Source organism: Legionella drancourtii LLAP12 (genome assembly GCF_000162755.2).
In the GTDB taxonomy this organism is placed as follows: domain Bacteria; phylum Pseudomonadota; class Gammaproteobacteria; order Legionellales; family Legionellaceae; genus Legionella; species Legionella drancourtii.
In genome coordinates, this window is the sequence record NZ_JH413817.1 from 79,383 (window position 1) to 137,053 (window position 57,671).

The window sequence follows — 57,671 nt, forward strand, 5'->3', positions numbered from 1 at the left end:
GACACTCATATAACTGCGCCTGATCGCGTGAATAAATTGATGGCTTTATTAGCGATTGCCTTCTGCTGGTGTCATAAAATGGGCGAATGGTGCCATGAAGTAAAACCGATTCTTATCAAAACACATCGTAGGCTCGCTATTAGCTTATTCCGATATGGCTTGGATTTCATTGTTGATATCTTAATGAATTTATTCTACAAAAAAACACTTTTTGGGGAATGCCTTAATAGAATTAGGTTAGAGAAGCCAGGTTCTACGCCTCTTGGTTATGCAGTATGAAAAATTGTCGTGTACGAAGCAAAAAAAGAGAAAGTAAAACATTATTTGGTGCTCTGAGCTTAAGTTCACAAGCTTTTTATTGGAAACAGGCTGAAAGAGGAAATTCCAAGATATTTATTCAATTTCTACATCAATTACATAAAGCTAAATAAACCCAACAAAAAGATAGTGATGATTATTGATAATGGTTCTATTCATCGCAGCAAAAAGGTTTCAAAATTTGTAAAAAAACACGAGTGGGTGGAGTTATTTTTTTTACCGCCATACCACCTGAATATAATCCAATTGAGCTATTTTGGAAGTGGTTGAAGAGGAAAATATATGGTGCGAATGGATTTACTTGTATTGAGCAATTGATTGGTCGTATTAGAAAATTTATCTGGCATTACAATGAAAATAAATTGCTTGACCCTATTCAATTTGAGTTTAACGCATATCGGGAGTTGTTATAAATGTTTTTGGATGGTTGCTTATTAAATAATATGACAAATATGGGCCATTTTCGTTTATCACAACAGAATCATAAAATCTTTCCTGAAGAGTGGTAATTTCAGTTTTAACTGCGAGGAGCAATCTATTAACATTTCGTTGATATTCTTTTCTTTTTGAATATTCCTGCAAACAATATGTAAAAATTACTGCAATTACAGCACCTATAAGACCAGACATAAGGTTATTCCACATTATTTTATCCTTAAATAAGTGCAGATGTATTTTAAGGATAGATGATATCTTTGTTTTTCAGAATAACAATGATAATTCTATTCACATCTTTTCGTATTAGTTCAAATCAGCTATCATATGCCAAGTTGGGTAAGATTTTGGGTAAACTTCGAGTCCATATTATTTTAATAAAATATAATCAATGAGTTACAGCACAGGTAATCAGGCGAATTTTAACGGTTCTTTCCCATTTAAGGGGCCGCGTCAATCACCCGCAGAGCACCTTAACACGCCTCTATAATTTTCAAAATTCCTAAATCCATAAGCGCTTCTTTGTGTGAGTTTCATCTTTCGATGAAAGCCTTCAGTTATTCCATTTGATTTAGTAAATCGCCACATTCTAGCTACTTCATCTTTCCATGAGGTTAGTGTCTTACCTAGAGAAGCCAATGCTTTAAATGGGCTTTGCTTTAAATCATTGAGCATTACAAATCACCTTAACTTTTTCTGAGCAACTTCACTGCTTTCCTATTGTTGGTAGTCAAGGAGTTACTTTGTTTGAGGGTTAGTGATAGGTAAATTCCTAAAATGAGTATGCAGTATATGATTGCTACACTATAAGAGTTAATCTGCCCTAAACCTGTTAACACCCCATAATATTGCCCAATACCTTCCCCTATTCCCATGCATAAGGCATTAATTGCGAAGATAGCAACTTTTTGATCCGGTAGTGTTTTTTGGCTTAAAATAACTTGAAATCCGGGAATAAATGCAATTTCAGCTAATGAAATTAAGATAACCCCCCCAATTATCCCCAGTGGATTATTTAGATATATAAGTACAGAGAATCCTAGGATTGCGAAGATAAAACCAGAGGTTAGTTGAGCATAAATAGACATTCTTTTATGAAAAAAAACATTGATTTTGATTGAAAATAATACAGCGACAAGGCTATTGGAAAAGCCAATTACCCAAATATATGATTTTAGCCCATAAGTATTTGCCATCAATATGGGGGCTAAGGAAAAGATTTGAGCGTAGAAAAAATAGGCGATGATGATGAGTGAATATACTTTTAAAAGTTCGTTGTGAGTTAATAACAATTTGATATTTTTAAAATAGCTTTCTTGTTTAGGGATGTTAGAATTTGATAAGCTCAAATAAGAATAAACTGAAGAGAAAACTAAAGTTAAGGCTGTTGCTTTCAAGGCGTACGTAATATTACTATATAGTGCTATCATATTAAATAATAAAGGCCCAAACATCGCTGCAATATTGGTTGCAACATGCAAAATGGCAAAGCGCTTATTTAGGGAAGCAGGGCTATTTATTTGATTAATGAGCACTCTAATTAACATTGAATTGTTACCATAGCAGATGCTAATCAAAAAAATAGATATAAATACGTGAGGATCGCTATCTGTTATTAATAAATATCCTATAGCTCCTAATAATTGCAAACCGGAAACTAAAAGATTGACTCTAATTTTATCAATGAGGGGAGCAAGTAAAATTCTCGAAAAGCGAGATGCCCAGATCCCAAGTAGCATAACTAACCCTACCTCAACTTTACCTAGATGTTTAATGTCATATAAAAAAATAGCAATAAAAGATAAAGGAGCAAAATAACAAAGGCAATTTATTATCTCCAAGATAAAAAAGAGCCTCGCTTGGTTTTCATGACTGCCTGAAATCATTCTCATACAGTTAACTCTGTAGTAATTGATGTGAGTAATTGTTCTAGTGATGCGAAATCATGTTCTTCTGCTAAAATATAACCGAGTCTTTGCATAGCAAAGTCTTCGGGTGGCATTAGGATTTTTGTACCACGCGCTACAAGTTCTTCGATTTTTATTAGTCCAGGGGGAGTATCTGGTGTATCTTTATAATTCAGACCATAAAAAGGCTGTGAATCATGGGCTAAAATAAATTGAATACCTGAGTATTTTGGAATTGCTTTTTTGGGTATTAGAGGAAATTTTTTTTCTGTAAGAGATCTTATTACAAAGATCAACCAGTTAAAGTTTAGGCTATTCTCAATGAGATGAGTATGAATTAAATCGCCTCCAATGCGCGCCGCAATTTCAATTAGTTTGAATCCACTATCTGCCCATTTTCCTTCAAGATGAAAGGGGCAATTATTAATCCCTAGTGCGTGAATAACTTCTTTGCTAGCGTCTTCTATAGCAGTACAAACCTCTTTAGGATAATTGGCCGGAAAAATATGTCTGTATTCTAAATGCCAATCATCTGTTGTTAGCTTGTCGGTAATCCCGGCAATAAATATATCATTATTCAAAACAACCCCTTCAACACTGAATTCTTGCCCAGAAATAAAGGTTTCCAATATAAATTTATTTCCATAGCGATTATAAAACCAACCCTCTTCGGTATCACCCAATAGCGTGGTTAAAGTTTTAAAAGCTTGGAAAGCCTCTTCAAGTGTATTGATTATAAAAATCCCTTTAGAGCCTGAAGCAGAGATAGGTTTTAAAACGGCTGGAAAACCAATATTAGAAATATTATTTTCTATATCTTTGAAGGAACTGACTTCAGCAAAAGAAGGCACTAAAGCTGGATTATGATTAAAAATAGTTTTGCGCATTTCATATTTATTGCGTGCTCGATAGGCAGCATCTGTATCTATAGAAGGGATATTGATGGCTTTTGCAATTTTACTGCATAAAACAACATCAGTATCTGTCCAAGAAAAAACGGCGTCAATGGTATATTTGTTTGCTAGGTCTAAGGCATTTTGGATGGATTCAGCTTCATTTTTGTTATCATTATATTTATAAACAGCGGTTAAATCTTTTAGGTGTTCAGGAATGCTTGCTGCTAACATAATAACTTTATAGCCGCAGACTTTAACAGCATCATAAATAGCATGTTGCTCGTCTATAACGCTGCGGATATTGGTGAATAACAAATATTTATCAGTCATTATTTTTCCTCGTTCAGAGTCAGTATCTGGGATAGTTGGTGTATTAAGTTGAAAGGGTTTAATTTTTTTCCGTAGTTCAAGTCAAAATTTTTGCGATAATCAAAATTATCTAAGTTCAGATGATTGTCAAGAAAAATATTTGCAAACCACAACAACCACTGAATAGCATAAATGTATAGAGTAAGTGCGGTACGATGATGTCGTTTATTTATTTGGGCATCTATCTGTTTCAGATAGGTGAAGTATTCTGATATCTCAAACATGAGTTTTTTTCTAATAAGGCAAAGTTCAATGGCATTAAAGTTGTCTATATTTGCAAAATAAAAAAATCGCTTAATGGCCATTTGTACATCTTGAATAAATAAAATATCCTTATTTATCCATTGTCCTGGCTCGGGAACAATAAAAGAGTAAGCTTGTAGCTGTTCGTTTAACTGATGCAAATGAGTTAGCAAAAAGCTAAATTCTTTATTATCAACAAAAACATTCCTAAAAGGATATGGTGTATCTAACCTGACTTTGAACAGAGAGGAACTTGGCTGGTAGTGCAATACAATTTTTTGAAAAATTATGGCGTAAACATAAAACTGTGATAATCCTATAAATATGACCCCTTTGTTTTCTTCTGATTTTTCGTTGTAAAAAAGTGCTGCAGTAAAACAGTGATATATTTCTGGAATGATTTTTAAGGGCCCTTGATGCGGTAGTAGCCCCATGCTAATGTTAATTGATTGTCCTGATTGGGCGAAACAAGTCAGAGGGAAATCTAGAGTATCATTGTTATACTTATGAAGTAGGATACGTTCTTTGGAGCTGTAATCGTCAGCTTGAGTATATAATAATTCGATTTGTTTTAGGAAAGATTTATCAATTTCTAAATATAAAATATGAAGAGGTCGCGTTGTTAAAAATGAGCCAGTCGTTTTATTTCGTGGCTCCAACAATTGAAATTCTCTATGAAAGTGGCCACAAAAATGGCAAGCAATGGTTTGAATAAGGGCATCGCATTCTTGGCATTTTCCACTCAATTCCTCAAGAATAATAAATTTTTGTGTTTGTTCGTCATAAGGGTAGCTGATTTCTTTGCTAAAGATTTGACCGTGCTGTTTAAGCTCCAAAAGGAGCTTATTAATATCGTAATTTCTGGGATTGGAAATGGCGTAATTAACAAAAGGGATTGTTAGTGCTTTGGAAAGAGCTAGAAATAATTGGCTGATTTCTCCAGGTTTTTCATCATGCATAACAACCAAAGGGGGGGTATGAGATGGCACTATTTGCTTCGCATTAAAATGAAATATATCCTCATTTATTTTGAGCCAATCAGCATACCAAAAAGCAACAAACGATAGCTCACTATTTCCTATATTTAAAATGCTGTGGTGCTCAAAAGATTCTAGGAATATCAGATCCCCGGTTACAACAGTTTGTGTGTAACTTCCTGATTTAATAATTCCGGTTCCAGATTTAATAAACCAAATCTCTTGTTCATGATGATTTTGTGTATCTGTTTCTTGAGCAACAGTAAGGCTGAGATCAGATGAGAAAAATGGTACGGCAATGCTAGCGACAAAAAGATGGGCTTCTTCTAAAGTATAGTTGTTAAGAATTTTCATTATGAACCTAATCCAATTAATTCCATGGCTTTCTGAGCAATGCCATAACTTAGTCTATATCCAGATCCTGATGCGCCAGAAATATTCACAATATTAGGAGCTATTTTTTGAATATTAACCTCTCTGTTTTTTGAATAAGAGTCGCAAAATACTCTCCCTCCAGAAAATAAGGCCGTAAAATCTAAGCCGTATTGCTCTAATATATGAGTACCCAAGCTCAGTTCATCTTTGGATATAGTGTGACTTTGTTGAGGATTGTCTACCATTTCCTGAGAGTTGAGGCTAAATAGCCATTGATAGCTATAAGGTAAAGGAAGGAGAAAAGAGTCGTCATCATGCATCATAATGACAGAATTATGCTCAGTTGGTTTTTGATTTAAATGAAAAGCAATTATTTTTTTAACAAAAGAGGGGGCGGCTTTCATTTCTTCAGAAAAATTGGTTTTTATTTTATAAGTCAACCAAGGGCCTGTTGCTATCACTAGCTGGGTCGCTTTAATCAGTAAACCATGAGTACATTTTATATGGCAGAAACCATCTTGCGCTTCAATTTCTTCTACTAACGATGCCTCGTAAATACTAACCTGCTGATCCTTTAAAAAATAACTTATGCGAGCAATGAGTTGTGTTATTGATGCATAGTGAACATCATTATTGCTCATAAAGCATTGTTTATCACGAGGAATTGTTAGTTTGTCTAAAGATAAATTTTTGATTTTGGATGGGGAAATTTCCTCCAAAGTATTTCCCAGATAATTTTCTTTAAAATTTAATACATTTTCTTCATTAATTAGATGTAAGCATGGTGTAAAAGTTAATCCTAAATTTAGGTGTTTGGATAGATCGGAAATAACGTTTTTACTGCGCTTAATTAATTCTGCAGTAAAGATTCCTTTCGATATGGGAGCACTTAAGCCAGCAGAATAAAGACTTGCCCCCGTTGCCAGGCTCGATTGCTCAATAATGGCGATATGTAAATGAGGACAGGTTATTTTTGATACTAAAGCAGTCATCAGTCCAATAATGCCACCCCCAATAATTGCAAGATCGTATTGTTTTCTAATCATTTAGAGCCCCAATTAACTAAACTTGTTCCATCAATCTGTGAATACAGAGGGTAGCCAGCAATATCATTCGCAATTACAGCACTACGATAAGCAAGGAGACTTAAATTAGGATCTGCTATACCATGGGAATGACGAGCACCATTTTGAATATATATGCTACAAGTATCCATACCATCCCATGAGAGTTTATAATTTTCATCAATCAGCATGTTGTTTTCGCTATCAAAATGAATTTTTTCTTTGAGCGAATTTAAAAAAGATGGGAGTATATGGGTATAGCCAGTACAAAAAATAACAATATCGGAGGTGATCTTTTTTAAAAGGCCTGTTTCTCTATCAATTACCTCTAACTGGTATTTATTATCATATGACATCTTAGTTAATTTATGGCTTGGCAGTAAGGTTATTAGCCTATTTTTTTATAAATAAATTCTAGTTCATATAATTTTTGATAAATATTATCAATAGTATGATTTGAAATCCCATCACTAGCTAAACGCTGTTTTTCTAAGAGGGATGATTTGAGATGCGGTGGTAATTGATAAAAATATTTGATGTATGAGGGAAGAAATAATTCATTTGCAAATGCGGAGTCATCAATCGCATCAAAATTTTGCTCTTTGGATATCCAATATATTTTTAATGGAAGTCCATTAGTTTTAGATAAAGAGTCAAGCAAAATTTCTGCCCCACTTTGACCTCCTCCTATAATTGTAACTTTCTTATTGCTCAGATCGGTTTTTTTATGAAGATATTCTGCACTATGAAAAACTTCATCATTCACAAAATCTTTACAATAATCTGGAATATAAGGCACTAATCCACTTCCAAGTACTAATTTCTTTGTTTGATAGGTTTCTTTTGTTGTTGTGATAGCAAGTTCGTCTTGGATTAGAGAAATATCTAGAATTGTCTCATCTTCACGTACTGATCTAAGGTCGTTAAATACCCATTCTAAATATTGGGAAAATTCCAAACGGCTGGTTTCTTTAAAATCTGCCGTTATAAATTGATAAAGTTTTCCTGACTGATGAAGATAATTAATAAAGGAATATTTGTTAGTCGGATCCACAAGCGTTACTAAATCTTTAAGATAAGATACTTGTAATTTAGTACCTGGTATAAGCATTCCTGGGTGCCAATGGTATTTTATCTTTTTATCGCAAAAATATGCTTTAATATCTGGGGTTTTCTCTAACAAAGCAGCCAAACTTAAATTGGCGGGGCCGGCGCCAACACCAAATACATCACAGTACATCATGACAACATCCTTTTATTTTAAATGCTCAATAGAAATTAGCGGAATTGATATATCTAAAGGAAGATATCCTTCTGCCTGAAGAGATTCGTTAGGGTTTGGAAATCCATGAAAACCTAATCCCGACCATATTTTTCCCGATAACTCTGGCATCACAGGATAAAAGAGAACAGCAAAACACTTTAGCCAAAGTGTATGAGCTACCGAATCTTTGGGGTCCTGAGCGAGGAATAAAGTGAGATTATGATATATCTGCGTAGCTGAGTAATTTTCAGGCATGGTGATAGCATAGGATTGTTCAATTAACTCGTCATAGCGTGCTTTAATTTGCAGGGAATTTAAACCTGATCTAACCTTAATTGCCTGATTACCCAATACCTTTGTTAATCGTGTTGCCACTTGATTATGAAAGTTAATAAACTCATTCGTTTTAAAGTCATTGAAGATGTTATCTACGTTGATCTTTAATAAATAGAATCGAAGAATATCGATTGAAACTTCATTTGCTAAGCTGTCTACCCATATAGCATGCTTTCTGCTCGTAGAGAATTTTTCACCATCTAAGGTTAAAAAATAGCTGGGAAGGTAATGAGTAAGACCTGGAGATTTGATGGTTATAGCATAGTTAAGTGTATTAATCATAAATGACATAATATTATCAAAACCAAAACTTGCAACGGTTTCTACGTAACCTGGTTTATCAGTATGGAGTTCATCCAAAGGGTTTTTTTCTAATTGATGTTGCTCTTTGAATTTTTCACCAAGAGTATATAAATAGTGAAAAAAATTACCATAAGTATAAAATACCGAATTTTTCTGCCCTGTTTCTACCCCCCAGGAAATTGGAATAGACAGTCTTGATGTATCTGTTTGTGAGCAGAGCGTGGCAACTTTGTCTAAAAGTACTTTGGAATTTGTTTTAGAAGATATTTGTTTTGTTAGCTCATGTGTTTGTATTGGTAAAAACATCGAGTGAATTTTTTTAAGCTCAATCATATTATCGCTTGTTTTGCAGGATAAATTTTTTGCTTGTTCTGGTTTAAAATATAAGCCGCAATGTTCACAAATAAAGCTATGAATTTTTTGTTCACAATTAGGACAATTCCCGGTAATAAAACTAGGAGGTAAAAAACCTCTTTCTTTAGTGAAAGGGTATGATTCTTGTTCAGATATAGTGAAAGGAATAATGCGATCATGTATTTTTTTAGCTATCTTAGAGAAGAGCTCTTTTTCATGAAGGGGATTTACAAAGTCATCTAGAGCAATGTTCATTTTTAGAAGATCTTGTTTAATACATTGATGATAATATTCGCAAATTTCCTCAGGCTTCTTATTTTCATCGAGCGCTTTTAGTAATACATAACTATCATAACTATCTGTTCCACCATAAATATAGGCTTTATTTCCAATTTGTTGGTTATATCGTTTTATGACGTCAAGTTTGAGATAGGGGCCGCCTATATGTCCTAAATGAAGTCTGCCATTGGGGGTGGGAAAGACCAGATAGAGGAGGAGCGTTCGATTAATATTTGTTGATTTTCCTTTTTTTGACATTGGTTGGTACTCCTTAATTCCATTTCAAAAATGATGGAGAACATTAATTATCTTTTAATTCAACAGACAATTGCGTTCTAAATATACTTTCGGGGACTGTATTTAAAAAACCATAAGAAATGGCTACATCAATTAATTCATGCTTATTTTGCGCATTAAATTTATACCTTAATTGCTCCATATATTCATGAACGGTTCTAGCAGAGATATTAAGATATTGGCCTATCTGTTTAGCAGTTTTTCCTCTTAGCAAATAAAAAAGCACTTCTGATTGGCGGTCAGTTAATTTAATGTCATTAAAGCTTTGACTCAGCATATAGCTGTCTTGCCCAATGAGATTGTTATTAACTCCTTCGATTTTTGTTCTTGCAAGTAAAGAACCTATTTCTAGAGAGGCTGCATTGGTAATGTCTGCCCCATGAAAAATAGTACCAATACATTGATCACCGTCCATGAGTGGGGTTTTTGTGAATATATATGCCTTCCAAATCTGTCCGGCAAATGGATGTATATCTAGAATTCGCATTTTTTGTAATGAGTGGATAACTCTTTTATCCTGTTCTCTGAACATAGACGCAGCATTGATGGTATCACAAGGCATATCAAAGTCAGTTCGACCGATAATATCTTCTTTATGGTTTAATCCTATGATATCAACGTAATCTTGATTAGCATGCATGAATACAGAATCCAGATCCTTGCAACCGCAGACACCTGGCATTTGATCAAAAAAAGATTTCATGTGGTCGCTAATCATTTGAACTTCCATTTTCACATAGGTTGAATTTAATAATATCCTGGCGTCATTATAACGATAAATTATTTTTTCTCTACCCGTAACAGTTACGGGTAATGGATGGGTTTTAAAATTATGAATGCAACATTAATAAAATTGGAAGGAGTGGATACTCCGTGTCTGTTGATTGATTTAGATAAACTAAAGTAAAATATATATGTGAATCAAAAGTCGGCTAGTGGATAGGCTCTTAGCAACATAGCGGTGGCAAATTTACCAAAGATATGGGAGAAGAGTAAGCCCGCAGATGATCGAACAAGCCCGGCAATTTTTCGCGCTATCTTAGCGGTGTAAGCATGGTTATGCTGAGCCAGCATAATAGGAAACGAGTCCATTAAATACAGATCATCATCCTCTTCCGTGACTTGGGTTGCTTGTAAATTGGCAATGAGCTGACGAAAAGCGTCATGCAATCGGTTAACTCGATGAACAAACGCAGCATATAGCGGAAGGGACGGGAACCAAGATTTTAAATGATCAGACTTTTAATGTTTTTAAATCCTCTTAAGACTCCAAATAAAAATGGTTCTCGAACTATTTGCTAACACAGTAAAATAGAGTTTAAAGTAATAATGTATTTGTTGGAATTTGTATGGATAATAATCAATCTATTCATGTAATTGATTGGCGTAGAGATGAATAATTTGCTCAATATCCTGAAGGAGCTCGTGATAAATCTTTATTATATTGTCCTGTTCACTTATAAAAAAGCTATAGAAAAAGGAATAATTTAAAAAGCTCACTATGACATACCGGACGTATTACAAATGGAAACGATTTTTACAGTTAAGAAATTAGAATTATAAATTTAATCTACAAGCTATAGATAATTTAAATCAAGTCTCTTTAATATTTCCCATCTTTTCGCAACGCTTCGATTCTGTTATCATACCCTAATTTGGGCGAGATTTTGAGTAAGATTCGAGTCCATACTATTTTAGTTTTATATAATCAATAAGCTATATCAATGTTCGATTCCGGCCCTAGCACCAATTACACATTGAATTAAAACTACATAATGAGCATCATTGTCCTTTAACAAGGTGTAACATGCCCAAAAATATTAATCAAAAGCAGTATTCAAAAAATGCTGATAATTCAATGACTAAATATCAATTCACCTTTAAATTGACTAGGCCATCAGCAAATTTAGAGAATGATCCCTCCGTGATGAAGAACCAATTTCACTTGGAATTTGATAAAACTACCAGGACGCTAGGCGATGCTGAGCCAGTGTATAAACCACGGAAGAAACGTTTGCCTCCCCTTGCCCCTTCAGAAACTAATGCGCCTAACAAGATAAAGAATATTTATATCACCACCCTTTATCACCCTTACTCATCTGCATCTGGAACTCCTTCTGGGCTCTATACAAACGCAAGCTCGCCAACATTCTTTAAGGCTGCGCAAAATAGGGATCATATTCCTTCTACACATAACCTTGATGCATCTGTAATTATGCCCACAAAAGCTGCTCTAATTCCAAGTATTAAGGCTGAAAAAATAAAAATTTCTAATTTGATTAATGCTGAAATGATTGATGAGAAAAAATTAGACATCTCAACAATCAATATCTTAGCTAAAACATTTAATGTATCTGCTGAAAACCTGGAAACGGAATTATCCACTGCAATACGCTGGTAAACAAACTCAGTCGTGCGAGATCTATGGGGGCAGACTCTCAACGATCTCGTCATAATTTTGTACAATCATATTTTGTTCAGGTACATAACGCGTTCTCTTATTTCTTATGTAACTGCTTACGCCAGCTATATAGCTTGTTTTTAGCAACTCCTGTCTTACTGACTTATGGCCTTGCTCAATGAGCTCTATTGCTTTTATTTTAAATTCTTGTGTAGTTGTTGTTGCTCATCATAACTCCTCGCTACTGGAAACAATGTGTCTTGGAAATCGAGGGAAGATCATCTGGAGCCAGCGACCGATAGCCTTGTTTTTTCTATAGTGAAATCAGGTAAATTTAAGATAAGATTATATCTAGGCACTTCAATCTCCTTTTGATCGCTAAATCAATGATTTAGTTTAGACTAATTTGATTAAAGTGCCGCCTCATTTGGTGTAGAGCCAAAAGTAACCTAATACCTATCTACATTGTGGAAATTTAAAGGCAACAATACGAGTACTCCAGTTTGGTTGAGGACCTGTGACTGGCGTATATTGGGTTGTATACCAAAATGTGCAGTCGTCTACCGGATCAATCGCCATACTGCTGTAATCACCCCAACGATTTCTGTCTAAACTTCCAATAAGTTGAGATCCTGCACCATAGACAACAGTGTTTTCTACACGCATCATGTTAAGAGGATCTGTCACTAGTCTTCCGGTATAACGTATGGATGGAAACATTCCAATACCTGAAATGCTATAACCCATAGCGATATCTCCGCGTTTGTCCATGGCAATACTACCCATCCAACGACTGATATTATTATCACTAGGCTGCATATAAGTACCTTGCTGGAAGATAGCTGGAGTTCCCTGGTTATTCACCCGAATTTCATACCAACGCGTCCCTGAAGCCTGATTACCTACCTGAACATTATGATTTACCACCATGGATTGATAGCGACCAAAATTACGGTAAGCCAAGCGATACAACATTCGGTCTGATAGGACTTCAAGCTTATCATTTGTGCCAGGTTGGGGAATGCAATCTGCATTTGGATCATTACATACAATAGGATTAAAGGGCTGGACTGCAAGTGCAGTTGGTCCATTAAAACTGCTGTTTGCAGGCGTTTGCCAATCCACATGAAATTTCCAAAGGGCAATACTGTTTGGAAACGTATTACCTTGAGCATCCTGGTTAAGACCAACAAAATAGTTCGGAGATCCTGCGGGGGGCAACGTCTGTCCATCCAAATTAGAGGGAAGGAAATTACCTGCAGCTGGAACTGGTTGGAAGCATTGCATCGGTCTTGCGGACAATCCTTGCAACATATTTGTTCGGTCAAGAGCACATGCTGCTGGACCACCTGCCGTCGGAATTGCGCCTACAAGATCTGGTGCACCACTAGGGAACATGACAAAACTCATGTAATAAGCATCAGGCCAAATACCAAGCTTACCGTAATCATTAAAATTAGTACCAAAATCAAACGCATAGCGATTGTAGGTACCGGTTGCATCAGAAGTGGTAGAAACGGCCACGCATTGCATAAACGGCGCTGTGGTTACTGCAAATTGGGTCATTACCCAGCGATTAGCTATTTGATCATAGACTACAATAGGATCACCGTCATTATCTGCCTCACAAGGTCCTCCAAATCCTTGCCATAAAGAATTTCCAGGGAACGGACCTGCGATTAGTTGCCCTGTTTGTTTATTAAAAACAGCAAAATTAACATTAACCCATTCAACTATCTGGGTTAAACCTACCGCGGCATTGGGATCTGGGGGACTAAACGCGGGTGAGAACCCCGGGAAACCTACTCCTAAACCCAAAAAATTCAGCATAGTAGTTGTTTCAAGCGGAAGGCCTGATAATTTTTGCAATGCTTTATCTTCTCCAAAGCGATATGGGGTTTTCAATTTGGGCGGCGCTGTAAACAAAGGTATTTCTCTAGCAACAGATGGAACATTAGACGTAACTAATGCCATTTCTCTTAAGGGCAGAGAAAGATCATGCATTACTTCGGGAATTTCTATAACGTTCATATTTGACTTGTCTGAGGCAAATACATCGCCCCACAATACTCCTCCAACAAGGTTAAACATGAGTCCAACAGTAACATTAAGTTGTTTCACTATTTTTTACTCCTTGTAAAAAATCAATACTATTTCTCATAACCCTTTGGTGCTGCGTTAGGAAATGTGTATCGGACACCAATTGAACCCATGTTATAATGTTGATTACTGATAGGAGTAGAGTCAAACTGACTGATCCCCTTCCAGGCAAGGCTTATTGAAATATTTGGGTTATATTGATATTGAACTCCAGTGCCATAAGTTAATGCAGCACTTGAATTATCTTGGTTGTACGAGCCGGGATTGAAAAAAATAGCACCTTGTGGATCATTTACAGATAAAGATGAAAATAATGCTGCAACTCCTACTTTAGCAAAAATATTTAATTGGTAATTATTAAGAGGAAGATATCCTACCAAATTGCCACCAACAGATTGTGCATCAAGATGCCCCTTCATTCCGCCTGTCGCCGTTGTTATTTGCCCTGTAAACGTGCTTAAGCTCTGTTGTCCCCAATAAGTATAATTTGCTTCAAGACCCAGATAAGAAGTAAAGCTATATCCTAAATCAGCATAAGCACCAACTTGCCCTCGAGTATTTAACCCATACACATCGGTCACACCACCTGTTAATGTTCCGCCACTGTCTACAAATCCGGTAGCAGGAGCTACTACATAAGAAGGGCCATTGCTTGCTCCTATGCCCACTTCAGCATATGGACCTTTTTGTATCGCGAATGCGAAACAAGGTAACATTAAAAGAGCTGTAACACAGCATTTACTACTAAAAGCCATTAAAAAATACTCCTTATTTTTCAAAATATTAGGCCAAGAAAATCTTGGTTGATTAACTATTTAGTCCATTTTTAACACTGCTCAGGACCTTTAAATGAGCCATGCTAAAATAACAGAAAAACACCTCGTTGTTAATTTTATAACGGAATAAAATACCGGGTTTTTCAACGGAAAATATCAGCTTTCCAAGCAGCAGAGTTTTACCTAGAGAAGTGAATGCTTTAAAGGGGCTTTGTTTTAACTCATTGAGCATATCCAGGAAGACAGAGAGTACCTCTCGACACGTCACTTAAATAGGCTACGTAAAATAACGTTTTATTTTATGTACTTACACTGGCCTAAATATTTTCATCGCTGTGCAGAAGTGCTAGGATAGCTCCTTAAATTACATAGGGATGGAATATCAATGAATATCAATAACAAAGCACATTGTTCATTTGCTGCAATAGCATTGATGTGTATGGGGGCGGGGGCTGCAGTGGCTGGGAGTATGGGGCCTGTAGCTTCGCCAATGTCTTTTGTTGCAACACTTAGTGCTGGTCCAGTTTGGCCTACAAATGCGGGCAAGACGCAAACGCTTATTCTTACGCCTGATATTGAAAAAGCTTATATAGCCAAGAAATCAAGCCAAACCTTAGCGGATGGTGAATTCTTTTTAGGAGCTCAAACTTCTGCCTTACCTTATAATCTGCAGGCACAATTAGGGGTTGCTGTAGCGACTACTAGTCAAGTTGGCCTCTCAGGAATTATTTGGGATGATGCATTACCAGAATTTGATAACTATGCGTATAAATATCAATTACGTCACACCCATGTTGCTTTAAAAGGAAAACTAGTCGCAGACCGTGGTTATTTCGTGACTCCATGGGTAAGTGCCAGCATTGGTGTTGGTTTTAATCAAGCCAATAGCTATATGAGTTGGCCATTGATTGAGGAAGCAGTACCAACACCTGATTTTTCAAATCATATGACCACGGCTTTTACGTATACCGTTGGTGCGGGTGTGCAACGTAATCTTACCCAAAATTGCCAGGTTGGTATTGGTTATGAATTTGCCGATTGGGGACATAGTCATTTAGGGCGTGCAGACGGGCAAACAACACGTAGAGGATTGGCGCTTAATCACTTGTATACTAATGGGCTTCTGTTCAGTATCAGTTACATTTCATAATGAATTCGTGTACGTAATATTCGTCATAATGTAAAAACAAAGCAGAGTACCGCTTTGTTTTTACACTTCCTAGCGTCGTTATTCTGTCGCAAATAAAATTAAAGCGATAATTGCGAATCCCATTCCCAATCCTTGTTTTAAAGTTAATCCTTGTTTTAGGAATATCATGCATAGCATGAGGGTGATCATTGGATACATCGAGGTGACCAATACTACTGGCATTGTTGGTCCATTGCGTAATGCCAAAATGAAAAAAATACAGGCAATACCACTGGCCAAGCCATTAAGTAGCCCGTAAATACCGCCTTTGGCGTGCAGGTCGAGTTTAAAATCAAGCAACACCAAGGCAATAATACCGGAAATTAACACCCCTATACTTGAATAAAAGGTGATGGAGAGTGGATTAATAAAGCTGGATGCTCTTGTTCCCCAATATCCCCAGGCGCCATAAAGTAACAAGGCAATTAATGATGGATAATACCAGCTAATATTCATTTACGTTCTCTTAATTCGATTTAATGTATTTAGTTTGCACAGGATAACTGCTCATCCATTAAAATAATACTGCTACGTGTTAAAAACCTTGAGCTTTTAATAGTATACATATCGTTGACTAATAAAAAATATCCACAAAATCTGTGGATAAGTGTGTGGGTTAACTGATGACTAAATAATAAGTAGTCAAAGCTAAGGGAAGCTATATCCCTTAACCGCGTTTTTATCTACAATAAGATTTTAACCCAAATTAAAGTAATTATGTATAAACCACTAGCCCTATTTATGGGGTTGCGCTACACGCGTTCGCGAAAGAAGAATCATTTTGTTTCTTTTATTTCTCTAAGCTCAATGTTAGGCATTGGCTTAGGTGTCATGGTTCTTATTACTGTTTTATCAGTAATGAATGGCTTTGATCAGCAAATACATAATCGTTTTTTTGGCATGGCCCCTGAGATTACTGTGAGCGGCCCTGGTGAGCGTATAAATGATTGGCCTGAGGTCGCCAAGAAAATTCAAACTATCCCTGAAATTAAAGCGCTGGCGCCGTACGTGGGGGGGCAAGGTTTATTAGTGCACGAAGGCCAGGTTTTACCCATTATCTTAACTGGTGTGATGCCAGATAAAGAAGAGAATATAACTCATTTGAAAGATAAATTACTCGCGGGCAACATCGATAATTTAAAGCATTTTGGCATGATTCTCGGTAAAGGGCTTGCTGATAGCTTAGGGGTTATGATTGGTGATAAAGTCACCGTCATGATTCCCCAAGCAACTGTAACTCCTGCGGGAATGGTACCTCGTTTTAAACGCTTTACGGTGGTTGGTGTTTTTTCGGCAGGAACTGGATTTAATTTTGATACCAAAATAGCGTTTATTAATATTGAAGATGCGCAAAAATTATTGCAGTTAGGTAATGATGTGAGTGGCATTAAGATGAAAATAAATGAAGTGTATCAGGCTCCTGAATTATCCGATCGCCTCTCCCATTTATTAGGTGAGCAATATCAGGTTGGTAATTGGACGCAGCAATTTGGTTCGTTTTTTGAAGCTGTGAAGATGGAAAAAAACATGATGTTTATGATCCTATTGCTAATCATTGCAGTAGCTGCATTTAATTTAGTTTCTTCTTTAGTAATGGTCGTTAATGACAAACAAGCAGAAATTGCCATTTTAAGAACCATAGGGGCTACTCCTTCAACCATCTTATGGACGTTCATCGTTCAAGGAATGATGGTAGGCATTGTGGGCACACTTTTTGGTTTAATTGGTGGACTAATATTGGCTGAAAATGCGACGACTATCGTGAATCATTTACAAACCTGGTTTCATTTTAAAGTTTTGTCATCCAGTATCTATTTTGTGGATTATTTGCCCTCCAAGATTATGTTTGGCGATTTATGGCGGGTATGTGTTATGGCGTTATTAATGAGTTTTTTTGCAACGATTTATCCTGCCTGGCGTGCCTCAAAAACTATAATTGCGGAGGCTTTGCATTATGAGTGATATTATTTTAAGTAGTAACCAATTATGTAAATCCTATAATGATGGGGCTTCTAAAGTTGAGGTGCTCAGAGGAATTGACTTATCCATAGCCAAAGGCGAGCGCGTGGCGATTATTGGTCCCTCTGGTTCGGGTAAAAGTACCTTATTGCATTTGCTTGGTGGTTTAGATCAGCCAACCAGTGGTGACGTATTCGTTAAGGGAGTGAATTGGCAAAAGATAAATGAAAAAAAACGTTGCCAATTACGCAACCAAAGTTTAGGGTTTATTTATCAGTTTCATCATTTGCTCCCTGAATTTACTGCGCTTGAAAATGTGTGCATGCCGTTATTGCTGGGGAATGCTTCAGTGAAAGCGGCAAAAATGGCGGCAAGTAAAATATTAGATGCGGTAGGTTTGCAGGCTAGAAAAGAGCATAAACCCGCACAACTTTCTGGTGGTGAGCGCCAACGTGTAGCGATTGCACGCGCCCTGGTACATCAGCCTCATTGTGTATTAGCTGATGAACCTACGGGGAATCTGGATCAGGCAACCGCTACAAAAGTATTTGATTTAATGTTAGAACTTAACCAAAAAATGAATACTGCTTTGGTTATTGTGACGCATGATCAGCAATTGGCACAACGCATGGATCGCGTATTAGTTTTAGGTGAGGGGCTTTTAGCTGAGTTTAATTGCTAGTCCTGAATATTTGTTATTCTGAACCCTGGCTAAGTTAAGGCCTCATTGCATTTCGGATGATAATAATATAGTTTGAAGTAAGATTAACTGCAAACAGGGATTAGAAATGTTCACCAAGTCACAGAGGCCTAGATCCGACACATATATTGTTTTAAGTAGAGATGATAAGAAAAAAGCTCAAGTAAGTGTTCCTTCTTCACCAGGCCTTAAACCGCCTGCTTCTCCCCTTCCTTTTATGCCTATTAAGAGTGAGCAGGAAGAGTTTATTAAGGATACTGGCATTCCTTTACCAGAGACGGAGACGCGAGAGTTTTTATCACGAAGAGGTCAATATCGATATCTTCTCGCTAAAGCACAACAGAACGACAAAGAAGATAGTCAGGAAGAAATTAAAGAGTCTTCGGTAGCGAAGTCTTGTTTTGTTCTATATTAATGAATAAATTGATGGAGTATGGGAACGGCTAAATAGCCGTTCCTTGGAAGAGGTAGCGCTTGCTAGTAGTCAGCATGTCCTGGTGTGCGTGGGAAAGGGATCACGTCGCGGACATTCGCTAAACCGGTCACATAGCTTACTAAACGTTCAAAGCCTAAACCAAAGCCGGCATGAGGAACGGTGCCATAACGACGTAGATCGCGGTACCATTGATAGCTTTCTTTATTAAGATTGCATTCTTCAATACGTCTATCCAGAATATCTAAACGCTCTTCACGTTGGCTGCCCCCAATAATTTCACCAATTCCTGGGGCTAAAACATCCATGGCGGCAACGGTTTTTTCATCGTCATTAAGGCGCATGTAAAAGCCTTTAATTTCTTGAGGATAGTTTGTGAGAATTACTGGCTTTTTGCAGTGAACTTCAGCTAGATAGCGTTCATGTTCTGACTGTAAATCCAGCCCCCAGCTTACTGGGAATTCAAAGTTATGGCCTGATTTTTCCAGAACTCTAATGGCATCCGTATAGGTCATGACTTCAAATTCAGAATCAGCAATGTGTTTTAGGCGTTCGAGACATCCTGGAGCTACAAATTGATTGAAAAATTCCATATCATCCAGGCACTCGTTAAGTACTGCCTTGCACAGGTAACGCAACATGTTTTGGCTTAAATCACAAATATCGCTCAAGGTAGCAAAGGCTACCTCAGGCTCAATCATCCAAAATTCTGCTAAGTGCCTGCTGGTATTCGAATTCTCGGCACGGAAGGTTGGGCCAAAGGTATAAACCTTAGACATAGCCATACAATAAGCTTCCAGATTTAACTGGCCTGATACCGTAAGAAATGTTTCTTTGCCAAAGAAATCTTTGCTAAAGTCAATTTGTCCTTGCGGATTCTTGGGAATATTCAACAAATCTAAAGTGGAAACACGGAACATTTCTCCAGCCCCTTCACAGTCACTGGCGGTAATAATCGGCGTGTGAATCCAAAAATAACCTTGTTCGTGGAAGAAACGATGTATGGCTTGCGATAAGCAATGACGCACACGCGTAACGGCACTGAAGGTATTTGTACGTGGGCGTAAATGAGCAACGTCACGCAAAAACTCGAGTGAGTGGCGTTTGGCTTGGATTGGGTAAGTGTCTGGATTTTCTACCCAGCCCACGACCTGAATCTGCTCGGCTTGAATTTCAAAAGATTGACCTTTACCTTGGGAAGCAACTAATTTTCCGCTAGCAATAAGTGAACAGCCTGCATTTAGTTTGGTAATTTCATCGTGGTAATTCGCTAAACCATCTGTAGCAACGATTTGAATAGGGGCAAAGCATGAACCATCATGCACGCTAATAAAAGACAAGCCTGCTTTGGAGTCACGGCGGGTTTTTACCCAACCTCTTACTGTAACGTGTTCATCAACATTGATTGCACCATTCAAACATTCTTTGATGGTAAAAACTTCGGCCATTTTTTTATTCCTGTTGGTTGAATGTATTTAATGCGATGATACACTAAATAAAATTGGTGAGGGAGCATTATGACGCAAAGAGTTTTATTCCTATTATTATTTTGTTGTTCTTTTCTGGTAGAAGCGGGCGATACGGTATTAAAATTGTACAGACCTTATGGTGACATGACAGAACAGGTTGTTCCTACCGTAAAGAAGACGTTATTGGGGCAGTGTTTGACTCAGTCACGATTGATCTTGCGTGAAGATGCCTGGCGTTGTGAAGCCGAAGGAAAAACATATGATCCTTGTTTTGTTAAAGCAGGTACTAATCGTACAGAGGCTTTATGCCCACAATCGCCGTGGATTGGGGATAGCGTACAGATTATGGTGCGTACGCCGTTAAATAATGAGCTAAACCAAACTTTGGATATGTCGCAAGCCTATCCATGGGGAATTGAACTATCAAATGGTGAGCGTTGTTTAGCAATCGATTCGGCTAAGTTGTATGATGAAATGCCGATACGCTATCGTTGTACTAATAAAAATCTATTAGTAGGGCATTTGCAGCGTTGTAAGAATGTATGGAGTATGCTTGAGAAAACGCCTGAAGGTGTAATTACTGTTGAGCTGGTTAAGGCCTGGTTTTAATTGAGTTGCAAGTTATTGTAGCCAGGTCATTCGGGCTACATCTGCTGCACCATGAACAGCTTAGAGTGAGGCCGCAGGCGCTGCATCTTGAAATGCTTTAAGCGTTAAGCAATGTGTGTTAATCGCATTAATTAATGGATAGGCATGCATGGCAAAATTAAAGCGATGTGCATTGAATACTTGTGGTATGAGGCAAAGATCGGCTAATGACGGTGTCGTGCCAAAACAAAAGGGTTCAGTGCGCTCGATTGTTTGTAACTTCGTTTCAAAAGCATCAAATCCTACTTTTAGCCAATGATGATACCACGAGGTTACTTGTGCTTCGCTGGCATTAAACTCTGCTTTTAAACGATTTAATACCCTTAAATTATTTAATGGGTGCATGTCACAGGCTACGATCTGTGCTAAGGATCTTACTGCCGCTCGATTCAATGGATCTTTAGGCAATAATGCAGGGTAAGGAACGCTTTCATCCAGATAATCAATAATGGCTAACGATTGGCTGATAATATGCCCATCAACTTCCAAAGAGGGAACCAATTCTTGTGGATTTATGCGTTGGTATTCTGGTCTATGATGTTGGCCGCCATCGTTGATTAAGTGAATGCTGATTTTTTCATGGGCTATGCCTTTTAGATTAAAGGCAATACGTACACGATAGCAGGCTGTCGAGCGGAAATAATCATAGAGTATCATGGTAGCTCCGTATGGTAGTATGCATTGGGCCTTCCGACTTTAACCAAAAGCGCGTTCAACAATTTGCTCAATTGCACCAAAAAGACTTTTTCCTTGCTTATCAAGCATTTCAATACGAATGGTATCGCCAAAATGCATGAATGGCGTTTTAGGTTGGCCGTGCTCAATGATTTCCAACATTCTTTTTTCGGCAATACATGAAGAACCCTTGCTGCGATCAAGATTAGATACGGTTCCTGAGCCAACAATGGTTCCTGTACTTAATGCTCTTGTTTTGGCCGCATGCTGAATAAGCTCGGTAAACGAAAAAGTCATGTCGCTTCCCGCATCAGGTTGGCCAAACAAAGTCCCATTTAAGTGACTCAATAAGGGTAAATGCAAACGTTGTCCATCCCAATTAGGCCCTAATTCATCAGGGGTTATCGCTACCGGCGAAAAGCTACTGGACGGTTTTGATTGAAAAAAACCGAATCCTTTGTTCAGTTCTTCGGGGATTAAATTACGCAAGGATACGTCATTAACTAACATTAATAATTTAATGTGCTGGCCTGCATTTTTATGATTAATACCCATAGGAACATCATCGGTGATCACGGCAACTTCGGCCTCAAAATCAATCCCATATGCTTCATCAGCAGTAAGAATTGGGTCTTGTGGGCCAAGAAACGTATCGGAGCCGCCCTGATACATCAGTGGATTGGTCCAGAAATCGGCCGGCATTTCAGCGCCACGTGCTTTACGGACTAATTCAACGTGATTCACATAAGCACTGCCATCGGCCCATTGATAAGCTCGAGGCAGGGGTGATGTACATTGTTTGGGATCAAATGTAAAGCCATTACTCACACGCTGTTCATTTAATTGTTGATAAATTTTTTGCAGCTCGGGTTCCACTTGTTGCCAATGATCCAGGGCATATTGTAAGTTAGGGGCAATTTGGGGAACACGTAGCGCATGAGTCAATGCTTGATTGACCACGCATAATTCACCATCTCGTGATGAGGTTGATTTTAAGGTAGCTAATTTCATAGAAATTCCTAATGGGCTTCTTTTAATGTACCGCGTTTGATTTGGTCGCGTTCAATTGCTTCAAATAAGGCCTGGAAGTTTCCTTCACCAAATCCCTGATTGCCTTTACGTTGAATAATTTCAAAAAAACGGGACCAAAAATATTTTCGGTAAAAATTTGCAGCAATAAACCATGTTGCGGATCGACTTCACCATCCATCAGTATTTTTTCTGCACGCAGTTGTTTTACCGGTTCCTGATGCCAAGGGAGGCGAATATCTAGCATGTCATAATAGGTGTCAGGCACATCAAGGAAGTGTACGCCTTGTTCTCTTAAGCTATGGACTGTGTGGTAAATATTGTCGGTTGTTAACGCCATGTGCTGAATACCTTCGCCATGGTATTCGTGTAGAAACTCTTCAATTTGTGAGGCATCATCTTTTGATTCATTCAATGGAATTTTGATTTTGCCGCAAGGACTACCAAGGGCACGGCTTAACAGACCAGTCATTTTGCCTTTGATATTGAAATAACGGATTTCTTTAAAATTAAAGATTTTTTCATAAAAGGTTGCCCATTTATCCATATTGCCACGAAATACATTATGAGTTAGGTGATCGATGAGCAGTAAGCCATTACCTTCTAGGGGAACGATTGCTTTATGCTGCCAATGTTGCGCAAAAGGCTGATGGTATTCATCAACAAAATAAATTACGCTGCCCCCAATAGCCTGAATTGCCGGTAGGCAATGATGTGCATGCTGGCAATCTTCAAATGCTGTTGCGCCATGTTCTATGGCATAGGCAAAAGCAGCTTGGGCATCATGAACTTTAAATCCCATCGCACACGCGCCAGAACCATGTGTTGCCGCGTGGGTTGTTGCTTGGTTATCGATGGCGGCGTTTACGATAAATTGGATTTGACCTTGTTGATACAGAGTGATGTCTTGGTCTTTATGGGTTGCTATGGCCTGGAAACCCATGTCAGTAAATTGTTGTTGCAGGCGTTTTTTATCTGGGCCTGAAAACTCTAAAAAAGCAAAACCATCTAATCCGCAGGGGTTGTCATTTGTTTGCATTATCAAGATACTCCGTTATCGTTTTGATCCATTAAAGAGCGCGTATTTACCATTAAAGTAAGTAATTTTATCCTCTTAGAGCCGTTTAGGAGGATAAAATGCTTAATTTACGGCAGAGATTTTTATTTCTCTGCTGGTTCTGCTCGTTGCACTAAAAACAATCCATCTGCTATAGGCAACAAGCTTACAAATACGCGCTTATCCTGTTTAATCAATTCATTGAGCTTTCTTATTTCTCTTGTTTGTCCGCCAGTTTCATTGTCATCAATTACTTTACCATCCCAGAAAACATTATCAATAGCAATAATTCCTCTCGGCTGAATCAGCTTTAATGCCAATTCATAGTAATTGACGTAATTGGTTTTATCGGCATCAATAAAGATAAAGTCAAATTTTTGTTCCCAACCTTCATCAATTAAGGCATGCAGTGAATCCAGCGCCCGGCCAAGACGTAACTCAATTTTATGATCTTGTTTTGCCTCTTCCCAAAATATGTGGGCTCTTTTTGTCCATTCGGCACTAATGTCGCAGGTGATTAAACGACCATCATCAGGCAATGCTAATGACATTGCTAAGGCACTGTATCCTGTAAATGTTCCTAATTCCAGTACATTTTTAGCGCGAATCAGATGCAATAGAAATTGCATAAATTGTGCTTGTTCCGGCGCTACTTGCATATTCGCCAGTTGCATTGAGGAGGTTTCTTTGCGCAAGCTCTCTAAGGAAGGGTGCTCACGCAATGATTTATCAAGCATGTATGCATATAATTCAGGAGTTAAGCTTAACTGTTTCATTTAAACTAACTTCTCTTGTGCTAAGGCATCTGCTATTTCGTTCGTAGGTAAATTATCTTTTGCTGAACGTGAAAATATTTCCAACAGATGCGTGTAGATATGGTCGATTTGCTCATTGATTTGACTCTCGGGCGTATGCAAATATTTTGACGCCGCAAAAATTAATCCGCCGGCATTAATTACATAATCTGCGGCAAATAAAATACCTTTATCATGTAAGACTTTACCATGATAGCTATGCGCTAATTGGTTATTTGCGGCACCCGCAATAATTGTTGTTTGTAATTGGGGAATGGTAATGTCATTGATAATCGCACCTAAAGCACAAGGTGCAAATACATCACATGGAACTTTATGGATTTGATCCGTGCTCACTGGTTTGGCACCAAATTCTTTAACCGCTTGCTCTACTGCAGCAGGAGAAATGTCGGCAACAGTAAGTTTTGCACCTAAGTCATGTAAATGTTTGGCAAGGGCATAGCCAACATGGCCAAGACCTTGAATCGCTACATGAACCCCATTGAGGTTATCTTTATTCAATTTAAAGGCAACTGCTGCTTGAATACCGCGCAAAATACCTTTTGCGGTAGAGGGCGATGGATCGCCATGGTGCTTTGATAAACTGGCCACATAAGGGGTATGTTCGCCAATAATATCCATATCGCTTAATAGCGTTCCGCTATCTAGCGCCGTAATGTAGCGACCATTTAATTCATTTATAAATTTACCAAATTGGTGCATGTAGCCTGCACGGTCAAAGGAGCCTTTGGGTTTTATAATTACTGCTTTACCACCACCTAAAGGTAAGTTAACCGAAGCGGCTTTGTAGCTCATACCCCGAGCAAGGCGCATCGCATCTTTAAGTGCTGCTGCGGTACTAGGATATTCGATAAAACGGCAACCGCCTAAGGCTGGGCCTAATTTTGTATTATGGATGGCAATGATTGCTTTCATGCCAGTTGCTGGATCAACTTTAAAGTGTAAATCACCAAAACCATGGGCTAAGGCGTATTCGAGGAAATCGTCTTCTGCTTTTGCTTGGTTATTGTTGGTTCTATTATCAACAGACATCATTGCTTAAACTCCTCTTTTAAATATTTTTTTGCAGAAGTTATAGACCTATTTATCGATTAAATCAATGATAATTTGGCGTCTTGCGGTATGCTGGTATAAACTAAACCAGTTATTTATCAAATTGGAGAATGTTATGCGACAGGTCGTTGCCAAGATGCTTATATTGATGGCTGTAACGCCGTTTACTTTTGCTGCAGATGTAGTAATTCCGCCGCAATTAGTTCTTGATAAAGTTCTCTTTCAGATTTCTGCAAAACAATGGGTGACAACCCAATCTGCTTTATTGGGGGTCAATATTAGTGTTACTTTAGCGAAGGCTGATTTAGTGAAGGCGCGCGCGGATATTATGGAACGCTTAAATAAAATTGCTAAAGGTGATTGGCATTTACTGGCATTTGATCGTTCACAAGACAGTTCAGGCCTTGAAAAACTTGATGTTCAAGCGCAAGCCCGTGTGGATCAAACGGCATTGACTGATATTTATCAAAATGCAAAATCAGTGAGTATACCAGGGGCTAAATATGAGGTCGCGAGTGTTGAATTTAAGCCTAGCATGGAAGAGACACAGACGGTTTTGGCCAAGGTTCGCGATCAATTGTATCAACAGGTAAATGATGAAATTGCGCGGATGAATAAGGCGTACCCAATGCAAAACTACAGTGTAAGTAATTTGGTTTTTGTTTCTGGAGATAATCCGCCGGTGCAGACACCTCGCGCTTATCAGGCTAAAGAAATGAACAGTATGATGATGATGGCAGGGGCGGCCGCTGCTCCCGCATTAACGGTGAGCAATGAATTGACCTTGACTGCGATGGTGGAAGCCGCTTCTAATCGTAAACAATGAGCGTGTAGGACGAAGGGCGGAAAACTGCTTTTGTTAAGAATAAGGAAATACGCCATTCTTCCCCTAGGGGAAGAGAGCACTTAAAATGTACTTGCCACAATACTCACCCTCATCCGCCCTTACGGGTATCTTCTCTTATTGCAAGGAGAAGGAAAGTTTTCTTTAGCTTATTGCCAAATAATTAAATACAGGGGAATTAATTTGTTAGTCGTTGAAAAAATTATCGGTCATCGCGGAGCTTCAGCTTATGCTCCTGAGAATACTTTAGTTGCCTTTAATAAAGCTTTAGATATGGGTTGTCGCTTTGTTGAGTTTGACGTGATGTGCAGCGCTGATGGCGAGCCGTTTGTCTTTCATGATGACAAATTAAAAAGAACTACCAATGGCCGTGGTGAAATTGGCCAGGTTGCCTCGTCCTATCTGCAAACACTTGATGCTGGCGCTTGGTTTTCGCGACAATTTAAAGGCGAACGTATTCCGCATTTTAAAGAGGTATTGGCGTGGTTGTCGGCAACAAATGTGCAAGCAAATATCGAAATAAAGCCTTATCCAGGTACCGATGAGCAAACTGCGGTTACCGTCTTAAGTCACTTAAATCGCTATTGGCCTGAAGGAAAAGACTTACCTCTTGTTTCCAGTTTTTCCTGGGATGCTTTAATGATGTGTCGTAATCTCGCCCCTGAAATGCCTTTGGGTTTACTCGTTCATACTTGGGATGAACAATGGTTGCAAAAAGCCAAACAATTGGCTTGTTTTTCTATTCATTTTAACCGCAGGATTTTAACTGCTGCCCGCGTTCAGGCGGTTAAGGATGCAGGATATCTTGTTTGTGCTTACACAGTGAATCGAAAACGGCTGGCCAATAAGTTATTTCAATGGGGTGTAGATGCCGTTTTTAGTGACTATCCAGATTTACTTGCATGAATAAATTAATTGTTTTCTTATTTCTTTTATTATGTGCTTTGTCGGTACACGCAAAACGCATTGAACTGGTGCTTTGGCATGGTATGGCTGGTTATTTAGGTGATGAAGTTAGTGCACTTGCATATGATTTTAATCAAAGTCAAAGTGAATACTTTGTTAAACCGGTTTATAAAGGGAATTACATCGAAACTTTAACTAGCTTTGCTGCCGCCTTCAGAGCTCAGAAACCACCGGCAATGGTACAAGTTTTTGAGGTTGGTACTGCTATCATGAGTTCACCTAAAGGGGTCATTAAGCCAGTTGATGAGCTGATGCAAGAACAAGGATTGCATTTGCCTAAAGAAGATTTTATTCCCTCTATTCGCGAATTTTACAGCAAAGATGGGCAGTTGATGGCCTTACCTTTTAATCTCTCCGTGCCGATTTTGTATTACAACGTAGATATGCTCGCTAAATTAGGGTACACCAGTACTAATTTTCCGCGTACTTGGGAGGAGATGGAAGTATTAGCCCTGAACGTAAAAAAAGCAGGTTATCAATGTACCTATACTACAGCTTATCCGGGGTGGGTTCTTTTTGAATCATTTTTAGCAATTCATGGGTTGCCTTTAACCCAGGGGGAGCCGCAACAGGCTGCCTTTGATACACTGCAATTAGCGCATCATTTTGCGCGCTTAAAACGTTGGCATGCTCAGCATTATTTTCGTTATGCAGGACGCGTGGATGATGCGACTGTTTTATTTACCAGCAGCATTTGTCCTTTATTTAGCCAATCCTCCGGGGCTTATAACAGTTTGGCGGCCTTAGTTCCTTTTCATTTGGGGGTTGCCAGCATGCCGTTGGATACGCAAATCAGTAAAGTACGCCATGCGAACGTTGCTGGAGGTGCCGCACTCTGGGCAGTAGCGGGGCAAACAAAAGAACACTATAAGGGTATTGCGCAATTTTTAGTCTTTATTGCCCAGCCTAAAACACAACAACGTTGGCACGAACATACAGGTTATCTGCCATTAGGATTGCAAGGCCGTTATGCCGATATTTTGAAAAACAGCCAGCATCCCAATTTATTATTGGCACAAACCGATCTCAAAACGAATTGGCTCGATAAGCCATTGCGCTACGAGGGACCACAAAATCAAATTCGTAGTATTAATGATGAATTATTAGAGGCCATGTTTGCGGGTTTAATAAGCCCTGATGCGGCGCTACATGAGGCCTCCAGGCGTACAAATCATGTCTTGTTACGCTTTGCACGCAATACTAAAAGTGACTAATTCTATGACTTATAATGGCTCCAGAAAGTTTTCAAGGTTTGGTTTTTGATTTAGGCGGTACTGATAAACTACATAAAAAGCCATTACATTTTTTAAATAATTACGTGTTTCCTGCCATGGTAAGGTCTCAATCCAAACATCAATTTCTTTGGGTGGATGGTTTCTTAACCAATAAACCACCTGCTTGGGGCCAGCATTATACGCGGCGGCAATTAGTATGGGATGATTACTAAAGCGTTTTGATAATTGTTTTAAATAAGCCACACCAATGTTGATATTTTTTTCAGACAAAAATAATTGATTTTGATTGGTGTAAGGAATCTTATCTGCCTTAGAAACTACGCCTGCAGTATAGGGCATTACCTGCATCAAGCCGCGCGCACCAACTGAAGATGTTGCATCTTCCCTGAAGCCGCTTTCCTGGCGAATAATGGCGTAAATAAATTCAGGTGGTACCTCATATTTTTTAGAATATTGTTTAACCGCATCTTTATAAGCCAAGGGGAATCTTAATGAGAGTTGATTGTTTAAGGTCTCATTATTACTTAAGTATACTGATTTACCATGCCACTGCAGTGTCGTATCAATCCAATAAACTAAGGCGCTGGCCTCATCTTTAGGTAGTTCACTGATAAAATCATTGAGTAATCGCGAGGCCTGTAACGTATTTTTGTTGCTATATAAGGTTTTAACCTGGTCAATAAAGGCCTGGTAAGGTTTTAAGACATCCAAATTGTTTATTGGGGGCTCATTAGTGAAGCTAGGCGTTTGTTTAAGGCGAAGACTGGCCAGAAACCCATAGTATTGCCGGCTTTTGGCCAAAGGCTCATAGACCACACGGGCTTCGGCGGTTTTACCTTGTTCTTCTAAAGAACGTGCCAGCCAATATTGCCAACAGGGAGCATCTTTATTTTTTGAATCATTGATTAAGGCCGTTACCTGCGGCCAGTCTTGGCGTTTTAAGGCAAAGCGTATTTGCCAATCCAGCAAGATGTCATTATAGTATTGCGGTTGTACTTTGGCGAACCATTGCAGTGTATCTTCATTATTGCGCATGGCTTTATACAACGCAACATGGGCGAGAAAAGCTTGTTGTTGTGCCGAATCAAGTATGAGTTTGGTTTTGCCTTGTTGCCATAGTTGCAATGCGCTTTCCATGTTAATGGAGATTAGGCGTTTGAGGCCATAAAGATAAATAGCACTGTTTAAACCACCGGCATTAAGTTTATTAATCGTTCTTGGGTTTTGATACACCGCATTTAATGCTTGAATTTCTGTTGGATGCGGCATTTTATATTGTTTTAGCAAATAACGTGCTAATTGAATGTTGCGTTTATCTAGGGCAAGGGCGATGCGTTGCGTAATTAGTTCCTGATTAAAGTCATCATTCTTCATCAATAAGTCAAATAAATTATTGCAGGCTTGGGGTCTTGAGTCACCCGTTAACCACAATGGGATGGAATCTTTAAGTGCTTCTTGCTGGGCGCCAGTATTATATTTCGCCATTTGTTCATAGCAGACAAGATTCATGTCGTTAGACGGTTGATAATACTGGGTATAGTTTGCCCAATCTTTGGTACGTGCGAGTTCATAAAGCCAGCGTTCACGTAATTTATTGGAAAGTGGGGTGGTGCCTTTAATAAAATCGAGAAAGATGGGCGTTGGGGTAATTGGCAGATGTTGGCTTAACGAAGTATAGGCATTAAAACGTTCCATATACTCTTGTCCCGAAAGTGCCAGGCAAGCCTGTGATCCGATGAGTCCGCATAACACGATGATTAATTTTTTCATAAATCTTCTTCGTCGAATTAAATGTTCGTTAATTGTGCACGCATAGTGTTAATCGTTTCTTGATAATTATTGCTGTTGAATATAGCTGAACCGGCAACAAATTGATTAGCACCTGCGTGTGCCAAAGTAGCAATATTTTTGCTTGTAACACCGCCATCCACACATAGATCCAATTGTGGGTAGCGTTGGCGAATTTGCGTTATTTTTTCAATGATTTCTGGAATTAATTTTTGGCCACCAAATCCTGGATTGACGGTCATGACTAAGACAAAATCAAGTTTGTATGCACACCAGGTTAACACGTCAATCGATGTTGCTGGATTTAATACCAAGCCTGTGGCACAGCCCAAATCTTTAATCAGTTGCAAGCTGCGGTCTAAATGAATGGTTGCATCTGGATGTATGCTGATACGCTTGGCTCCAGCTTTGGCAAAGGATTCAATAAGAGCATCCACTGGCTTAACCATGAGGTGGACATCTATGGGGAGCTGAGGAAAACGTTTGATTAATGCGGCACAAAAAGCAGGGCCGAAGGTTAGGTTGGGGACATAATGATTGTCCATTACATCAAAATGAATGTAGTCCGCACCTGCCAACATGACCGCGCCCACTTCGTCGCCAAGACAGGTGAGATCTGCAGAGAGCATTGAGGGTAAAATTTGGTAGGTCATGGTGTGATTTTTTTAAATTTTGCGATGGTATATATCATATGCTGTTCACCAGAAACATTCTATAAAAAAGACTTTTTCCGGTGAAAGAAGTTTCTTCAATAAGCTAGAACTGAGAGACACATGTTACATGTAGGCTGGTCGTGCCTTATTAATGAAAAGTGGCGTGAATCAAGAACAACAAAAAGTAATTAGTGTTATCTTGAATAAAGCAACTGAAGAAATTAATAAAATTCTATTTTAAGATACGAGCATGTAAACGACGAACTTAGTAGTACAAAAAATACGTCACCCAATTAAGATGCGTATGTTACAGGTGTGTTGTGAGTAGGACTTGATGCGTACGGACAGAAAAAACGGCTAAAATAATAAGCACGCATTGTTCTTAGAAAGCATGTTCTTCTTTTGATTTGATGTTTGATTGTCTGGAATTCGAAATTAATATAGCATAGCCCAAATAAAAAGCCGGACACCATTATCTATATGCTAAAAAATCATCTTATTCGCTTTATGTTTGTTGGGTTATTAAATACTTTATTTGGATATAGTTTATATGCCCTTTTTATTTATTTAGGATTTATATATTATCTGGCCATTATATTTTCAACTGCTTTAGGTGCTTTATTCAATTTTAAAACGATTGGCAAATTAGTCTTTAATAGTAATGATAATAGCTTATTTTTTTTGTTTATTTTTTATTACTTAGCTCTTTCACTATTAAATATTTGCCTGGTAAATTTTTTTACAAAATTTATAAATGATTATTATGTAAGTGGCTTTCTCTCTGTTGTTATCTGTGCTTTGGCTTCTTTCATTATAAATAGGAAACTTATGTATAAACCAAAGGAATTCATCTGTGAAAAAATTAATTAGTATTGTAACGCCCTGTTACAACGAAGAAGATAATGTTGAGGAGTTATTTAGGCGAGTAGAGAAGGTTTTTAATACCCAACTACCACAGTATGATTTCGAGCATATTTTTATTGATAATGCTTCTACAGATAAGACAGTGGAAAAGCTTAAAGCCATGGCTTTAACTGATGCGCGAGTAAAGTTGATTATTAATTCCAGAAATTTTGGTCATGTCCGATCGCCTTTATATGGATTATTACAAGCAAGTGGCGACGCGGTTATTTCCGTTGTTGCCGATCTTCAAGATCCGCCAGAAATGATTCCAAGCTTCATTGAAAAATGGGAAGAGGGCAATGACATTGTTCTTGCGATAAAAAAAGACAGCGAAGAAAATAAAATAGTTTTTAGAATACGAAAATTTTATTACAATCTTTTAAGTCGGCTCTCGGAAGTAAAAATTTTCAAAAACTACACTGGCTTTGGTCTTTATAATCGCAAAGTAATGGATGCACTAAGAACATTTCAAGATCCTTATCCTTTTTTTAGGGGGATGATCGCCGAAGTAGGATTTAAGGTTGCTGAACTTGCATATAACCAGCCAGTAAGAGAGAAAGGGATAACTAAAAATAATTTTTATTCTCTTTATGATATGGGGATCTTGGGTATCATGAATAACTCTAAAGTTCCTCTTAGACTGGTTGTATTTCTGGGCTTTATTTTGAGTTCCATTTCTGCCTTCGTTGGTTTAGGTTATCTCATCGCTAAAATTATCTATTGGAATGAAATGAAACTGGGCATGGCTCCTTTAGTAATAGGCGGAGCCTTTGCTTTCTCAATTATGATTTTTTTCTTAGGAATTATTGGTGAATACATTGGCGCAATTTATACCCAAGTCTTAAATAGACCCTTGGTTTTTGAAAAAGATAGAATCAATTTTTAGTTTTAAAGCACTGATTTATAAAAGCGATTAGGGCTGTTTTTTAGGTTGGGCCAACGAGCCCAACGTACACTATATTCGTGCTCTATTCTACCAAAAGAGTAAAATAGAGTATGTTTCCGTCTTTATCCCATCCTACTGAATCTCGCCACGTTGCACTGATAGAATATAGCTTGGCGTTAAAGCATGGTAAACAGCATTCATTAGATTCATATATAAAAAGAACGCTACAAAGGGTAGTAACAGCTTTAAATTCTTTGCCCTTAATAATTGCCAAAACTGATATAAAGCAAAAGGAAAGAGCAAAAGATAGATAGCAAAAGTGAATCTATCTTCCAGGCCTGAAAATATATGCAGCAAAATACAGAAAAATACGCCAATGATTATTGCTCGTCTTTGTTTAATGGCTATATTTTTATATTGAAGAATTAAGCCACAAAAACCAAAGTAAACAATGAAGCTGGACAAAAATACAATTACTTTCTGAAATGATTCAGAGATATTCTGATAGACAAACAAGGTATAATGAGAAAATATCATTAATATTTTTAACATCAGATAAGATAACCCATTAATGCTAAACCAATAAAATTTATGGCTGCTGCTTGTTACAAATGGATTTGGAAAAACATTGGCGACAGCCGTTGGTATAAAAGAAAACGAGACATGAGTAGCCTCTTTGCCCCATGAATATTGTAATTTACCTAAACTCATCGCTGGGAAGGGGGTTAATTTATCGAAGGTATGATAATTGTAATAGATTTGCGGTAAAAAAACGATTAAGGCAGTGATGCCAAAAATGAATAAAGAGACAAAAATTTCTCGTAGTTGTTTTTCCTCAAGACACTCCCAAAAAAAGATCAAGGAAATAAAAGCAAAAAGCCATAAATTAGCGGGACGCACTTCTACTGCATAGGCAGAAACCAAACCGAGCAAAAAAACTCTAAAATAGCTTTTTCTCATCCCAAAGAATATGGCGATACTGATAAGTAATAAGCAATTTGAAAGAGACTCAGTTAATGTAACACTAAGGTAGCTTAGTATATAAATATTTAATAACAGGCTAGCGAAAATAAATAACCTGAACCGTTCATTTTTAGTGAGTGACCGTGCTACTAAATAGGCCGCGCCAACGTACATAACAAATTGCCACACTAAAACATGAAAAGCATAGATTCGCTTAAGAGGCGTTATCAAATTGATGAAATAGAGAATAAATGGATAGCCGTAAGTTCTTACTTCCCCCGTTCCCGTAACAAACAAGTTTTTAGCCAATTGTATATATCCTATGGCATCACCTACACCAACACCTTGACCCTGCGTACAAAACAGTACGGGTTTTTGCCATTGATAAAAAATATAGCTCAATGCAAAAGAAGCAGCAATTAAGCTAAAATAGTACCAATAAAAGTACCTACTCTCTGTTTTGTTGATACTTGCTATCATTCGACTTTCCTCTTTGTCTACGTTTATATTCCGTCTGCTAGCACTAGAGCCGCTGTTGCATTCTGGTCACTATTTTTTATCATTTTTAGTGGCGAAGTATTCGCGTACATTAGGCTCGTTGCTTCTTCAATAATGCATTGCATGGATGTTTTCTGGGGCTTATATCCCCAAAAAGCAGCTTTATAATTTTCTGAATAATATTTCTTTTTCAAGCCTGTTGCATTGATACTTAAATCTGCAGATTCAGTATATGAAAACGAAAAGCTGAAATTTTCTTTGATAGCGGTTAAAAGGGAGAATTTATCAATAGGGGCTTGGCTGTAGCAATCAAACACTTCATTTATAGAATCTTCTGCAAGTATTAAAGAAACTATTTGATAGAAATCTTGGGGATGCAAGAAATCGCGCCATATATTCTGCGCGTTGGTATAAAAATGTTCTTGATTTTTAACTGCTCTTAAAATATCCGTAATTAAATAACGGTTAGTTAAGTCTATATTTCTACTAAAATAATTAAAAATTCTTAAATCAATAATATTTAAATGACGCAAGCTACGATGCAGTAATTCACAATAAATTTTGGATTTTGCATACCAGTCTGTTTCAAGCTGATTATTTAGATCAAGACAGGTTTTGCTGCATTCATCAACCGGTTTTTCAAAATTTGAGCCATAAGCTATGCCACTACTTAAAAAAATGTATTTTGTCTTAGGATGGTTATGTAAATAATCTAAAGCCATTTTATCGTATTCTGCGGTAATGGCAAAAATAGAAGCACCCATAGCTTTTGCATCAGCAGGATTGCCAACGCCAATAAAATTAATGATGGCATCGTAAGAATTATCTTTATTAAATTGAGAATAAGTTTTTACCTTAAAAATTGCTGGTAAATTTTCTATGCTTAACCAAGTTAATAAAACCTCAGGATTACGTCCATATAAATCAAGCGCAACATCATTGCGAAGAGCAATGGTACGGATAAAATCTTGAGCTATATAGCTCGTAGCACCTAAGACAGCAATTCTCATTCATAAGCCCCTGCTAATACTTTATGTTGCTCGCCAAATTCAAGTTTGGGCGATTGGTTGTCTAGTTTGTCACCGAAAGCAAGCCTGGGTCTGCATTCGTTCACTTCCTCAATATTTATCTCAATCAATAAAGGATTAAGAGTTTGCAGAAATAACTCTAGTGCATTATTAAATTCTTCTAATGAGTTGATATGCAGCGCGTGCATATTATAACCTTGACCAAGTTTTACAAAATCACTGGAATAGCTCTTCCAATAGGTGGAACGATTACGACCAGCAAAATAAAGATCTTGAAAATTTTTTACCATGCCTAAAGCTTTGTTGTTAAGAATAATAGTTAAAATTGGTAGCTTTTCTCTGGCAATGATATCCAGTTCTTGTATATTTAACTGCGCTCCGCCATCTCCGGAAAAGCTGATAACCGGTTTTTGCGAACCCAGATGCACGCCGATTGAGGTGGGAATAGCAAAGCCCATTGCGCCTAAACCACCTGAATGATGCGTTTTTTGCCCCTCGCTATGACGCAGTGTGTGCGCAGCCCACATTTGGTTATTGCCAACATCACAAACAAACTGCACTTCTTTATTTTTAAGACGTTGATTCATTAAATTAAATAGTACAAAAGGATTTAATTTAATCTCTTGATATTCATTAATGAATAGATTTTTTTTCTTTTCTAGTAAATGATTAACCCAGGAATTATGATTTTCTTTGTTGTATTTTTCTCTACTGAATTCTTTATAAAAAGAATGGACATCAAGACAAAAAGATTCATCGGCCTTAATGCGATTATTGAGCTGGTGCTCATCAATATCTATTTGAATAACATAGGCTTTTCGCGAAAAATCCTGGCAGTCAGCTCCAGTTTGGCGGACATCAAGACGCGAACCAATTACTAAAAGTAAATCACAATTTTGTAACGCATAATTGGCTACTCGTGTGCCATAAGCGCCAATCATTCCTAAATAAGGGGCGGCCTCTGTAATTTTTTCACTTCCTTTGAGGCTTGCGGCATAAGGAATATTCATCGTGTTCAGTTTTTTTATAAAATCATGAAACTGAGGATCATTGACTGCGCCTCCCCCCAATAGCACTAATGGCTTATCTGCCATTCGCAGTTTTTTTTGAATATTAGGGGTTATAATTTTCGCCTCATTAGAGAAAAAAGGTTTGGGTTCCTCCTTTTCTAAAAGCGTTAAAAGAATCTGTTCATCAATTAACTCACGTTGAATATTCATGGGAATATCTAATAAAACAGGACCCGGGCGGCCATTTCGCGCCAAATCGATTGCTTTATCCAACTCGGGTAGAAATTGCTCCACACACTCAATTTTCTTTGCATATTTAGTGATCGAACAAACGATACTAATAATATCGAGTTCCTGAAATCCCTGTTGCTTTATTTTCTTATCGCCGCGTGATTCACTCGTATTTACTTGCCCAGTCAGAAAGAGGCAGGGAATATTATCGAACCAGCAATCGGCAATCCCCGTCACTAAATTAGTAGCCCCCGGTCCACTTGTTCCCAAAGCAAGTCCCATGATTTCATTATTAGTTGCTCTGGCAACGCCTCCTGCCGCAAAGGCTGCTCCTTGCTCATGATGGACAGAAACCAGTTTTGTCATAGCGAGATTATTAATGCTATCAACCAGATGAGTAATCATGCCACCAATAAGCTCAAAGCCGACAAAAATTTTTTTATGGGCAAGAAGCCGGGCTACTGCATCGGATGCCTTTATTAGCGATCTACCTTCACTATTTTGCATTTTAGTCTCTATTCCTGAGCGTAATTAAAAGCCAATACCAAAAAATTCCTCAAATTTTTCAATAACAAAATCAAGATGAGCTGCGGTCAAACCGGGATATAAACCAATCCAAAAAGTATTATTCATAATAATATCCGTGTTTATAAGCTCCCCATATATCCGATAATTTAGTGATTCAAAATAAGGTTGGCGAGTTAAGTTTCCGGCAAATAAAAGCCGGGTACCGATTTTATGTTGTTCAAGGAATTTTAATAAATCAACGCGATCAATTTTGTGCTCAGTTTTTAGCGTTATTGGAAAACCAAACCAAGAGGGTGATGATTTTTCGGTTGCTTCGGGCAATATGATAAAATCTTCACAAGAACGCAGTCCTTTATGGAGGTGATTAAAATTAATTTTTCTTGCTTCAATAAATTGCGGCAAACTTTCTAGCTGTGCTAAACCACAGGCTGCCTGCATATCGGTAATTTTTAAGTTGTAGCCAAGGTGTGAATAGGTATATTTATGATCATAGCCACTTGGTAATGAGCCGAATTGCTGGGCAAAACGCTTGCCACAGGTATTATCACAGCCAGGCGCACAATAGCAATCGCGTCCCCAATCCCTGAATGACTCGATTAGTGTATGCAACATTTTAGATTTAGTAAAAACAGCTCCACCTTCACCCATCGTAATATGATGAGCTGGATAAAAACTAACGGTGGCAATATCTCCAAAACTACCGACCATTTTCCCTTCATAGGTGGAGCCCAATGCATCGCAGCAATCTTCAATAAGCCACAAATTATATTTTTCTTTAAGGCGTTGTACTTCCGTTAGATTAAAGGTATTGCCCAGGGTGTGTGCGATCATAATCGCTTTGGTTTTATCTGTAATTGCGGCTTCAATAAGGCGTGCATCAATGTTATAGGTGGGGATATCTACATCCACAAAAACAGGGACTAATCCATTTTGAATAATAGGATTTACAGTGGTTGGGAAGCCGGCAGCAACGGAGATTACCTCATCACCTGGTTTTAATTGGCGCTCGCCAAGTTTAGGTGAGGTTAAAGCAGTTAAGGCAAGAAGATTTGCTGAGGAACCAGAGGTGGTGGTTAAAACATAGGGTACGCCTAAGTAAGCGGCTAATTTATTTTGGAATGCCTCATTAAAACGTCCGGTGGTAAGCCAGCCATCCAATGACGCTTCGACCATATTTTGTAATTCCAGAGCACCCAACACTTTTCCTGAAGGAGGGATAACCGTTTTACCTGCTTCAAATGTCTTTGGTTGATACTCCAGTTCCGCATAATGGGAAACTAGTTTTAAAATTTCTTGACGTAGCTGCTCTTTTGTCATGCTGAATTAACCTATTTGTGAGTTCATATAATCGTTAATTTCATTAATCGTATAATCATACATATTAATCCCTTCTAGCCAAGCCTTATACCAATTAACCGTACGATCTAAGCTTTCTAGAAGCATCCACTGTGGTTGCCAATGCAATTTTAATTTTGCCTTAGAGCAATCCAATTTTAAAAAATGAGCTTCATGTACATGAAGGCTTTTATCGACAGCGAAGCTTGCTCCTGCACCCCAAATCTCAGCCATCTGTTTGACTATCCATTCAACCGGCTTGGCATTATTTTCCATTGGGCCAAAATTCCAGGCCTCAGCAAAGGAAACGCCTTCTTTATAGAGACTTTCAGCAAGCTTAATGTAACCAGATAAGGGTTCGAGAACATGTTGCCAAGGTCTTATTGCTTGAGGATTTCTAATGTATACTTCTTTTTTATCGGCAAAAGCTTTAAGAATATCGGGCACTAATCTATCCTGTGCCCAATCGCCACCACCAATTACATTACCTGCTCTTGCGGATGCTATAGCACAACCATGCTCATGGTAATTATGTTCATTAAAAAAGGAGCGTCGATAAGAATTGGTAACTAATTCTGCACAGCCTTTACTACTACTATAGGGATCAAAACCACCCATTGGCTCTGATTCTCGATACCCCCATGGCCATTCTTGATTTTCATAGCATTTGTCGCTGGTGACATTGACTAGCGCTTTAACCGTATTAATGGAACGTGTTGATTCCAATAGATGAACTGTCCCCATAACGTTCGTGCTATAGGTATCTACAGGGATCTCATAAGATAAGCGAACCAAGGGCTGCGCGGCCAAATGAAAGACAATCTCGGGTTTAAATGCATTCATACATTGATAAAGTGTGTTCAGATCACGAATATCCGCTATCTTGGAGGCAATTTTATTTTGAAGCTGTATTTCTGCAAAAAGACTAGGGGTAGTCGGTGCGTTTAAAGCATAGCCTTGGACTTGTGCACCGAGACTATGTAACCACAAGCTAAGCCAGCTTCCTTTAAATCCAGTGTGCCCAGTAATAAAAACACGCTTTCCTTGCCAAAAATTAAGATCTATCATTAGCCTATTCCCATACTTTCCAAGGTGCCTTGTTATTATTCCATAGCTCTTCCAGATAAGTTTTATCACGCAGAGTATCCATAGGTTGCCAGAATCCTTCATGCTCATAGGCCACTAGCTGATTTTCACTGGCCAGCTGATTTAGCGGGTATTGCTCCCAAATACATGCATCACCATCAATATAGTTTAAAACCTCGGGGGATAAAACAAAGAAACCACCATTAATCATTCCACCATCACCTTTTGGTTTTTCTTTAAAATGTTTTACCATCCCTTGCTGTATATCTAATGCACCAAAACGACCCGGTGGATAGGTCGCCGTTAAGGTTGCTAATTTTCCATGCGCTCGATGAAATGCAATCGTTTCCGATACGTTTACATCACTTAAGCCATCACCATAAGTGAAGCAAAATAAGTCATCGTACATAATATGTTCCGCAACCCTTAGAAGTCGTCCGCCAGTCATTGATGTCTCACCAGTATCCACTAGTGTTATTGTCCAGGGCTCTGCACGTTTGGAGTGAATTTCCATTTTATTTTCGCGCATGTCGATGGTTACATCGGACATGTGAAGAAAGTAGTTTGCAAAGTATTCTTTAATTACATATCCTTTATAGCCGCAACAAATTACAAAATCATGAATATTATGAGCAGAATAGAGTTTCATAATATGCCAAATAATGGGTTTGGCACCGATTTCAACCATTGGCTTAGGCTTTACGGTGGTTTCTTCACTTAAACGAGTCCCCAAACCACCAGCAAGAATCACTGCTTTCATTATTTACTCCATGTTAAAATTAGTTTGACGGGACAAAGGCATCCGCGTAAAAATTATCAGGATTTAAACCTTCTTGCAGAAAAAGTTCTTTTGCTTTATCAATTAGATTAGGGGAGCCGCAGGCATAGACCTCATATCGTGATAAGGATGAGAAATCCTCTAGCACTGCTTCATGTACTAAGCCAAATCGACCCTTCCAGGATTCATCGTTTCCTGAGACAACAGGAATATATTTAATATTTTTAAACTCTTTTGCCCAATTGCTAGCAACATCGGTATAAAATCGTTTTGCTTCGGTCATACCCCAATAAATAAAAATTTCCCGTGAACTTCCGGCAGAAATTAACCCTTCAGCCATTGCTTTTATCGGTGCAAAACCGGTTCCACCTGCCAATAAAATAATGGGATTTGTTGTTTCCCGAATAAAAAAAGTGCCTTTAGGCCCTTCAATGCGCATTAATTGATTTAGGGAAATATTCTTCAGCAATTGACTAAATTCCCCATTTGGCAGCAGGCGAATATGTAATTCAATAAGGGAATTTTCTTTAATATTGGCGAGTGAATAACTGCGTTTTACGCCTTGGTAACTAAGGTCTATATATTGACCGGGTAAATAGTTGAACGCAGAAGTTGGTGGGATTCTTAGGGTCAAAATAGCAATATCATCGGCTTTAATAGCCAATTTATCAACCTTGCAGGGCAAGGTCATTGATTCAATATTTGCTAATTCCGGGCAATAGCTAGCGTTTAGAGAAATGTTTGTTTCGGCATAAGAGGAGCAGGTTAAAAATTTACCGCTACTAATGACTTCACCATGTTCATTTTTTACAGAACCGGATAAAAGGCTGGCTTCACAAAGATTGCAATTTCCTTTTTTACAGCTGTATTCTAGGAATAACTTATTTTCTAGAGCGCCATCAAGAATGGTTTTATTCTTTAGTGCTTTATAAATAATCCCGGCTGGATTTATTTTAACATTGTAAGTCACTTTACAAATCCCTTTGTATAAAATTAGAGCAATTCAGTGATGATTCATCATATGCTAACCCACAATTAAAGTGAACTCAATGTATTTTAATCGCGATAATAATACGGGTACGAAACAGAGCAAAATAGAGATTGGTATCAGTAATCAATTTGAAGATTGAACGTTCTTAACCTAATTTGGAAATAATTAATTTCAAAAATAGTCGATTTTCAAAAGCGATGAATTTGGTTAAGGTGTGCCAGGTGAGTTCTACTTATACACAGTATTTGGCGTTTACCATGCAAATAAATGGTACAAAAATTAATCTTAATATTGAGTATTTGATCAAATTATGGCATAATAAACCTGTGCTTCTGCTCTTGTAACTTTAAAAATTACCTCTTATATAAGAGGAGTTACAGAGACCTAATCATGCTTTTTAGGAAGAATAATATGAGTGAAAATTGGCCTACCAGAGACAGAGATTTACAAACAGCACGCGTCATTATGGAAGAGTATGCAAATGAACGTGAGAGTGGTGCATTGGGGCTTTTTGAAATTGTTGTTGATCCCACTGAAAAGCGTATGAATTTTTGTTTGTCAGGATGGGTTATTATTTTAGCTAAGCATTTTAATTCAATGTATGGAGTGAGCCAAGGGGATTTTGTGACCCGTCAGGTGATTTCTCGTTGTATTATTCAAGGACAAACCTTACATTAGACTTCAGCCCTCTCTGATGCATAGGAGAGGGGAAATTCCCATTCGCTCCGATTTGTCTGCCATCAAATGGAAACGGTGATTGCGATGGAGTACTCTGCTAATTCAACTAAATATAGATTTAAGTTTAGCCTCAAGTACATCTATTTTAAATGGCTTTAAAATATAACCATCGACTTTTAAATTTTTACTATTGATTATTAAATCCTTATCTGTTTCTGCTGTAAGGAGAATAAATTTTTGCTGCTTATTTCGAAATTCATTCCTTACTTTACTCAGTAGTTCAAGACCATTCATTTCTGGCATATTAAAATCGCTAATCACTAAATCAAAGTCTTCCTTCTGCATTATCTCCCATCCTGATTCTGCATTTTCAGCTTGCGTAACTTCCGTATAGCCTAATTGATTTAAATAGTTATTTATAATTTTTCTCATTGTTGCAAAATCATCTATTATCAAAACTTTCATAAAATCATCCTTTTCTTATGATTTATTCTTTTTAGTTGTTTATGAGGACGTAACCTTTAGCTGAGTTTCAAAATATTCTCTATCTGGTTTAGATTCATATTCTCAAATGTTTCAGGACCACTAATCTCTAATTTATCTTTGTAGGTTAAATAAATTTTTTCTAATAACTTATGAGCGTTTTTATATTTATCAGCATAATCTTGTTTCTCAAAGCGTAACTGCTCAATTAAAGCTTCATATTGATAGTCATCTTCTGAAGGATCACCATCTAAAATCACCTCTTGAGGACTATTTTCCACCGGAATATTAACTTCTTTACTTTGCTCACTCTTATTTAATAGCATTATTTGCTCAATGCAATAAACATATGATTCGGTGATCTTACTCATAAAAACCGGCATCATTTCAATTGCGGCAGGGTGGTAATCAACAAAAAGATTGAGTAAGTTATTGTATGAATCTTTTTCCACAGCAATAACGTCCATTATTTTTTTTTCTAACTCAGGCATTAATGGGGCGCCTAGAGTACTTTTTAACAGTTCCTCATCATTAATTATTTGAGTTTTTAATAGATTTTTACTCTTCTGAAATGCGTTTAAAATAATATTTGTTTGTCTTTTTTTAATGATCATTAGAATTATGATAATTGTTGTAAAAATCATAATACAACCTAGGAGTGCTAAATTAAGAAGATTAATATTCATAAAGTTTGATCTCGGATTTTTTTTATTTTCTTACGGTAATTCATTCTTATTATCATAAACGAACAAGATAGTATTAACATAAACAATAGGATACATATTAAAAATATCAAGTTATTAAATTTGGAACCACCTTCTTCTGGTTTTATTGTTTTCAGCTTGTTTAAAGGGGGGGCTTTTTTTACTTTAAGACTAACGGCTGATTTTAAGTTGATTGTAGGTAATTGGCTGGTAAGTTGTTCTGAAGAGCAAAAATCAGAATGGGGTGATACATTAAACTCGGCAGCGCGGCCGCTGAGTAAACGTGCATTTATTCTAATTAGCACATCATTAAGTGAAAAAGATGGTTCTTGGCATAAGGAGACTAAATCTGCATTCCATACATTTTTATTTTTTGATATTGGCACATTAATCGCTTTATTTTGATATTTAATTGTTATCTTAACGGAATCTGGATCGATTACTTGTGGTGTAATTAACTCAATCTTGAGCGAATGATCTAAATTAAACGTATAGTGAAAGGGATCGCTTTGCACTGACATTGTAAATTGGCGCTTTCTTGATAAAAATTCACTCTTCGCTACCCATTTTGCAACATAATTACCATTAGGTACCTGAAGTAGTCTTTCAAGTTTAAAAACGCCTTTACTCAAATAAGGAATTTTATAAGAAAATTGTTTGCCTGCGCCTTCAAGTTCAAAATTCATATTCATCGCATTTAGCAATACAGCGGAGTCGATTAATTTATTATCCTCTTCTAAATGTCCCGATAAAGGGAGCAACTCATCATTGAAATATACTCCGCTGGAAAAATTGGTTATTAAATTAACATTGGTCAAGATAATCACTTGTTTTAGTTTCATTGAGGGGCCACTTAAAATCCAATTACCTGGAGTAGGCTGATCAATATTAAGAATTTTATAATCCCCAATAGAAACAGAATTTTCATTATCCATATTTAAGTCGCGCTTTGTTCCAGAAGGACTTGATAAATACATTGCTGCGCTATGAGGGTCCGTATTTTTTTTAAAAATCAAGGTAAACTGTTGTATGCTCTTATCGATGAATATTGTTGAGGTTGCCTCTTTATCTACTGTATTTGATGAATTTTTTTGAACCGCTTTTGCATTGCTAAAAGATTCTTGTGCTTGTTTCGTAATAATTGGAGCTTCTTGTACTGAAATTACTGATGAGAATATTGCATATAACGCATTATCCAGATCTTTTGCAGAAATAACCGGTTGAAATAATGCATTGGTTTTTAAAGAAATATTAGATAAAAGTGTACTATCAGCCTCATTTGATAAACCTATGGTGTAAACTTGGACATGCTCCCTTTGTAATATAGGAATAGTTGTTTCATTTAACTGCTGCGTTGATTTTTTATTTAAGGCATCTGAGCCTAGATCTAACATCCCATCTGTTAGGAGAATAATTACTTTTTTATTTTTACTCCACGATTTATTTACACCATTTAGAGCTGCATCAATATTAGTCCATGCTCCATCTGATTTGATTTGTTTTTTCTTTTTTAAAAATGACTCTTGAAATTTGGCAGTGACTATTTGGGGGGGGATAATTTGTTCCAAATCATTTGAAAATGTACTAACACTTACAACGGCTCTATTATTAACAAGGTAGTTAAATAATTTAACTGCAGTAACTCTAAGGTTTTGAGGATCTGTGTGTTTCATACTTCCAGAAACATCGATAAGTAAGTGGATTTCCGGTAAATCTTTAGTGGTAGAGGCCGCATAGCCAGAAAAGACAATCAAGAAGTGAAATAAAAATAGGGCATAAAAAGCAGATAATCGTTTTGTCATTACACTTCCTTTATATAATCTTAAATTTAGCCATTTACATTCAATTTGTTGTCTAAATGCGCGTCACATTATGGTTTATTATTTTATTTTTATTAGCGGCAGAACTCGATATAACTTAAGTACTTCAATCGCAATCAGTTGTTCTTACGATTGCATGGCGTTGATATGAAGATGAATAAGGGATTCTTCAGGCGGGATTGGTGTGAATGCTTAACCCTTAGCTAAGGCCGGGTGCAGTCTATTCTTTTTATTTCTCTTCTTTCTTTTAAATTCTTTTCAAAAAAGAAGGTAATTTGTTTAAAACTCAAGCAAATACCGGTCATAATTTTGTTTATATTCAGTCGAATTTTGATATTGCAATAATACTTGATTTAATGATGTTAATAAGCTGGTTTCGCTTGGGTTTACTGCAATACCAAGACCATAGCCATACATGTAAGCCGGGCCTGCTAATTGAAAGGTATCCGATGAGTTGGATGCCCAGTATGTCGCCGTTGGGTTATCAAGCAAAATGATATCTACTTCATTTTTATTTAATCCAGTTAGTTGGTCTGAGACGCTGGCATACATTTTTAATTTGGGGTTTTTAACACCCATGGCATCTAATTGTTGCGGGAAAATTGTTCCTGTTTCCAAGCCGATTCGTTTCCCATTTAAAAATGCTAAGGTAAATGGCTCTGTTTTGGTGGATGGTTTGGTGACAAAACGCGAATAGCTCGGTAAATAGGGTAAGCTGAAATTTACAATTTTCGCCCGTTCAGGGGTGATCGTGATTGAACTAATGGCCATGTCAATTTCTTTTCTGGCTACGGCATCGATTAATGTATCAAAGCGCATAATGTGGTATTGACAGGTTCGCTGCATGATTTTGCATAAGGTATTCATCATGTCGATATCAAAACCATAAATTTCTTTTTTTGAACCCTGCATGACGAATGGTGGGTTAAAGCTTTCTGTTCCAATATTTAAGACGGGGAGATCTGCTGCAAATACTGTGGAGGTGAGGCAAATACTGGCGAGCAAAACACGACGAATAAAATTCATTTTAATTTCAGTACAATAGTTATTGATTTTTATAGATTATAACGAGAGTATTAGTTTTGGGAATTAAAAGTTTCATTATTTAATAAATAATTTATGTCAATAGAAATCCCTGAGTTGCTCGAATCAAAATCGTGGTTTATCGAAAAACATTTTTCAGATTTGTCACATCCGTTAAGTGACAGCGTAAAAAAACTGATACTGGTCAGTGACTATGCGTGCAAGCAGGTACAATTATTAAAAAATCTATTAATGAACGATGAGTGTACTGCGTTGCTTGCACGCGAAGATTATTTTCATGCCTTAAACAAGGTCCCTTTTAGTTTGGCTCCAGCGCATTATGCCCGCGAATTACGGCACTTTCGGCATACGCATTTTTTGCGTTTGTTACTTCTGGAATTATCTGGAATTAGCAGCACCGCAGAAGTTATGCATTCTTGGTCTGATTGCGCTGATGCGTTGATCTTACATGCTTTGCAGTATTGCAAACAGATCTTGTCTGTACGCTATGGCACCCCTCGCGATGCTGATGGTCATGAGGTTTTCTTACTGACTTTAGCTATGGGAAAGCTTGGGGGAAGAGAACTTAATTATTCTTCGGATATTGATCTTATTTTTGCTTATACCATGGCAGGTGAGACCGATGGAGAAGAGCGTATTGAAAATCAGCAGTACTTTAGTAAAGTTGTTCAGCAATTTAGCCAACTCTTGCAAAATGTGACGCCTGACGGTTTTGTTTTTCGTGTTGATTTAAGACTAAGACCTAATGGTGATAGTGGTACCTTAGTACCGAGTTTGGCGGCAATGGAAACTTATTATCAAGAACAGGGGCGTGATTGGGAACGCTATGCGATGGTGAAGGCGCGCGTGATTTCTGAAGCACTCGCTGATGTGCCTGCTTGGTTTGAACGTTTAATTGTCCCTTTTGTTTATCGGCGTTATGTCGATTTTAGTGTGATTGAATCGCTCCGCAGTATGAAGGCAATGATTGAACGCGAGGTGCAATTAAATCCGCGTTTGGATGATATTAAACGTGGTCAAGGTGGTATTCGTGAAGTAGAGTTTATTCTTCAAAATTTTCAATTAATTCGTGGTGGACGCTTGCCCCCCTTACAACAGCAAAATGCCTTAGCGGTGCTTGCTGTCTTAAAGCGTGAGCGTTTGTTGCATCATAGTGAGGCGTTAAAACAGGCGTATTTATTTTTGCGTCGCTTGGAAAATACGCTCCAGAGTTTAAATGATCAACAGACTCATTCTTTGCCCGATGAACCAGTCAAACAAATGCAGGTGACTTTGGCTATGGGGTATGCCTCATGGGATAATCTGCTTGCCAAATTACATCAATATCAACGTATTATTCGTTATGCTTTTCGCGCGGTGATGGGCAAAGTAGATTATTATGAAGATGCAAAGCGCTTATTAGCCAATCAATTGGCCAGTCTTTGGCAGGGGCATGTTGAATCCACAATGGCCATTAATTTATTGACTAGTTTCGGTTTTGCAAATGCAGAACATTGTTATCAAATGATCCATGCTTTTCGTCATGGTCCGCGCTGTCGACGTTTGCCGCAAGGGGCGCGTATGCGTTTGGATCGATTTATGGTTTTGTTACTGACAGAACTGACTCATGTTGAAAAAACGGATGAAGTCTTATTGCAAGTGATGCATTTACTCGAAAATATTGTTGGGCGCAGCGCTTATCTGGCTTTATTAACTGAAAATCCGCAGGTGTTAACGGAATTACTTTTTTGGTTTGCCCATAGTTCATTTATTACTTCATTACTCGTAAATCAACCGTTTTTGTTAGAAGTATTGCTGGATCAAGGGCAAGAATGGCGGCCGCAAGCGCGTCAACAATTAGAGTTGTTATTACTTGAGAAATTAGCACATCATCAGGATGTGGAGGCTCAAGAAGAAATGTTACGTCAATTTAAATTAACTAATTGGTTGATGGCTGCTCGGGCTGAGCTTTATGGTTTTAGCAGTTCTGTGCGTATTGGTAAATTTCTTTCTGATGTTGCGCAAGTAATTGTGAGCCAGGTTTTAGTCATCGCCAGTGAGCAATTGTCTTTGCGTTATCCCGAAATGAAGGAAGTCCAATCGAGTTTTGCCATTATTGCTTATGGCAAACTGGGTAGTCGTGAGATGAATTACGCCTCAGATTTGGATTTAGTTTTCTTACATAGAGTAAGACCTGTCGATGAAGCTTTAGTTACGCGTTTGACACAGAAGATTTTGCATATGCTGACTACGCGTTTGCAATCGGGTATTTTATACAGTGTGGATACGCGACTCAGGCCCTCGGGGACGGCGGGTCTATTGGTAAGTCATATTGATGCTTTTATCGAATATCAAAAAAAACAAGCATGGACGTGGGAACATCAGGCTTTATTAAAAGCGCGGATATTGACTGGAAATCCCCGCATGAAACATGATTTTTTACAGTTGAAAAAAGAAGTGTTGTCTTTGCCAAAAGACAAGCTTATTTTGCAACAAGAAGTATTCGCGATGCGTGTGAAAATTGATCAGCATCATGATAGTAATCCATTAAAAAATATTGCTGATGGCTTGTTGGATTTAGAGTTTTTAGTGCAGTTCTTAATTCTGAATTTAGGCAGTCCGGTTTTAGCACGCTCCACCCATACGTTAAATCAGTTGAATTATTTATTTACAGCGGGTGTTTTAAACAAAGAACAATTTGCTGTTTTGAAAAAAGCATATCGACACTATCATCATTTACTGCATCTGGCTTTATTACGTCCAGGAAGCACCCGGGATGAGCGTATTCAGAATCAGGTGACAACTATTTATCAGCAATTTTTATTTTAACTTATCGTATGCATAAAGCATCGGCGCTTTACAGCGCGTGGTGAACTCATGGTGATACGCCGGAACATACATTTGACAAAGACTTAAATCATAACTACCTTTGGACTCAGGATTATTAATTAAAGGACTAAAAATGAAAGCACTTTATACGGCAACAGCTCATACTCATGGTGGTCGTAATGGTCATGTGGAAACTGCTGATGGCCTTTTGAAATTAGATTTAGCGATGCCTAAAGAATTGGGTGGAAATGGCGGCGGCAATAATCCAGAACAATTATTTGCAGCAGGGTATGCCGCTTGTTTTGAAAGCGCTATTCGTTATGTTGCGCAAGTGGACAAAATTGCATTGAAAGATGCCTCGATGACCTCTGAGGTTTCTTTATACCCGACTCCCGAAAAAGGGTTTAAGCTTGGTGTCATGTTACACGCTAAAATCGTTGGTTTAAGTCAAAAAGAGGCGGAAGATTTAGTACATAAAGCGCATCATGTTTGTCCTTATTCTAATGCGGTACGTGGCAACATCGATGTACAATTAAAGGTTAGTGCAGAATAAGTATCTTAGCCCGGGTTTGGTAAAGTTATTTCCGGGCCGTGAAATTCTTATGCTAACCCATCTCGCAAATTGCGCAATTTCTCAATCATTACGCTTAGCGCTTCGGTTTTGCTGCGATAAATATCATCATAAGAAACATGGAACGTATTAAATTCATCCTCACATTCCACATGCTCTTCAGAAAGTTCAGTAATTAGTTGTTTGGATAATAAATAGAAGTCATTTTCAACTTCAAAACTTATAATCCATACTTCTTCACCTATCTTAAAATCCGTCATAATTATCCACTCTGGTTATGATACTGTACTAATTGAGCTCGAATGATAACAAGCAAGTCTTTGGCTGAAAAGAGGGGCCATCTATAGGTTAAGCTGTGAAGTCTATAGCCTAGCTATTTTCATCAATTTGAATGCTAATTTCAAAGCATTGATTTGTTGCTGGGCTTTACAGCCCAGTTTGCATAAGTAGATTGAATGGCTTAATCGTTACGCAAATTCAGCAAACAAATCATAATCATCACTATCAATAATCGTGACGTTAGCAAATGAGCCGATCTTAATGCCGGGAGTTGGTGGCAGTATCACTAGGCCATCAATTTCTGGAGCATCGCTTTTACTCCGAGCGATGATTTGCTCAGGAGTGATCTCATCAATCAATACTGTTTGCGTCGTGCCAATTTTGTTTTGTAGCTTAGTACGACTGATTTCTGCTTGTAATTGCATGAAACGATGATAGCGTTCTTCTTTAACTTCTTCAGGTACAGGATTTGCTAAATCATTTGCCTTAGCACCTTCAACTGGCGAATATTTGAAGCAACCTACACGGTCTAATTGGGCCTCTGCTAAAAAATCGAGCAGCTCTTCAAATTCTTCTTCAGTTTCTCCTGGAAAACCGACAATAAAGGTAGAACGCAAGGTAATATCTGGGCAAACTTCACGCCACGCGGCGATACGCATTAATGTATTTTCACTACTGGCTGGGCGTTTCATTGCTTTGAGCACCCGAGAACTAGCATGCTGCAAGGGAATGTCCAAGTAAGGAAGGATTAGCCCATCACGCATTAACGGAATAATTTCGTCCACATGAGGATAAGGGTAAACATAGTGTAAACGAACCCAAATGCCTAATTCACCCAATTGTTCACATAAATCATAAAAACGGGTATTAACCGTTTTTCCTTGCCAGGTTACTGGCTGATAACGCGTATCCACTCCATAAGCACTCGTGTCTTGTGAAATGACTAGAATTTCATTTACACCTGCTTCTTTTAATTTTTTCGCTTCAGATAAAACCTGCACCAACGGATAACTTTGCAGTTTGCCGCGCATGGTGGGAATTATGCAAAAAGTACATTTTTGATTACAGCCTTCAGATATTTTTAAATAAGCATAATGACGTGGTGTCAGTTTAATTCCTTGGGGGGGAACCAGTTGCATGAAGGGATCTGCTGGGGGGGGAAGGTGTTCGTGTACGGCATTAACCACTTCTTCATAAGCGTGCGCACCACTAACATGTAATACATCTGGGCAGGCTTCTTTAATGACATCCGCTTTGGCGCCTAAGCATCCGGTGACAATAACACGACCATTTTCAGCCATTGCTTCTTTAATTGTATCTAGTGATTCTTTAACCGCACTATCAATAAATCCACAGGTATTGATGACAACTACTCCTGCATCTTGGTAACTGGAAACCAACTCATACCCTTGGGCACGTAGTTGCGTAATGATTCGCTCCGAATCAACCAAAGCTTTAGGACAACCTAAGCTAACAAACCCAACTTTATGATTCATAAGATTCTAACTGTAAAAAAAGTGAACGAATTATAACCTTTCTTGAGTGGTATTGTCGACAGGGTTAACAATGTTTTAGGTACTTTGTTGCGGAGATCAAATCTTTGTAAAGAATTTGCAAAAATTTGAACCACAAATTTTTTAAGATGAGGAAATTATCTATTCTATTATGTAGTATCAATTCATAATTAGTTAATTAAGGAAATAGTATGAGTCCAATACAAAAAGAGCAGATGCGTTTACTTGAGTTAAAAAAATTGCAAGTACTTAATCAGGATGAACTAAAAGAACGCATGAAGCTTGAACTAAAACATAAGGAATTTATGCACTTAACCTATACTGAAATGGAAGCAAAGTTAAGAGTGCAAAGGCAAACTTCGTTACAAGCCGGGGTTCAGAGCCCATTTATTGATGATGTTGTGAATGCTTACAAAGAGCAATATGCTCAGGAAAGTTGGTATGAGGAACCTGGGGCAAATGGTAATGATGTCCAATTTAAATTCGCATCAGAAGAAGAGTTAGCTAATTTTTTCATGAAACAAAGTGAAAAAGGAGCCTCCTTTGTAATGTATGATGTTGCCACTAAAAAAGTAATGGCTTATTCAAATGGGGATGGACATTTGTACCATGCTAATGGAGGCGTCGTTAAGGCTGGCGAGAAAATTAAACCATCTGATATCGATGAACAAAGTTTTGAAATACCAAACCAGCAAAATGCAAGGAACACTCCATAATCATCACGGCGATTAAGATAATGATATGGTGTAATCTGTCGTCCTCTGCCTCTGCCTCTGCATAGGTGGGGAGCTTACACTGGCTCAAATGCCAATTCATGATGGTTTTCTGGTTGCATGAGAATAACAGATTTCCTTAGCGCAATGTCAGTATCAGATTAAAAAGCAGAACAGCGCTTATTCCTCCTCGATTTTTTATCCGAAACTGGCGTTAATTTAATGGCCGTACACATCATCAGAGCCTCCTAGACCAAATAACCGCGATTAGTTTAATTTTATTTGGTTTAAGGTTGTTAAAAATTCATCAGCAGAATTTTCACCAACTAGTTTTAACTCATCAAGTTGCTGGCCTTGTGCATTAAAAAACACAAAAGTTGGCGGTGCCACGACATCAAAATAGTTAAGGATTGCTTTATCATTCGCGGTATTTGCGGTGACATCGACTTTAATTACCCTAAAATGGCTCAGTATTTGTTGTACCCGCGGATCTTTAAAGGTTGTTGCGTCCATGACTTTACACGCATTGCACCAGTCCGCATAAAAATCCAACATCACCGGTTTACCGTGTGCGGCAACTATTTCTTGTTTTAGACTGCTTAAGCCTTGTTCATGCAGAATATTAGCCGTGTTTGTGCTGATTATTTTCTCGGTAGTTAACGGTTGTAGCGGATTAGTCGCTCCTTTGCTGGCGCCGATTAAAATTAGAAAACCATAAGCCAACAAAATAAGCCCGAGGCTTTGATTAAATTTTTCGCGATTTGATGTGGAGTAAGTTAAGGCACCACTGTAAATGCCTGAAAAAATAAGCAAACTTGCCCATAAACCCATGCTCAGTGTAGGCGGCGCTATGCGTGAGATTAATTCAATAGCAACGGCAATGAAGAGTACGCCAAATATCGCTTTGAGGGTATTCATCCAACCGCCGGTTTCTGGCAGCAATTTTCCTGCAGAAGTGCCAATTAACAAGAGCGGGGTGCCCATGCCCAAGCTTAAAATAAATAAGGTCACGCAGCCTAAGAGCACATTTTTCGTTTGCGCAATATAGGTTAAGACCCCAATTAATGGTGCGGTAACACAAGGGGATAATATGAGGGTAGACAAACAGCCCATAACGGCGGCACCAAGATAATGGCCCCCGAGTTGGCTACGGCTGGTATTGCCTATTTTTGCCTGCCAGGAATGCGGTAATTTAAATTCATAAAAGCCAAACATGGATAAAGCGAGAAGCACAAAAATGAGGCTAAAGAGGACAATCGACCATGGTGATTGCATACTAATTTGCAAATTAGCACCAAGTAAAGCGACAACAGCACCCACGATGGCATAAGTCACGGACATACTCAGTACATAACTAAAGGAAAGGAAAAAGGCTTTTCTTGTCGTTATTTCTTTGCCATGGCCAATAATAATCCCGGATAAAACGGGAACCATGGGTAAAATACAGGGTGTGAATGCCAATAATAAACCAAAACCATAAAAGGTTAATAAGATCATAGCCCAACTATGATTTATAAAGACTTCGCTAATGCCACTGTTATTTGTCGTTGCGACTGGTGTGGTGGATTCAGGTTTTTGTGTGGTTGGCCCTATAGTGGCTTGGCTTAACGCTAATTTATCATCAATGGTTAATTGAATTGATTTTTGTTCGGGAGCATAGCAAAAACCATCATCAGAACAACCTTGATAATTTAAGGTAAGCAACGTTTTGCCTGGTTTATTACCTAAAATGGCTATGGGAATGGAGACATGATTGCGATAAACCGTATAAACATGGCCCTGCTTATCAACTTTTTTCGTCGTGGCTGGAAAACGGATGCTGCCTAAGTGAATTGTGTTGTCTGCTTGAGGTGTTAATTTAATGCGATCGCTATAAAGGAAATAATTGGGTTTTACTTGGAAATTAATCGCAAACGTATTGGGATCAATTTTTGTCGCATTCACCTGAAATACGTGTGCAGACGGTAGAGGATTGGCGTAGCCAATAATGGTGAAGAAGCAACCTAAGAATAATAACAACCATTTTTTCATATTAAACCTTGATACCCTCAATGTAATTGCCTTCATTGTAGTGCGAATCAATGGAAAAGGTAACTCTTGTTAAGAAAAAAGTCATTTTTGCAGATTTATTTAAAAATTAACCAAGACAGGCTACAAACTCGCATTATTTATGGGGATTTCTTTTTGTTAAACTTCCTTGAGGAACGCAAAGCAAAAGTCACTCTAGCGTTGCATATTACCTAAAAGAGGTTTATCCATGCATCATGGCCTTACACTGATTATATCAATAAAAATAAAAGCGAAAATTTTTCATTTTGACCCTTGAAAGTGAGCGCCTTGCCCCCATATGTCAATCAGCATCAATACTGTTTAATTAAATCAGGAGATATATGTTATGAAAATTCGTCCTTTACACGATCGCGTTGTAGTTCGTCGTATGGAAGAAGAGCGTACCACAGCAGGTGGTATTGTGATTCCAGATAGTGCTACTGAAAAACCAATGCGTGGTGAAGTTGTGGCTGTTGGCGCTGGTAAAGTGCTTGATAACGGCGATGTTCGCGCTTTAGCGGTTAAAGTTGGCGATGTTGTATTATTCGGTAAATATTCTGGTACAGAAGTAAAAGTTGATGGTAAAGAATTAGTTGTGATGCGCGAAGACGACATCATGGGTGTAATTGAGAAGTAATTGACTTATTTCATTAGGAGATAGAAAGAATGGCTAAAGAATTACGTTTTGGAGACGATGCACGTCTACAAATGCTTGCTGGTGTTAATGCATTGGCTGATGCAGTTCAAGTAACTATGGGCCCACGTGGTCGTAATGTTGTCTTAGAAAAGTCTTATGGCGCACCTACTGTAACTAAAGACGGTGTTTCTGTTGCGAAAGAAATTGAATTTGAACACCGCTTCATGAACATGGGCGCGCAAATGGTTAAAGAAGTTGCGTCTAAAACTTCTGATACTGCTGGTGATGGTACTACTACTGCTACTGTATTGGCTCGTTCTATCCTGGTTGAAGGGAATAAAGCAGTTGCTGCAGGCATGAACCCAATGGATCTGAAACGCGGTATCGACAAAGCGGTTCAAGCAGTAACTAAAAAATTACAAGCGATGTCTAAGCCTTGTAAAGACAACAAAGCAATCGCTCAAGTTGGTACTATTTCTGCGAACTCTGACGAAGCAATTGGTTCCATCATTGCTAGTGCTATGGACAAAGTAGGTAAAGAAGGGGTTATTACTGTTGAAGACGGTAATGGACTGGAAAATGAATTATCAGTTGTTGAAGGTATGCAATTTGATCGTGGTTACATTTCTCCATACTTCATTAACAACCAACAAAACATGACTTGCGAATTAGAGCATCCATTCATTCTGTTAGTGGATAAGAAAATCTCTAGCATTCGTGACATGTTGTCTGTATTGGAAGGCGTTGCAAAATCTGGTCGTCCATTATTGATTATTGCTGAAGATGTTGAAGGTGAAGCTTTAGCAACCCTAGTTGTTAACAACATGCGTGGTATTGTTAAAGTATGTGCGGTTAAAGCTCCAGGCTTTGGTGATCGTCGTAAAGCAATGTTACAAGACATCGCAATTCTAACTCATGGCCAAGTAATTTCTGAAGAAATTGGCAAGAGTTTGGAAGCGGCTACATTAGAAGATTTAGGAACTGCAAAACGCGTTGCAGTGACTAAAGAAAATTGCACCATCATTGATGGCGAAGGTAAAGCTGCTGAAATCAAAGAGCGCATTACCCAAATTCGTGCGCAAATCGAAGAAACTTCTTCTGATTACGATCGTGAAAAATTACAAGAGCGTGTTGCTAAATTATCTGGCGGTGTTGCAGTAATCAAAGTAGGTGCTGCTACTGAAGTTGAGATGAAAGAGAAGAAAGCTCGTGTTGAAGATGCATTGCATGCTACTCGTGCTGCGGTTGAAGAAGGTATTGTAGCTGGTGGTGGTGTTGCCTTGATTCGTGCGCAAAAAGCATTAGATTCATTGAAAGGTGATAACGACGATCAAACTATGGGTATCAATATTCTGCGTCGCGCTATTGAATCACCAATGCGTCAGATCGTAACCAACGCAGGTTATGAAGCTTCTGTTGTGGTAAACAAAGTAGCTGAAAACAAAGACAACTATGGTTTCAATGCGGCTACTGGTGAGTACGGTGACATGGTTGATCTAGGTATTTTAGATCCAACTAAAGTAACGCGTATGGCATTACAAAATGCTGCTTCTGTAGCAAGCTTAATGCTGACTACTGAGTGTATGGTTGCTGATTTACCTAAGAAAGATGACGCTGCTGGTGATATGGGCGGCATGGGCGGAATGGGTGGTATGGGAGGCATGGGCGGCATGATGTAAGCCTTTCCCACCATTTCGTGAAAAACCCGCTGTAATGGCGGGTTTTTTTATGTTTTGTTTGTAACCGGTTCGCTTCACCTGTTGTTCACCAAGATTTTGCTATTCCCCTGATTTATTACTTCGGTTTTTATTGTTGAACCTTTGCGGCTAATTAACTTAAATAAAATTAGCATTTGCTCTTTGCATCAAATCTTTAGCTTGTTGCATGTGTTTCTCAGTGGCTGTTGGCGAATGTAAAACGAATTTAGAAACGCACAAGGCAAATATTAGCCTTCGTATATCCCAAATCGTATCTTGAAACTGGTCTAATTTTTCTCGGGTTTGATGGGTAATTTTTTTTTCTAATCTTAAATTTTCAGAACTAATAGCGATAGGAGCACAATTGGTAATCATGTCACCACGTAATTTTTCCACAAAGATAAAGGTATTTATTTCTTCTGGCTTTGTTTTATGAATTTCCTGCAGGGTACTTTTGAAAAAATTGTACACCATTCTTTGATGGAATAAATAAAGCTTGTATGAATAATGGTAGGCTTGAAATAATAAATAATCTCCCACTAATATAATGGCAATGCCAATAAGCGTACAAATGGCACGGTTAATTACCATGTCAGCAGGGCTCTCAGGCGAGTTAAGATCCGTCGTTTGCGCCAAGAGCAAAAAAATCATGATGGTTGTAAAGAAGACACTGATGTCATAGCGTTGAGGATTTAAAGAGGAAACCGATAAGCCAATGAGCGCCATAATAAAGACAACTGGGATGAGCCTATAATTAAATTGCATGATATAAATTAGAGGAATTAAAATTACCAGAGCAGCAAAGGTGCCGCCAATACGATGGATTGCTCGTCGCACAATTAAGCCAGGTTCAATACCCGCACTAACAACCAAAACTGTGAGTAAGACCCAAAATTTATGAGGAATTGTTGAAAATAGATAAATGAACATGGCCATCATAAACATACTGGCTAAATGGGTAAAGCGTGCATAATCCAGTCTTTTTTTCATTTCTGCTGTAGAGAGCATAAATTGTTCCAATGGGTAAATGTTTGTTGTAAACAGTGCATAATATAATGTTGCAGTTTGGTTTGTGCTTCTATTGGCATGGGTAATAGATCGCAGGTTGAATAAGTTGGCATCTTGAGCCTAAGCAGCTGCAGATTATTTTTAATCCCATACCAAAACACCTCATTCTTTGTCTCATAATAAAGATTATCTAAAGAATGTTGAATATTGCGCAAATTTGTG

At 38.0% G+C, this 57,671-nt stretch carries 53 protein-coding genes and 4 pseudogenes (1 of these 57 only partly in view); 19 read left to right on the top strand and 38 right to left on the bottom strand.

Annotated elements, in window-relative coordinates:
• Both LDG_RS20175 and LDG_RS20695 read left to right on the top strand, forming a co-directional pair.
• Positions 1 to 279 (top strand): annotated as a pseudogene (locus tag LDG_RS20175) (hypothetical protein); the annotation flags it as partial.
• Positions 280 to 381: 102 nt separating this feature from the next.
• Positions 382 to 588 (top strand): transposase, encoded by a 207-nt coding sequence (locus tag LDG_RS20695; RefSeq protein WP_407635270.1) that lies wholly within the window; start codon positions 382 to 384, stop codon positions 586 to 588.
• A gap of 117 nt (positions 589 to 705) precedes the next feature.
• Here LDG_RS20695 and LDG_RS07410 read toward each other — a convergent pair whose 3' ends face one another.
• The 11 genes and pseudogenes from LDG_RS07410 to LDG_RS07460 all read right to left on the bottom strand — a co-directional run bounded on the left by LDG_RS07410 (position 706) and on the right by LDG_RS07460 (position 10,587).
• On the bottom strand, positions 706 to 963 hold the full coding sequence (locus LDG_RS07410) for a hypothetical protein (protein ID WP_006870630.1): 258 nt from the start codon (positions 961 to 963) through the stop codon (positions 706 to 708).
• 247 nt (positions 964 to 1,210) lie between these two features.
• Positions 1,211 to 1,416 (bottom strand): annotated as a pseudogene (locus tag LDG_RS07415) (transposase); the annotation flags it as partial.
• Positions 1,417 to 1,439: 23 nt separating this feature from the next.
• Positions 1,440 to 2,645, bottom strand: a complete 1,206-nt coding sequence (locus LDG_RS07420) for an MFS transporter (RefSeq protein WP_006870632.1) — start codon at positions 2,643 to 2,645, stop codon at positions 1,440 to 1,442.
• The gene (locus tag LDG_RS07425; RefSeq protein ID WP_006870633.1) at positions 2,642 to 3,886 is read right to left on the bottom strand and encodes an ATP-grasp domain-containing protein; all 1,245 of its coding nucleotides are present in this window, start codon (positions 3,884 to 3,886) and stop codon (positions 2,642 to 2,644) included. The genes LDG_RS07420 and LDG_RS07425 overlap by 4 nt, the downstream gene beginning before the upstream one ends.
• A complete protein-coding gene (locus LDG_RS07430; protein WP_006870634.1) occupies positions 3,886 to 5,499 on the bottom strand; it encodes a class I tRNA ligase family protein in 1,614 nt (537 codons plus the stop codon). Before LDG_RS07430 ends, LDG_RS07425 begins: the two co-directional genes overlap by 1 nt.
• The gene (locus tag LDG_RS07435; protein WP_006870635.1) at positions 5,499 to 6,566 is read right to left on the bottom strand and encodes an FAD-dependent oxidoreductase; all 1,068 of its coding nucleotides are present in this window, start codon (positions 6,564 to 6,566) and stop codon (positions 5,499 to 5,501) included. The genes LDG_RS07430 and LDG_RS07435 overlap by 1 nt, the downstream gene beginning before the upstream one ends.
• Positions 6,563 to 6,940: a hypothetical protein gene (locus tag LDG_RS07440; protein WP_006870636.1), complete on the bottom strand. Its 378-nt coding sequence runs from the start codon at positions 6,938 to 6,940 to the stop codon at positions 6,563 to 6,565. The genes LDG_RS07435 and LDG_RS07440 overlap by 4 nt, the downstream gene beginning before the upstream one ends.
• A 32-nt stretch (positions 6,941 to 6,972) precedes the next feature.
• Positions 6,973 to 7,827, bottom strand: a complete 855-nt coding sequence (locus LDG_RS07445) for a SidA/IucD/PvdA family monooxygenase (protein WP_050805531.1) — start codon at positions 7,825 to 7,827, stop codon at positions 6,973 to 6,975.
• Between the two features lie 12 nt (positions 7,828 to 7,839).
• Positions 7,840 to 9,378: a class I tRNA ligase family protein gene (locus tag LDG_RS07450; RefSeq protein WP_006870639.1), complete on the bottom strand. Its 1,539-nt coding sequence runs from the start codon at positions 9,376 to 9,378 to the stop codon at positions 7,840 to 7,842.
• Between the two features lie 43 nt (positions 9,379 to 9,421).
• Positions 9,422 to 10,120, bottom strand: a complete 699-nt coding sequence (locus LDG_RS07455) for a helix-turn-helix transcriptional regulator (RefSeq protein ID WP_040534927.1) — start codon at positions 10,118 to 10,120, stop codon at positions 9,422 to 9,424.
• A gap of 218 nt (positions 10,121 to 10,338) precedes the next feature.
• Positions 10,339 to 10,587: a hypothetical protein gene (locus tag LDG_RS07460; RefSeq protein WP_006870641.1), complete on the bottom strand. Its 249-nt coding sequence runs from the start codon at positions 10,585 to 10,587 to the stop codon at positions 10,339 to 10,341.
• A gap of 775 nt (positions 10,588 to 11,362) precedes the next feature.
• On the opposite strand from LDG_RS07460, the gene LDG_RS07465 reads away from it, so the two are divergent.
• Positions 11,363 to 11,818 (top strand): hypothetical protein, encoded by a 456-nt coding sequence (locus tag LDG_RS07465; RefSeq protein ID WP_148263534.1) that lies wholly within the window; start codon positions 11,363 to 11,365, stop codon positions 11,816 to 11,818.
• Positions 11,819 to 12,274: 456 nt separating this feature from the next.
• Here the strand turns inward: LDG_RS07465 and LDG_RS07470 are convergent, their stop codons facing one another.
• Positions 12,275 to 13,939 (bottom strand): hypothetical protein, encoded by a 1,665-nt coding sequence (locus tag LDG_RS07470; RefSeq protein ID WP_006870644.1) that lies wholly within the window; start codon positions 13,937 to 13,939, stop codon positions 12,275 to 12,277.
• A gap of 29 nt (positions 13,940 to 13,968) precedes the next feature.
• Positions 13,969 to 14,673 (bottom strand): outer membrane protein, encoded by a 705-nt coding sequence (locus LDG_RS07475; protein ID WP_040534836.1) that lies wholly within the window; start codon positions 14,671 to 14,673, stop codon positions 13,969 to 13,971.
• A gap of 406 nt (positions 14,674 to 15,079) precedes the next feature.
• On the opposite strand from LDG_RS07475, the gene LDG_RS07485 reads away from it, so the two are divergent.
• Positions 15,080 to 15,844, top strand: a complete 765-nt coding sequence (locus tag LDG_RS07485) for an outer membrane protein (protein ID WP_006870647.1) — start codon at positions 15,080 to 15,082, stop codon at positions 15,842 to 15,844.
• 78 nt (positions 15,845 to 15,922) lie between these two features.
• Here the strand turns inward: LDG_RS07485 and LDG_RS07490 are convergent, their stop codons facing one another.
• On the bottom strand, positions 15,923 to 16,339 hold the full coding sequence (locus LDG_RS07490) for an EamA family transporter (RefSeq protein WP_006870648.1): 417 nt from the start codon (positions 16,337 to 16,339) through the stop codon (positions 15,923 to 15,925).
• A 261-nt stretch (positions 16,340 to 16,600) separates the two neighbouring features.
• Between LDG_RS07490 and LDG_RS07495 the strand changes: the two genes are divergently transcribed.
• The 3 genes from LDG_RS07495 (at position 16,601) to LDG_RS07505 (ending at position 18,957) form a co-directional block, all read left to right on the top strand.
• On the top strand, positions 16,601 to 17,845 hold the full coding sequence (locus tag LDG_RS07495) for a lipoprotein-releasing ABC transporter permease subunit (RefSeq protein ID WP_040534842.1): 1,245 nt from the start codon (positions 16,601 to 16,603) through the stop codon (positions 17,843 to 17,845).
• On the top strand, positions 17,838 to 18,524 hold the full coding sequence (gene lolD, locus LDG_RS07500) for a lipoprotein-releasing ABC transporter ATP-binding protein LolD (protein WP_006870650.1): 687 nt from the start codon (positions 17,838 to 17,840) through the stop codon (positions 18,522 to 18,524). The genes LDG_RS07495 and lolD overlap by 8 nt, the downstream gene beginning before the upstream one ends.
• A 106-nt stretch (positions 18,525 to 18,630) precedes the next feature.
• Positions 18,631 to 18,957, top strand: coding sequence for a hypothetical protein (locus LDG_RS07505; protein WP_040534845.1), 327 nt, complete (start codon positions 18,631 to 18,633; stop codon positions 18,955 to 18,957).
• 62 nt (positions 18,958 to 19,019) lie between these two features.
• Here LDG_RS07505 and asnS read toward each other — a convergent pair whose 3' ends face one another.
• A complete protein-coding gene (asnS, locus tag LDG_RS07510; protein ID WP_006870652.1) occupies positions 19,020 to 20,423 on the bottom strand; it encodes an asparagine--tRNA ligase in 1,404 nt (467 codons plus the stop codon).
• 69 nt (positions 20,424 to 20,492) lie between these two features.
• Between asnS and LDG_RS07515 the strand changes: the two genes are divergently transcribed.
• Positions 20,493 to 21,053, top strand: a complete 561-nt coding sequence (locus LDG_RS07515; protein WP_006870653.1) for a hypothetical protein — start codon at positions 20,493 to 20,495, stop codon at positions 21,051 to 21,053.
• Between the two features lie 60 nt (positions 21,054 to 21,113).
• Here LDG_RS07515 and maiA read toward each other — a convergent pair whose 3' ends face one another.
• The 5 genes and pseudogenes from maiA to LDG_RS07540 form a co-directional block, all read right to left on the bottom strand.
• Complete coding sequence (gene maiA / locus LDG_RS07520; protein ID WP_006870654.1) at positions 21,114 to 21,749, bottom strand: maleylacetoacetate isomerase; 636 nt, start codon at positions 21,747 to 21,749, stop codon at positions 21,114 to 21,116.
• Positions 21,750 to 21,788: 39 nt separating this feature from the next.
• The gene (locus LDG_RS07525; protein ID WP_006870655.1) at positions 21,789 to 22,778 is read right to left on the bottom strand and encodes a fumarylacetoacetate hydrolase family protein; all 990 of its coding nucleotides are present in this window, start codon (positions 22,776 to 22,778) and stop codon (positions 21,789 to 21,791) included.
• A gap of 8 nt (positions 22,779 to 22,786) precedes the next feature.
• Positions 22,787 to 23,835, bottom strand: a pseudogene (hppD, locus tag LDG_RS07530) (4-hydroxyphenylpyruvate dioxygenase).
• A 122-nt stretch (positions 23,836 to 23,957) separates the two neighbouring features.
• Positions 23,958 to 24,629: an O-methyltransferase gene (locus tag LDG_RS07535; RefSeq protein WP_006870657.1), complete on the bottom strand. Its 672-nt coding sequence runs from the start codon at positions 24,627 to 24,629 to the stop codon at positions 23,958 to 23,960.
• Positions 24,630 to 25,703: a Leu/Phe/Val dehydrogenase gene (locus LDG_RS07540; protein ID WP_006870658.1), complete on the bottom strand. Its 1,074-nt coding sequence runs from the start codon at positions 25,701 to 25,703 to the stop codon at positions 24,630 to 24,632. It lies immediately after the preceding gene.
• A 133-nt stretch (positions 25,704 to 25,836) separates the two neighbouring features.
• Here LDG_RS07540 and LDG_RS07545 point away from each other — a divergent pair, with 133 nt between their 5' ends.
• The 3 genes from LDG_RS07545 (at position 25,837) to LDG_RS07555 (ending at position 28,745) form a co-directional block, all read left to right on the top strand.
• Positions 25,837 to 26,547 (top strand): hypothetical protein, encoded by a 711-nt coding sequence (locus LDG_RS07545; RefSeq protein ID WP_006870659.1) that lies wholly within the window; start codon positions 25,837 to 25,839, stop codon positions 26,545 to 26,547.
• Between the two features lie 201 nt (positions 26,548 to 26,748).
• Positions 26,749 to 27,471 carry a glycerophosphodiester phosphodiesterase gene (gene ugpQ / locus LDG_RS07550; protein WP_006870660.1) on the top strand — a complete coding sequence of 241 codons (723 nt, stop codon included), beginning with the start codon at positions 26,749 to 26,751 and terminating at the stop codon, positions 27,469 to 27,471.
• Positions 27,468 to 28,745 carry an extracellular solute-binding protein gene (locus tag LDG_RS07555; RefSeq protein ID WP_006870661.1) on the top strand — a complete coding sequence of 426 codons (1,278 nt, stop codon included), beginning with the start codon at positions 27,468 to 27,470 and terminating at the stop codon, positions 28,743 to 28,745. Before ugpQ ends, LDG_RS07555 begins: the two co-directional genes overlap by 4 nt.
• 9 nt (positions 28,746 to 28,754) lie before the next feature.
• Here the strand turns inward: LDG_RS07555 and LDG_RS07560 are convergent, their stop codons facing one another.
• Both LDG_RS07560 and rpe read right to left on the bottom strand, forming a co-directional pair.
• Positions 28,755 to 30,536 (bottom strand): transglycosylase SLT domain-containing protein, encoded by a 1,782-nt coding sequence (locus LDG_RS07560; protein WP_040534847.1) that lies wholly within the window; start codon positions 30,534 to 30,536, stop codon positions 28,755 to 28,757.
• Between the two features lie 17 nt (positions 30,537 to 30,553).
• Positions 30,554 to 31,207 (bottom strand): ribulose-phosphate 3-epimerase, encoded by a 654-nt coding sequence (rpe, locus tag LDG_RS07565; protein WP_040534849.1) that lies wholly within the window; start codon positions 31,205 to 31,207, stop codon positions 30,554 to 30,556.
• Positions 31,208 to 31,714: 507 nt separating this feature from the next.
• Here rpe and LDG_RS20700 point away from each other — a divergent pair.
• A complete protein-coding gene (locus tag LDG_RS20700; RefSeq protein WP_407635271.1) occupies positions 31,715 to 32,077 on the top strand; it encodes a GtrA family protein in 363 nt (120 codons plus the stop codon).
• Positions 32,061 to 32,996 carry a glycosyltransferase family 2 protein gene (locus tag LDG_RS07575; RefSeq protein ID WP_006870665.1) on the top strand — a complete coding sequence of 312 codons (936 nt, stop codon included), beginning with the start codon at positions 32,061 to 32,063 and terminating at the stop codon, positions 32,994 to 32,996. The genes LDG_RS20700 and LDG_RS07575 overlap by 17 nt, the downstream gene beginning before the upstream one ends.
• A 132-nt stretch (positions 32,997 to 33,128) precedes the next feature.
• Here the strand turns inward: LDG_RS07575 and LDG_RS07580 are convergent, their stop codons facing one another.
• Genes LDG_RS07580 through LDG_RS07610 form a run of 7 tightly spaced genes read right to left on the bottom strand, consistent with a single transcriptional unit; the run spans position 33,129 to position 41,423 of the window.
• The gene (locus tag LDG_RS07580; RefSeq protein WP_006870666.1) at positions 33,129 to 34,439 is read right to left on the bottom strand and encodes a hypothetical protein; all 1,311 of its coding nucleotides are present in this window, start codon (positions 34,437 to 34,439) and stop codon (positions 33,129 to 33,131) included.
• A gap of 23 nt (positions 34,440 to 34,462) precedes the next feature.
• The gene (locus LDG_RS07585) at positions 34,463 to 35,467 is read right to left on the bottom strand and encodes an NAD-dependent epimerase/dehydratase family protein (RefSeq protein WP_006870667.1); all 1,005 of its coding nucleotides are present in this window, start codon (positions 35,465 to 35,467) and stop codon (positions 34,463 to 34,465) included.
• Positions 35,464 to 37,233 carry a thiamine pyrophosphate-binding protein gene (locus tag LDG_RS07590; RefSeq protein ID WP_006870668.1) on the bottom strand — a complete coding sequence of 590 codons (1,770 nt, stop codon included), beginning with the start codon at positions 37,231 to 37,233 and terminating at the stop codon, positions 35,464 to 35,466. Before LDG_RS07590 ends, LDG_RS07585 begins: the two co-directional genes overlap by 4 nt.
• Before the next feature lie 24 nt (positions 37,234 to 37,257).
• Positions 37,258 to 38,571, bottom strand: coding sequence for a lipopolysaccharide biosynthesis protein RfbH (gene rfbH / locus LDG_RS07595; RefSeq protein WP_006870669.1), 1,314 nt, complete (start codon positions 38,569 to 38,571; stop codon positions 37,258 to 37,260).
• A 6-nt stretch (positions 38,572 to 38,577) separates the two neighbouring features.
• Positions 38,578 to 39,657 carry a CDP-glucose 4,6-dehydratase gene (gene rfbG / locus LDG_RS07600; RefSeq protein ID WP_006870670.1) on the bottom strand — a complete coding sequence of 360 codons (1,080 nt, stop codon included), beginning with the start codon at positions 39,655 to 39,657 and terminating at the stop codon, positions 38,578 to 38,580.
• A gap of 4 nt (positions 39,658 to 39,661) precedes the next feature.
• Positions 39,662 to 40,435, bottom strand: a complete 774-nt coding sequence (gene rfbF / locus LDG_RS07605; RefSeq protein ID WP_006870671.1) for a glucose-1-phosphate cytidylyltransferase — start codon at positions 40,433 to 40,435, stop codon at positions 39,662 to 39,664.
• Positions 40,436 to 40,454: 19 nt separating this feature from the next.
• Positions 40,455 to 41,423, bottom strand: coding sequence for an FAD-binding oxidoreductase (locus LDG_RS07610; RefSeq protein WP_006870672.1), 969 nt, complete (start codon positions 41,421 to 41,423; stop codon positions 40,455 to 40,457).
• 432 nt (positions 41,424 to 41,855) lie between these two features.
• Between LDG_RS07610 and LDG_RS07615 the strand changes: the two genes are divergently transcribed.
• Complete coding sequence (locus LDG_RS07615) at positions 41,856 to 42,122, top strand: hypothetical protein (RefSeq protein WP_006870674.1); 267 nt, start codon at positions 41,856 to 41,858, stop codon at positions 42,120 to 42,122.
• 102 nt (positions 42,123 to 42,224) lie between these two features.
• Here LDG_RS07615 and LDG_RS07620 read toward each other — a convergent pair whose 3' ends face one another.
• The 4 genes from LDG_RS07620 to LDG_RS07635 form a co-directional block, all read right to left on the bottom strand.
• Entirely contained in the window at positions 42,225 to 42,587 is a 363-nt protein-coding gene (locus LDG_RS07620) for a response regulator (protein WP_006870675.1), read from the bottom strand.
• A gap of 56 nt (positions 42,588 to 42,643) precedes the next feature.
• Positions 42,644 to 43,249, bottom strand: coding sequence for a hypothetical protein (locus tag LDG_RS07625; RefSeq protein WP_006870676.1), 606 nt, complete (start codon positions 43,247 to 43,249; stop codon positions 42,644 to 42,646).
• A 38-nt stretch (positions 43,250 to 43,287) separates the two neighbouring features.
• On the bottom strand, positions 43,288 to 45,111 hold the full coding sequence (locus tag LDG_RS07630) for a VWA domain-containing protein (RefSeq protein ID WP_006870677.1): 1,824 nt from the start codon (positions 45,109 to 45,111) through the stop codon (positions 43,288 to 43,290).
• A gap of 297 nt (positions 45,112 to 45,408) precedes the next feature.
• Positions 45,409 to 46,155, bottom strand: coding sequence for a transporter substrate-binding domain-containing protein (locus LDG_RS07635; RefSeq protein WP_006870678.1), 747 nt, complete (start codon positions 46,153 to 46,155; stop codon positions 45,409 to 45,411).
• A 93-nt stretch (positions 46,156 to 46,248) separates the two neighbouring features.
• Here LDG_RS07635 and glnE point away from each other — a divergent pair, with 93 nt between their 5' ends.
• Both glnE and LDG_RS07645 read left to right on the top strand, forming a co-directional pair.
• Positions 46,249 to 48,981 carry a bifunctional [glutamate--ammonia ligase]-adenylyl-L-tyrosine phosphorylase/[glutamate--ammonia-ligase] adenylyltransferase gene (glnE, locus tag LDG_RS07640; RefSeq protein WP_040534854.1) on the top strand — a complete coding sequence of 911 codons (2,733 nt, stop codon included), beginning with the start codon at positions 46,249 to 46,251 and terminating at the stop codon, positions 48,979 to 48,981.
• 133 nt (positions 48,982 to 49,114) lie between these two features.
• Complete coding sequence (locus LDG_RS07645; RefSeq protein WP_006870680.1) at positions 49,115 to 49,534, top strand: organic hydroperoxide resistance protein; 420 nt, start codon at positions 49,115 to 49,117, stop codon at positions 49,532 to 49,534.
• A 47-nt stretch (positions 49,535 to 49,581) separates the two neighbouring features.
• On the opposite strand, the gene LDG_RS07650 is transcribed toward LDG_RS07645, so the two are convergent.
• Both LDG_RS07650 and rimO read right to left on the bottom strand, forming a co-directional pair.
• Positions 49,582 to 49,812, bottom strand: a complete 231-nt coding sequence (locus tag LDG_RS07650; RefSeq protein ID WP_006870681.1) for a hypothetical protein — start codon at positions 49,810 to 49,812, stop codon at positions 49,582 to 49,584.
• A gap of 207 nt (positions 49,813 to 50,019) precedes the next feature.
• Entirely contained in the window at positions 50,020 to 51,327 is a 1,308-nt protein-coding gene (rimO, locus tag LDG_RS07655) for a 30S ribosomal protein S12 methylthiotransferase RimO (protein ID WP_006870682.1), read from the bottom strand.
• A gap of 209 nt (positions 51,328 to 51,536) precedes the next feature.
• Here rimO and LDG_RS07660 point away from each other — a divergent pair, with 209 nt between their 5' ends.
• The gene (locus LDG_RS07660; protein ID WP_006870683.1) at positions 51,537 to 52,061 is read left to right on the top strand and encodes a hypothetical protein; all 525 of its coding nucleotides are present in this window, start codon (positions 51,537 to 51,539) and stop codon (positions 52,059 to 52,061) included.
• A 264-nt stretch (positions 52,062 to 52,325) separates the two neighbouring features.
• Here LDG_RS07660 and dsbD read toward each other — a convergent pair whose 3' ends face one another.
• Positions 52,326 to 54,089, bottom strand: coding sequence for a protein-disulfide reductase DsbD (dsbD, locus tag LDG_RS07665; protein WP_006870684.1), 1,764 nt, complete (start codon positions 54,087 to 54,089; stop codon positions 52,326 to 52,328).
• 364 nt (positions 54,090 to 54,453) lie between these two features.
• Here dsbD and groES point away from each other — a divergent pair, with 364 nt between their 5' ends.
• On the top strand, positions 54,454 to 54,744 hold the full coding sequence (gene groES, locus LDG_RS07670) for a co-chaperone GroES (protein WP_006870686.1): 291 nt from the start codon (positions 54,454 to 54,456) through the stop codon (positions 54,742 to 54,744).
• A gap of 29 nt (positions 54,745 to 54,773) precedes the next feature.
• A complete protein-coding gene (groL, locus tag LDG_RS07675; RefSeq protein ID WP_006870687.1) occupies positions 54,774 to 56,423 on the top strand; it encodes a chaperonin GroEL in 1,650 nt (549 codons plus the stop codon).
• 156 nt (positions 56,424 to 56,579) lie between these two features.
• Here groL and LDG_RS07680 read toward each other — a convergent pair whose 3' ends face one another.
• Positions 56,580 to 57,449: an FUSC family protein gene (locus LDG_RS07680; protein WP_006870688.1), complete on the bottom strand. Its 870-nt coding sequence runs from the start codon at positions 57,447 to 57,449 to the stop codon at positions 56,580 to 56,582.
• Positions 57,428 to 57,671 (bottom strand): annotated as a pseudogene (locus LDG_RS19610) (hypothetical protein); its annotated part runs 138 nt beyond the window's last position; the annotation flags it as partial. The pseudogene LDG_RS19610 and the gene LDG_RS07680, both read right to left, overlap by 22 nt.

Coding starts and splice junctions, on each gene's coding strand:
- LDG_RS07410 (WP_006870630.1), bottom strand. CDS start 963: ATGTGGAATAACCTTATGTCTGGTCTTATAGGTGCTGTAATTGCAGTA.
- LDG_RS07420 (WP_006870632.1), bottom strand. CDS start 2,645: ATGAGAATGATTTCAGGCAGTCATGAAAACCAAGCGAGGCTCTTTTTT.
- LDG_RS07425 (WP_006870633.1), bottom strand. CDS start 3,886: ATGACTGATAAATATTTGTTATTCACCAATATCCGCAGCGTTATAGAC.
- LDG_RS07430 (WP_006870634.1), bottom strand. CDS start 5,499: ATGAAAATTCTTAACAACTATACTTTAGAAGAAGCCCATCTTTTTGTC.
- LDG_RS07435 (WP_006870635.1), bottom strand. CDS start 6,566: ATGATTAGAAAACAATACGATCTTGCAATTATTGGGGGTGGCATTATT.
- LDG_RS07440 (WP_006870636.1), bottom strand. CDS start 6,940: ATGTCATATGATAATAAATACCAGTTAGAGGTAATTGATAGAGAAACA.
- LDG_RS07445 (WP_050805531.1), bottom strand. CDS start 7,827: ATGATGTACTGTGATGTATTTGGTGTTGGCGCCGGCCCCGCCAATTTA.
- LDG_RS07450 (WP_006870639.1), bottom strand. CDS start 9,378: ATGTCAAAAAAAGGAAAATCAACAAATATTAATCGAACGCTCCTCCTC.
- LDG_RS07455 (WP_040534927.1), bottom strand. CDS start 10,120: ATGAAATCTTTTTTTGATCAAATGCCAGGTGTCTGCGGTTGCAAGGAT.
- LDG_RS07475 (WP_040534836.1), bottom strand. CDS start 14,673: ATGGCTTTTAGTAGTAAATGCTGTGTTACAGCTCTTTTAATGTTACCT.
- LDG_RS07485 (WP_006870647.1), top strand. CDS start 15,080: ATGAATATCAATAACAAAGCACATTGTTCATTTGCTGCAATAGCATTG.
- LDG_RS07490 (WP_006870648.1), bottom strand. CDS start 16,339: ATGAATATTAGCTGGTATTATCCATCATTAATTGCCTTGTTACTTTAT.
- LDG_RS07495 (WP_040534842.1), top strand. CDS start 16,601: ATGTATAAACCACTAGCCCTATTTATGGGGTTGCGCTACACGCGTTCG.
- lolD (WP_006870650.1), top strand. CDS start 17,838: ATGAGTGATATTATTTTAAGTAGTAACCAATTATGTAAATCCTATAAT.
- LDG_RS07505 (WP_040534845.1), top strand. CDS start 18,631: ATGTTCACCAAGTCACAGAGGCCTAGATCCGACACATATATTGTTTTA.
- asnS (WP_006870652.1), bottom strand. CDS start 20,423: ATGGCCGAAGTTTTTACCATCAAAGAATGTTTGAATGGTGCAATCAAT.
- LDG_RS07515 (WP_006870653.1), top strand. CDS start 20,493: ATGACGCAAAGAGTTTTATTCCTATTATTATTTTGTTGTTCTTTTCTG.
- maiA (WP_006870654.1), bottom strand. CDS start 21,749: ATGATACTCTATGATTATTTCCGCTCGACAGCCTGCTATCGTGTACGT.
- LDG_RS07525 (WP_006870655.1), bottom strand. CDS start 22,778: ATGAAATTAGCTACCTTAAAATCAACCTCATCACGAGATGGTGAATTA.
- LDG_RS07535 (WP_006870657.1), bottom strand. CDS start 24,629: ATGAAACAGTTAAGCTTAACTCCTGAATTATATGCATACATGCTTGAT.
- LDG_RS07540 (WP_006870658.1), bottom strand. CDS start 25,703: ATGATGTCTGTTGATAATAGAACCAACAATAACCAAGCAAAAGCAGAA.
- LDG_RS07545 (WP_006870659.1), top strand. CDS start 25,837: ATGCGACAGGTCGTTGCCAAGATGCTTATATTGATGGCTGTAACGCCG.
- LDG_RS07555 (WP_006870661.1), top strand. CDS start 27,468: ATGAATAAATTAATTGTTTTCTTATTTCTTTTATTATGTGCTTTGTCG.
- LDG_RS07560 (WP_040534847.1), bottom strand. CDS start 30,536: ATGAAAAAATTAATCATCGTGTTATGCGGACTCATCGGATCACAGGCT.
- rpe (WP_040534849.1), bottom strand. CDS start 31,207: ATGACCTACCAAATTTTACCCTCAATGCTCTCTGCAGATCTCACCTGT.
- LDG_RS20700 (WP_407635271.1), top strand. CDS start 31,715: ATGTTTGTTGGGTTATTAAATACTTTATTTGGATATAGTTTATATGCC.
- LDG_RS07580 (WP_006870666.1), bottom strand. CDS start 34,439: ATGATAGCAAGTATCAACAAAACAGAGAGTAGGTACTTTTATTGGTAC.
- LDG_RS07585 (WP_006870667.1), bottom strand. CDS start 35,467: ATGAGAATTGCTGTCTTAGGTGCTACGAGCTATATAGCTCAAGATTTT.
- LDG_RS07590 (WP_006870668.1), bottom strand. CDS start 37,233: ATGCAAAATAGTGAAGGTAGATCGCTAATAAAGGCATCCGATGCAGTA.
- rfbH (WP_006870669.1), bottom strand. CDS start 38,571: ATGACAAAAGAGCAGCTACGTCAAGAAATTTTAAAACTAGTTTCCCAT.
- rfbG (WP_006870670.1), bottom strand. CDS start 39,657: ATGATAGATCTTAATTTTTGGCAAGGAAAGCGTGTTTTTATTACTGGG.
- rfbF (WP_006870671.1), bottom strand. CDS start 40,435: ATGAAAGCAGTGATTCTTGCTGGTGGTTTGGGGACTCGTTTAAGTGAA.
- LDG_RS07615 (WP_006870674.1), top strand. CDS start 41,856: ATGAGTGAAAATTGGCCTACCAGAGACAGAGATTTACAAACAGCACGC.
- LDG_RS07620 (WP_006870675.1), bottom strand. CDS start 42,587: ATGAAAGTTTTGATAATAGATGATTTTGCAACAATGAGAAAAATTATA.
- LDG_RS07625 (WP_006870676.1), bottom strand. CDS start 43,249: ATGATTTTTACAACAATTATCATAATTCTAATGATCATTAAAAAAAGA.
- LDG_RS07630 (WP_006870677.1), bottom strand. CDS start 45,111: ATGACAAAACGATTATCTGCTTTTTATGCCCTATTTTTATTTCACTTC.
- LDG_RS07635 (WP_006870678.1), bottom strand. CDS start 46,155: ATGAATTTTATTCGTCGTGTTTTGCTCGCCAGTATTTGCCTCACCTCC.
- glnE (WP_040534854.1), top strand. CDS start 46,249: ATGTCAATAGAAATCCCTGAGTTGCTCGAATCAAAATCGTGGTTTATC.
- LDG_RS07645 (WP_006870680.1), top strand. CDS start 49,115: ATGAAAGCACTTTATACGGCAACAGCTCATACTCATGGTGGTCGTAAT.
- LDG_RS07650 (WP_006870681.1), bottom strand. CDS start 49,812: ATGACGGATTTTAAGATAGGTGAAGAAGTATGGATTATAAGTTTTGAA.
- rimO (WP_006870682.1), bottom strand. CDS start 51,327: ATGAATCATAAAGTTGGGTTTGTTAGCTTAGGTTGTCCTAAAGCTTTG.
- LDG_RS07660 (WP_006870683.1), top strand. CDS start 51,537: ATGAGTCCAATACAAAAAGAGCAGATGCGTTTACTTGAGTTAAAAAAA.
- dsbD (WP_006870684.1), bottom strand. CDS start 54,089: ATGAAAAAATGGTTGTTATTATTCTTAGGTTGCTTCTTCACCATTATT.
- groES (WP_006870686.1), top strand. CDS start 54,454: ATGAAAATTCGTCCTTTACACGATCGCGTTGTAGTTCGTCGTATGGAA.
- groL (WP_006870687.1), top strand. CDS start 54,774: ATGGCTAAAGAATTACGTTTTGGAGACGATGCACGTCTACAAATGCTT.
- LDG_RS07680 (WP_006870688.1), bottom strand. CDS start 57,449: ATGCTCTCTACAGCAGAAATGAAAAAAAGACTGGATTATGCACGCTTT.